Source organism: Nostoc sp. NZL (assembly GCF_015714705.1).
In the GTDB taxonomy this organism is placed as follows: domain Bacteria; phylum Cyanobacteriota; class Cyanobacteriia; order Cyanobacteriales; family Nostocaceae; genus Nostoc; species Nostoc foliaceum_A.
In genome coordinates, this window is record NZ_WBKL01000127.1 from 1 (window position 1) to 57,671 (window position 57,671).

Below are 57,671 nucleotides of genomic sequence, written 5' to 3' on the forward strand. Positions count from 1 at the left end.
CCCCTCTGCCTCCTCCCAATCCCCAATTCCTGTATCTCGCTCAATAATCGAGCGGATGATTCAAGGCAATGATCGTCAGTTGACGATGATTAACTCATTGCTAGAAATTAATTCCTGCGAAAAACAGGGTATTGACATCAAACATGAACCTGTGCAACTTAGCACTCTACTGGGAGGAACATTCGTCCAGTTGGAACCCATGTTGACACAAAATCAAGCGACTCTGAAGAACTTGGTTCCCGCCAATTTACCGTTAGTAATGGCAGATGCAACTCGATTGCAGAAAGTTTTGGCACATTTGATAACACATAGCTTGCAAAATAATCCACCAGGATTAAATTTTATTTTGAGTGCCACCGTTGAGGCGGGAATGATTCGCACTCAGATTCAAGATGACGGTGTGGTAATGAGCAAACTAGAGTGCGATCGCCTTTTCGATCTGCATGTCCGCGATCCCCAAGACTGTTGTTCCACAAGCATTGGCTTAAAAATGTATCTTTGTCGAAAAGTTATTAAAGCACATGGCGGCGAAATCGGTGTTATTAGTAACCGTAAGCGCGGGTTAACTTTCTGGTTTACACTACCTCTAGCAACTTCATCCGCTACAAATCGCCCATAAATCACCAAAAAATGAGAGGGTGTTATTTATAGCAATGTTGAGTAAGGGAAACACCCTCAAGGTATGGGCAAAGTTGCTCGGATGCTAATGGCTATTCCGTTTACAACAGTGCAAAGCTGGTGGAGACAAACCTTTTCTGCACCAACAACAGATGAAATCACTACTTTTTACACAGCTTGGCGCAACCGCTTTTTGTGGCAGAGATTGCGTTTATGGTTATGGCTGGCGCTGATTTGTTTGTTGTCTTTTACTTTGAGAGACATTTACGGCTTTTTCTTCCCCTTAAAAGAGTTGGAAAGTCTGCCAGAAGTACTTAGAACTCAACGCCTTGTAATCAATATTGCAATGCTCTTGAGTATACTTGTTTGCTTTGGGCTACATAAAACGAAGTTAGGTCGCGATCGTCCAGATTTATTATTTTTGGGGTCTTCTTGGGCAATTAGTCTAGCATCACAGTTGTTTGCAACCATCAGAGGTTTTGCACTAGCCGACACCATCGGCTGGTCGCTGCTGTTTTTAAGCCAAGCTGTATTAATGCCAGTCTGCTGGATTCTTCACTTGCTATGTCAAGTGGGCGTGCTGTTTTACTACTTTGGTGTAAATACGGTACTTGGGCTAAAAACACTAGTCCCCGAATACCCAGAAATATATAATGTAACGTTCATTTTATACATTTTTTGGTTTTGTGTTATATGTGATATCGGTGTTTATCTGTATGATCGCCTGCAACGTTCTGAATTTTACGCCCGTCAAGAATTGGAATCTGCCTATCAAAAAATCAAGGTTGCAGAAGCTAAATATCGCAGCATTTTTGAAAACGCTGTTGAAGGTATTTTTCAAAGTAGTCCCGATGGACGTTACATTACGGCAAATCCTGCTTTAGCACGAATTTATGGTTACTCCTTAGCGGAGGAGGTAACAGCAAATTCCACTGTTATTGAACAATTGTACGTTGATCCGAACCGTCGGGCAGAATTTGTCCGCCTGATGGAAAAGTATGGCAGCGTTTCTGAGTTTGAGTCCCAAATTTATCGCCGAGACGGGAGTATTGTCTGGATTTCAGAAAAAGCCTACGCAGTGCGTGATGAAAAGGGAAAACTGCTTTACTACGAGGGTTTGATTGAAGATATTACCCAGCGCAAGCAAACTGAAGAAGAACTAAGAGTATTTTTTCATGCAGTTTCCCACGATTTACGTAACCCAGTGCTGGGTACTTTAATGGTGCTGAAAAATTTGCTTGCACGTCCAGAGGAAAATATTTCGATTTCACGCTCAATTTTAGAGCGGATGATTCAAAGTAGCGATCGCCAACTGAACTTAATTAATTCGTTGATGGAAGCTCATGTTAGCGAGGTGCAAGGTGTTGTTTTACAACGTCAAGCAGTACAATTACTGCCAGTTGTCGAAGCTGCGATCGCAGATTTAGAGCCACTGCTAGAGCAAAATCAAGCCAAGCTGACAAATCTGGTATCCGCAGATTTGCCATTAGTGAATGCAGACCCCACGCAACTATGGCGAGTTTTTTCTAACTTAATTGTTAATGCTTTGAAACATAATGCCCCTGGTTTGCTCTTGACAATTAACGCTAACCATGAAGGTGAGATGATTTATTGTACTGTTAGTGATAACGGCGTGGGTATTAGTCAACAACAAAGCGATCGGCTTTTTGAACTTTACTTTCGAGGTGCAAGTATCCGCAATTCTGTAAGTTTGGGATTGGGCTTGTATTTATGTAAGCAAATCATCAATGCTCACGGCGGCGAAATTGGTGTAAACAGTACATTGGATGCAGGGGCAACTTTCTGGTTTACATTGCCTATTAGCTAGCAAGTGAAGTAACTATACCTTCGTAGGGGCAAGGCGTTCTCCAGTTTTGATCATATTTACCAATTTGCAAATCCTAGACTTTGATGGTTTCGTCTCAGCTATCAGTTAAAGCAGTTACCGCTCTGGGAATGGGATACACTTGCAAAATTATTCTCTAATAACTACTTAAATTCAAAAATTCCTGAACTTGATCAGCGATCGCTAATAAAGTATTGATATGGTGTTTTTTTGATAAAGGAATAGCTTCAGCATATCTTGTAACAAGCCAAAGTTGGTAATTTTCAATTACGGCTCCATAGGCAAAACCTGTTGTTTTTCTCACCTCAACTGCTCGAATATCTTGAAGTGGCAAATCCTTTATTTTGGTTTGTAATCCGTGAAATTTGATAGTTACCCTGCCAAAAGCTTTGTTAAAACTACAATCTTTCACTACATGACTTTTCCAAACCTCTTGCAATGCTATATAGAATCCAAATGCTGTTAAGAGTAACAAGAGAGATCCCCACCATTCACCCGAACTAGCAATAACTAAAGCTATTAAAAATACAAATAGGCTAATAAAGAAGAAAACAATAGTATCAAACCAAAAATTTTTAGATGGTTCGTGAATCGTTAAAACATAGTTAGTTTGCTCTAAAATTCTCATTCTTTAAATCTCCTTACTACTGTTGATGTGATTTTTTATCGCCAAATTGTATTAAATTATTTGGTAATTTCATTGCCTGTAATCAGTCGCCTATGTGAGATATATACCTGATATTATCACAGAGTCTGAATAAGGATGGAACGCACCAAGACCGCAATCATATATGACTTTCAGTAAATTAAATTTTTATTTAGTTTTCCAGGCTAAAAACGATGCCTATGTCTTGCGCTGAAGCTTTCCTTTTGCGCGTACCTACCCCTTCGCTAGCAGAACGCTCATTTCAATTAAGCTCTAGCATAATGCTAGCGGCAGTGACAACTGGGTAGTATATCTTAAGTTGAGGCTCAGTCTAAAATGATTCTCTCTTAAGATCCATGAAGTAGCTTATTTAAACAGCTAACTTAAGAAAGTTAGTAAAATTAATTATCATGAAACCCTACTAGACATGTTAGTACATAAAACCTAAAAAACTGAGTAGAAATAATAGAAACATTTATCCTATAGATCACCAATCTATAGATAACAAAAATTTCAGCACATTTCTTCTTTACCTAATATAAAAATGTTATGGTGTATAGCTTTATCTGGAATTTTTCTGTACGAAAAACTATTCTTTTGGTTATTTGGCTGGGATTTGTTACCTATACTATATTGCTAGCCCCAGTTGATCAACCCGACACATGGTCTTTAGGATTGAAGCTTTTAACGCTTCAATGGGGAGAACTTAATGCCATTATTCCAACAATCTTCTGCTTGATGGGTATCTGGCCTATGATCTACGCTTGCCTCATGTTTGCTGATGGCAGAATGCAAAACTTCCGCGCTTGGCCTTATTTTCTCGGCTCAAATTTTACAGGTGTAATTTGTCTTCTACCTTACTTAATTTTTCGTAAATCTAATCAAGCATTCTATGGAAAAAAAGATAAGTGGCTTTCAATTCTTGATCAACGAACAACAGGAGCTTATTTGTTAGTTGCTACTATTGGTTTGTTCGGCTATGCAGTAATCGCTGGAAATTGGGAAGATTATATTCAGCAGTTTTTTCATACACCTTTTGTTCATCTCATCAGTCTCGATTTCTGTCTGATGTGCTTGATATTTCCAATTAGTTTATTATTTGATGATGATATGGCACGCAGAGGAATCAAAGATACGCGTATTTTTTGGGTAGTTGCTCTTTTTCCCTTATTTGGGCCATTAATATATCTGTGTTTACGCCCGTCATTACCAGAAACTTTTTCAAAACAATGTGACGCTACAGTAAATACTCCATGATGATTTAAATATTTAAGGTAAAATCTAATACTATGTCCTAATTTTATCTATCTAATATTTAAGAGAAATCACTTATAATCATCTGTCAAAATTTAGCTTGAAAACTTTGTATTAGTAAATAACCATATTGAGTAAAAACTAGAATTAAATTCTATTCAAGGCTCAATAGGTTTTACATCAACTTCATGATTTTAATTATATTTAATAGGATAAAAATATTTTTTATATGATTGATTCTAAAATATAAATAAAATTTATAAATTATACCTACCATTTGGAGGATTGTTGGTTATGAATTATATCTGCATTTAGATACAAATAAATTGTTAAAATTGATTAGAAATCGTCTTCTGTTTGTTTTATTGTTAATTATATAGTTCTGACTTTTCACGGCATGTGGAAAAAGTCATTTTGAGAGTTTCTCAAGCCCTGATTTTTCTTTAGCTGGTAAAAGTCACAGAAAGTTAGAATAAAATGTCATTTATGGAACCTTCTGGAACTCTTGCTGGTTTAGATATTCTGGTAGTTGAGGATGATAATGATACTCGCTGTTTCATCACTACTGTGTTGGAAATGGATGGAGCAAAAGTTATAGCAGTAATATCAGCAGATGCGGCACGCCAAGTATTATCCGAATTGCAACCCGATGTTTTAATTTCTGATATCGGGTTGCCTGGGGAAGATGGCTACACTTTCATCCGTAAAATTCGTGCGCTCAACCCAAAGAATGGTGGGCGAGTCCCGGCTATTGCTTTAACAGCCTATGCTGATAGTGAGGATCGTATCCGTGCTTTGGAAGGTGGCTTTGATACTCATGTATCGAAACCAGTTGATCCTGAAGAACTAGTTGAGATAGTCGCTAGTTTGGTGGCTTCTTGTAATTGGTAACGATGAAGCTTGTTAGATTTGGCTTTCGTGTTCATAGTCAAACTGGGAGTCGATTAGTAGAAGTAAAATTTACTATTTTTCTCCATTCGTAAAACAACGCCATTTTAAGACAGATACAGCAGTTTCCTTTTGCATGAAGTATAAAATTAAAGCTTTGGAGGCAGCAGAAAAAAACTACTTGTATCTGCTGATTTCCAGTTTGCATTTTGTACTTAACTTATTTGTAAACAGCTGTATTTAATTTGATACTTTTTAAGACTTCTCTAATTCAAGTTTTTTTCTGAAGTTTCCCTAATATCTCTATGCCATCGTCCATCTTCACCCAGTCCAGGAATTTCATTTTGGTAAAAAGCTTTTAAGAACTTATCCTACTAATCAAATTCTGTGAATCCAGATATGAACAGTAGCAAGGTTAATGAATTCATCAAAAAGTATATTTTGATGTTCCCGACAAACAAGTGAGCGAGTACTCAAACAGGAAGTTGTCATAGTATATCGCGTCAGTATCCCCAAAAACCCCAAATCATCGCCCTTTTGAGGTGGCGGAAGCTGATTCCGCAGTATTAGGATGGGCTATGTTGGTGGATGATTTTTTTGTTTAGCGATCGCTCACATACTATTATAAAATAATACCTTGTCAAATGCGTATGCGTAGCCAGCCGTAGGCATCTCTTTTGACTTTCGGTTAAAATAGCAACAATGTAAATATTAAAACAATGGCTGCAAACAGAATCAGGGTTGCTAAAGATAAGGCTGAGTTGGTGAAATCTCTAGTCGCATCAAAAGACACAACTGGGCCTTTTCAGACTTATGTAGAAGTTATGGTGTTTGCAGCAGCATTGGGCGTTAAATATAAAAAACGTGTTCCTTTGGGGGAAACCACAAAAAGAGAACCATCTCCAATTCCACAAGAAAATTTTGCTTCATTGGGATATGACCTAATCATTAAATTATTAGGAGTGAATGAAACTCAAGATATCAACATACTCTCATCTAGAGAAGAACAAGATGAAGATAAACGTACTCAAATATTTGAAGAGTATGCTAATGCAGGACTGGAAATTTTACAAAACGAGTTGCGGGGTTCTGTTGACTACTCAGAGCGACTTCTATTAGTTCTGATTTCTGAAAGAGGAACAAAAGAACAGCTAGAAGAAGAATTTGACCTCAGTAAATTCTTAAAATGATTTTTTCGCTTGCTTAATTAAGTAATTAAATATGAAAAATATAGCATATTATTGTCAAAGGCTTGCTGAATTAAATGTGAGTAATAGCCGTAAGCGTGGTAACGCTCAATATAAACCAATATTACTTTTATCTGTAATTGATTTGATTGCGCGAGGTATCATTACTACTAATGAGATTCTAGTTTCAGACGAATTAATTCAAACCTTTGAGAGGTATTGGAATGTAATCGGTTCTCCGTCTTACAAAGGTGGTTTACACTATCCTTTCTTGCATATGCAAAATGAGGGTTTTTGGGACTTAAAATTTAAGCCTGAATTTAATGGGTTACAGCCAAAAACAATTAACAAGCTAAAGGAGGCTGTTGAATACGCATATCTAGACAGTGAATTGTTTAAATTTTTGCAAGATGACTTTTACAGAAAAGAACTAATTGATGCACTTGTGGCAGCTTTCTTTTCTGATAATGAAGATGATATAGAAGCTATTTTCCAAATAAATCAAACTTTTCAAGATGACGCGGTAGAGATAGAAAAATTAATTGAAACAGGAAATTTAGAGACTATCCAAGATGGGGCTTAAAACGAGCAGTTATTAGAAATGCTTTTTTTAGAAAAGCGATTGTACACGTTTATAATTACAGATGTGCATTTTGTGGACTAAAAGTAACTAAAAAACTAAATCAAAATATTGTGGATGGCGCACACATTAAGCCATTTTCACAGTTTTATGATAATAAAATTCATAATGGAATAGCACTTTGCAAAAATCATCATTGGGCATTTGATAGAGGTTGGTTTGCTATAGATGAGCAATACAAAATTATAGTTAGCAATGATTTGGAAGAAGTATCTCCCCATACTAAACCTATGAAATATTTTGATGGTAAAACAATACTTCTACCAAATACAGAGCAACATTATCCAGAACTGGAAGCGCTTCAATGGCATCGCCAAAATATATTTCAAGCATAATTACAGGATAGGTGGAAGTCCTACCGCTTTCGGTTCAACAAACTTACCATCAAAACCTATAGTTTTATCTTCCACAGTTCTAGCATCCGCCAAAGCCTTACGAAGTTCAGCACGTTCCATTTGTTCCTGAATTCCACCCAGGATGTAAACCAATAACTTCGCCGCCAAATCTCGTCCAGCAACCTGCACCCGCTTTTTATTTGGGTCGTACAAAACCCCATACCAGAGAGATTGGGGATATTCCATACCACTAAAACCGCCTTGCTGGTCAAACTTCCGCAGTTTCTTAAAAATATCTGCTAGGGAAAAACCTTTTTTAAAAACCAAAATTCCCAAAGCTTGCGCTAATGCAACTTGAGCAACCGGACGGAAAAGCATATTTCCTTCACCTCCATCCTTTTCAAAGCTGAAGCGCCGTAAAGCTGGTGTATCCTCGTGTTCTAAAATTTTATAACTGGAAAGACTAGCCAAAGAATCAAATAGCTTTTTAAATTCCTCAATTCCCTGCTCAAGTTCTTCATCCTCTGGACGCATGGGAATTAGGCCTTTTTCCAAGGGTTTCCAGTGAGGGAACTTTTGAGCCAAATATCGCTCAGACATATCTTGCAGAGCTTGCAAAGTCGTCAAAACGGTAGAATTGGAGGCTACTGTTGCACTATTCCAATTAACGCGGGGATTGCGCTCTTGCCGTTGTTCTAATAGTGGATGTGTAACTGCAATTTTTCTAGCAACGATCGCAAAACCATCATCTTCATTCAACTGTGTTAGTTGCCCTTTAGTCAAGGGTGCAGCCATCAGGTTGACATGAACAAAAATCGATCTTACCCTCCGCCTCGCCTGGGTGCGAGTTTCCCCGGCCGCTACCGCACAGATGAACTCAATACCAATTTTTTCTTTAGGTAAATTTTGCAAGTAAGCAAGGTCTACTTGGTATTTTTCTATCAAATCATTTACTGTAATAAAACTGTCATCAGCACCTTTATCTTTTTTATAGCGCTGGAGTTTACGAGTTTTAATTAACTCCATCAATCCCTGTACACCCATTAATCGGTGTTGACCATCTAGTGCATAAATAGTTACATCATCCTCAGAAATATTTAGTAGACCTACTTTAGCGTCTTTATCTAAGGGTATAAAATCAGTAGTAGACTTTGTGGCGCGTCCTTCGCTATCCCAGTCAGCAGCTTTGGGATTATCCACCCACGGTTGATTAATTACTACTAGCACTGGCGGAAACTTGTGATTTTGTCGAGCTGCTAAATACTGCACTAGCGGCGCTTGACGTGACCAATCAAGGGGACGCTGCTGAATTTCATCAATACTATCTGCGTCAATCTCGACATTATCAGTCTCTGGATTATACTTTTTTTGAAACAGAGGTAAGCCAGAGGCGAAGTGAACCCGACCTGCAAACCATTCCAAGGTAACAGAACTAACATAAGCCTCCGTACCACCCATCTCGGTTTTTTGAACGAGAATCTGATCTTTTCTTCCTAAAAACTTCTCCAGGAGTAAAGCTAGTACCTGTTTTTCCTTGTTTTCTCGTTCCAGGTACTCTCTAGCGATGTCAGCCGTTGGGTCAGATGCACTATCTTTCATGTTAAATTTTAAAAACAGAATAAGATTATGTCGTTTAATTATCCAAAAAATTGGATATTAGTAGTAAAGTTTTTAAAAACTTTTCTTAAACCCACGGAGGTGGGTTTTGTCTGTATAGCCGCGAATTCTATTCGCCGGGATATCCGGAATATTACGCCAGCGTTTCCAGAGAGAAGGAGAAATGACTACAGCACAACAAGCAGAAAATAAAAACCAGCAAACACGTACTGTAGCAGAGTTAGTGGACTACATCCAAGCTCTCACCATTGAAATTCAAGAATTGTATTGTTTGGATGAGATACCTTGGGTAGTGGGCTATTCGGGTGGCAAAGATAGTACTGCTACCTTACAGCTTATCTGGAATGCGATCGCAGCACTAGCAGTTGAAAAGCGAAAAAAGACTATTCATGTTATTACAACTGACACACTAGTAGAAAACCCTGTAGTCTCTGTTTGGGTACGCAAATCCTTAGAAAGGATGAAGATTGCTGCTCAAGAACAGAAAATGCCCATTGAACCCCATTTATTACACCCAGAAATCAAAGAGACATTCTGGGTAAGTTTGATTGGTAAAGGTTATCCAACGCCGCGAGGAAAATTTCGTTGGTGTACAGACCGTCTAAAAATTCATCCTTCTAACCACTTTATTCGTGATGTGGTTAGAGTAAATGGGGAAGTTATTCTTGTTTTAGGTACGCGTAAGGCTGAAAGTGTCAAACGTGCTATCTCAATGGAAAAACATCAAGCAGGTAGCCTAAAAGATCGCCTCATTTCTGATTCAAGTTCACCGACATCTCTGCTTTACCATAGTGCAAGCTTGCCTAATTCTTTAATTTATAGCCCTATTGAAGATTGGCGTACTGATGAAGTTTGGATTTACCTAAATCAGTGGCAAAACCCTTGGGAATATAGCAACAAAGATTTGTTCACCATGTATCGAGGTGCTACAGCAGATAATGAATGTCCTCTAGTTGTCGATACTTCTACTGCTAGTTGTGGTGATTCTCGATTTGGCTGTTGGGTTTGCACAATTGTTAGTAAAGATAAATCAATGGAGGCAATGATTCAAAATGATGAAGAAAAAGAATGGATGCAGCCTCTATTAGATATCCGTAATGAATTAGATAATAGAGATGACCGCGATAAAAGAGACTTCCGTCGCATCTGGGGAGAAGTCCAACTTTTTGAACGTCATGTAGATGGCGAAACCTCTATTGAACCAATTCACGGCCCCTATACCAAATATTGGCGGGAACATTGGCTCAGACGATTATTAGAAGCACAAACAAAAACCCGTCAGACAGCGCCAGAAAGTATGCGCGATATCACCCTAATTACTCTCGAAGAAATGAGCGAAATCCGCCGCATTTGGCTAGAAGAAAAACACGAATTTGATGATAGCTTACCTCGGATTTATCAAGAAGTGACAGGCGAAGAATTTCAAGACCCTCGTCCTGGTGCTGACTATAGCCTACTAGGGCGTGATGAATGGATAGTATTAGAAGAAATCTGTGAAGGTGACGCGATGCACTTGGAACTCATGGCGAAATTGTTAGACACAGAACGCCAGTATCGCAAAAAGACTCGTCGCATAGGGATATACGAAACCTTAGAAAAATGTTTTAATACGAGTTCCCGTTCTCCAGAAGATGCGATTAAAAATGCTCGTTTGAAACGCGAATTAAGCGAAGCAGTTAGTCAAGGTGACGTTGCAAAAGTTAAGCAGATGACTTTGGGCGATGTTGCAGCAATCAATGAAGTCGATGAAGGTAAAAGTGATGAACAGGTAACTTGGGCAAGTATGAAATTTAAAAAGGAAAACTCAGAATAATAGAAGACGGGAGTCAACCAAACTACTTAAAGAACGCTTGACAAAGTTGGGTTATCTTAAAACAAGCGAGGTTCTATGATTCAAGCCATACACAAATTAGTAACTTTTGAAGATTTTGCAGCTTGGCGGCCTGAGGGTGGGAGATACGAATTACATGATGGCGTGATTGTTGAAATGGCACAACCAGTTGGAGATCATGAGGATATTGTTGGTTTTTTGGCGCTAAATATATCTATCGAAATTGGGCGACAAAAACTTCCTTACTTCATTCCAAAAACTGTATTAGTCAAGCCATTTGAAGTGGAATCAGCTTATTCACCAGACATCTTAATAATCAATAGACCAAATTTAGTGAATGAGCCTTTATGGAAAAAAGAATCAACTGTATCTCAAGCTACATCTATTCCCTTAGTTATTGAAGTTGTTAGTACTAATTGGCGAGATGATTACTACAAAAAATTAGCTGATTATGAGGCTATAGGTATTCCCGAATATTGGATTATAGATTATGCGGCTATAGGTGCTAGGAAGTTTATTGGCAATCCTAAGCTGCCTACTATATCGATTTATCAATTAATTGATGGTGAGTACCAAGTTACTCAATTTAAAGGCGATAGCCATATTGTCTCGCCTACTTTTCCAGAATTGAATTTAACCGCCGAACAGATTTTTCAAGCTGGAGGTGTGCAAATCTAGCCACGCTTACCAACACCGAGACAGATACAATCGCATTTCTTAACAGTTAGTGATGGTATTATCTATATTTCATAGACAATATTTTTTATCAATGCGTCAGACAAAACCATCTAATTAATTTTATCTGATTCCTTTTATCACAAACTTTCTGCTTCTGCGATCGCTGTCGAACTCATGTTAATCTTAAAAATCAATGATATTTCTTGAACTCGTATTACAAAACTTCGGCCCCTACAGTGGGAAACAGGTAATCAATCTTAACCCAAAAATTGATGAGGAAAGCTCACACCCAATTATCTTATTAGGTGGTATGAATGGCGGTGGAAAAACTACGTTCATGGATGCCATTCGTCTCGCCCTTTATGGCCACCGTGCCCAATGTTCTACCCGTGGTAATTTAAGTTATAGCGATTTTCTCAATCAATGTGTTAACAGCAAAACAGAGCCAGTTGTAGATACCCGAATTGAATTACTTTTTGAACATATCGAAAATGATAAACCAATAAAATACCGTGTTGTCCGTAGTTGGACAAAAAATCCTAAAGACGGTAAAGATACGTTAGGTATTTTAGGTGACAGTGATACATGGCCTGATGCTTTAGCTAATATATGGGATGAATATATTGAAAATCTTTTGCCATTAGGTATTTCTAACTTATTTCTCTTTGATGGTGAACAAGTTAAAGAACTTGCAGAACAAGAAACACCACCACCAGTTGTAGTAGATGCAATTCGTGGACTTTTAGGGTTAGAGTTAGCAGATCGTTTAGCAGTTGATTTAGATATCTTAGTTAACCGTAAACTTAAAGAAGTCGGTAATAGTAAAGATTTAGCCAACCTAGAGGAAATTGAAACTAGGTTAACCCAACAGCAAGAAGATTATCAAACAACAGGAGAAAAGGTAGAAACTCTCAAAAATCAGGTAGAAGAGTTAGAACAAAAGCAGCAAGAAGCCTTTGATAAATTTATTTCTGAAGGTGGGAAGATTGCAGCAGAACGCAATCAACTAGAATTAAAACAGGATACAAAAACTGCGGAAATTGAACAAGTACGTCAATTAATGTGTGAATTAGCAGCTGATGTTTTACCTCTAGCATTAATTCCCAATCTGCTTACTCAGGCGCAAGCACAGGGAGAAAAAGAATTTCGCCATCAACAGGTACAAATTTCTAAAGATTTGCTACTTGAACGAGATCAACGTTTACTGACTTGGCTAAATCAAGTAGAAATTTCACCGATACAAGTTGAAAAAATCCAATCATTTTTAATCCAAGATGTAGATAGTTTATATACAAAGACTATACAGATAGAAGCACCTTGGTTATTAGCTGATGATGAAACTTTAAGTCAACTAGATAATGTCATATATCACTTGCAAAATTCTAAACTTTCTGCAAAAGAAAAACTAACTATTCTCAAAAATAAAGAAGAAGAAATTCACACTTTGGAAAGACAAGTGCAAACAGCAGCAGCACCAGAAGATTATACAAAGCTGCGTAAGTCACTAGAAGCTGCACAAAACCAAGTCGCTGAAGCTAAAGCAAATTATGAAACAATCCGCCGTCGTCTAGCTGAATTAGAAACTATTATTGCCAAATCAAAAAAACAATTAAGTGAATATACAGTAGAAAATATTAAAAATACTAATAATAAACATATTATTTCATCGGTAGCAAAAGTTCAAGATACACTCAAAATTTTTCGTGAAAAATTAACCTTGCGAAAACTCAATAAATTAGAGGAAGAAGTTAAAAATTGCTTCCTTTATCTCCTGCATAAATCAGATTTAGTGCATCGTATCACCATTGATACCAAAACTTTTAGCCTTTCGCTTTACGATTTAAATGGTAAACCTGTCCCTAAACATCGCCTCTCTGCTGGCGAAAAACAACTACTTGCGATCGCATTCCTCTGGGGTTTAGCAAAAGTCTCTGGACACCGCCTCCCAGTAGCAATCGATACCCCGCTAGGGAGACTAGACTCCTCTCACCGCAGTAACTTAGTTGAACGTTACTTTCCATCTGCTAGCCATCAAGTAATTTTGTTATCTACGGATACTGAGATTGGGAAGAAAGAAGTGGAAACACTGCGAGAAAACGAAGCGATCGCACGCGAATACCTCCTCAAATACGACTCCACTACCCGCCAAACTACTATACAACCAGGCTACTTTTGGTAATTCGTAATTCGTAATTCGTAATTCGTAATTATTGACCTTTAAGTCGTTTGGTGGAAGCAACTAGAATTTTGCCAATTTCATTTGCCTCTTGGAGAAGTAGTTGAAATTTGTGTCTATCCACTAGTTCGGATTCAATTAATATTTCCAACCAGTATTGTGTTTCTCTGGCTTCTTTCAAAGCAATTTCTAATTTATTGATAAAATCTTTATTAGATTGGGCAGACTGTGCTTCTCGAACATTTGCACCAATAGAAGTACCGGAACGAAGTAATTGTTTAGAGAGAATTCGATAAACTCCAGGTTTCTCATCTAAAAACCAACAAGCTTTAACAATTCTTACCGCAAAACTTCTTGTCCGGTCAGTAATGCTACTATTAGTTACCATATTTGTCTTTTAAATCATAATATCTATGTTTCCCCATCTAAAAGAAAAACTAGAATCTCAATCTAAATAAATTACGAATTACGAATTACGAATTACGAATTATTATGGAATCCCCAATCGAAAGAATAAAACTCTCCCAAACAGCCAAAGACCAACTTACCAAACTTAAGCGCAGCACAAAAATCGACCAATGGAATATCCTATGCCGTTGGGCGTTTTGTCGTTCCCTCGCAGAAGCAACCGCACCTTCCCCCGTCCCAATTCCCCAAGATAGCAACGTCGAAATGACTTGGCGCGTCTTTGGCGGCGAAATGTCCGATATACTCCTTCTCGCCCTCAAGCAACGTTGTCATAATGACGGTTATCCCACCGATAAAGAAACCCTCGCCACCCAATTCCGCTTACATTTGCATCGCGGTATTGGTTACTTAGCAGGCGATCCAAATATCAAGAAAATTGAAGATTTAATTGAACTGGCTGTTAAACCTTGAAAGAATATTAGCTGCTAACTGTCTTAATTACGAATTACGTTAGCGTAGCGTTAGCGAGTATTCGAGCGTCATTACGAATTACGAATTAGTATTATGCCTGAAGCGCTAGAAATCGAGCGTCATAAAGCTGCGATCGCTCGCACTGACATATCTCGCCCCGTGCGATTGGCAATAGAATCGGCAATTCTGAATCCAGACACCACTTTTTTTGACTACGGTTGCGGCTATGGTGGTGATGTCCAGCGAGTAAAAAACTTAGGCTACACCAGTGCAGGCTGGGATCCTTACTACTATCCTGATGTACCACGCACTCCCGCCGATGTGGTCAACTTGGGTTATGTCCTCAACGTTATTGAAGACTCAGAAGAACGCCGTCAAAGTTTGATCCAAGCCTGGAAACTCACTGGGAAAGTTTTAATTGTCGCTGCTCAAATCCTGATTAATGCTCCCAGCAAAACCCAACTTGCTTACAATGATGGCATTGTGACGCGCCGCAATACTTTTCAGAAATATTACGAACAACAAGAACTCAAAACTTATATTGATGAGGTGCTAAATGTAGATGCAGTACCGATCGCACTAGGCGTTTACTTTGTTTTTCGAGATGAAGCTGAAAAAGAAAGTTACAAAGCTATCCGCTTCTTTTCTGCGACTTCTACACCGCGAGTCCGTATCCCCACCAAGCGGTTTGAAGACTATCAAGAACAGCTGCAACCATTAATGGCTTTTTTTACCAAGCGCGGTAGACTACCTGTGAAAGGCGAATTGGAAAATGAACAGGAATTACTGAGCGAATTTGGTAACTTCCGCCGTGCCTTTGGTGTAATTTTACAAGCTACTGATGAGGCTGAATGGGATGCGATCGCTTATCGTCGTTCTCTCGATATTCAAGTTTATCTCGCCCTGACCCACTTTGATAAACGCCCTGCATGGCAAAAGCTAGCGCCAGAAATGCGTCACGATATCAAAGCCTTTTTTAGTAGCTACGAGGAAGCTTGTCAAGTAGCCGACCAAAAGCTTTTCAGCTTAGGTAAACCTGGGGTAATTCAAACTGCGTGCGAAAAAAGCAAAATTGGTAAACACACGCGCGGTGCCCTTTACGTGCATGTTTCGGCACTTGCAGCACTTGATCCCGTGCTACGAATCTGTGAAGGTTGCGCTAGCCGTACCATTGGGCGTGTCGATGAAGCCACATTAATCAAATATCACACTGATAAGCCGCAAATATCTTATCTGTCTTACCCCGAATTCGACACCGATCCCCACCCGGCGTTAAAAGCCAGCATAGGTATTGATTTAAAAACCCTATTCGTCACTCACCGAGACTACGAAACTAGGGCAAATCCGCCGATTTTGCACCGTAAAGAAACATTTGTTGCCAGCAACTACCCTGGTTACGAAGAATTTGCTAAACTCACTCAACAAGAACAAGAATTAGGATTGCTCAAGGACAAAAGCGCCATCGGTACGCGTGAAGGTTGGGAAAAATGCCTCGCCGCACACAGAGTAGAAATCAGGGGACATCAAGTTTATACAATTCAAGAAAGTTAAGAAAACGCTGACGCTATAAGGTTATCCTGAATTTGTATTTAACCCAAGTAAATCTTGGTAGTTTGTCATGTTTGCGGAAAATCACACAGCAGCTATGGTAAGTTTCGATCCTTGATAGGGATTACTTTGGAACTGCTGCCACTCGGATAATCCAAACCCTTATAGGTACTAATTACATGATATACTTTTGCATTTCCTCGCCGTATTTTATTGATCTTTCCTCAAAAGAGGCAAAAAGTTGAAAATATGAGGAAAATTAAATCGCTACTAGAAGTTTTCGGTAGTCGCAAGATGGCGGCTTTATTATTTTTAGGTTTTTCATCGGGTTTACCGTTATTGTTAATCGGTAATACCTTAAAGGCTTGGATGACCGTAGAGAAGGTAGATTTAGCCGCTATTGGTTGGTTTAGCCTCGCTAGTTTACCTTATTCATTGAAGTTTCTGTGGTCGCCGTTGCTGGACAGGTTCACCCTACCAATTTTGGGACGACGAAGGGGTTGGTTAATTTTGACTCAGATTGCTTTGATCATAGCGATCGCAGTCATGGGTTTTCAACAACCAAAACAAGCATTACAGTTGCTAGCCATCAATGCTATAGTTATTGCTTTTATCAGTGCGACTCAAGATATCGCCGTTGATGCTTACCGCACCGACGTTTTAGAAAAACTAGAAATGGGGGCTGGTGCAGCCGTTTTTATCTTAGGTTATCGAATTGCCTTGTTAGTCGCAGGTGCTTTAGCCTTGATACTTGCTGACAATCTACCTTGGTCATCGGTTTACTTGTTTATGGCAGGGACGATGGTAATTGGTATTTTTGCCACCTTGCTCGCACCGGAACCCAAGGAAATTAGCCCTCCAGCTTCTCTAAGTGATGCTGTAATCTTGCCTTTTAAGGAATTTTTTCAGCGTCAGAGCATCATCCAAGGTATTCTAATGCTTGCATTCATTACCTTATATAAGCTAGGTGATGCTTTGTTGAGCAATATGACCACGCCTTTTTTGCTGCAAACGGGTTTTACCAAAACCGATATTGGGACAATTCAAGTAGGGATGGGATTAATTGCTACGATTGTCGGCGCTTTAACCGGTGGATCAATTTTGAGTGCTATTGGCATCAATCGATCACTTTGGGTTTTTGGTATTCTACAAGCAGTAAGTAATTTAGCTTACTTTTTCCTAGCATACATCGGTAAAAACTACCAAGCTATGGTACTTGCCATCAATATAGAACAATTTTGTGGTGGATTGGGGACAGCAGCCTTTGTTGCCTTTTTGATGAGTCTTTGTAACCAGCGGTTTTCCGCAACTCAATATGCTTTGTTATCCAGCTTGATGGCTGTCAGCCGCGATATTCTAGCGGCCCCTGGAGGCGCGATCGCCCAAAGTACGGGTTGGCCTATATTTTTCTTAATTACCATCGCCGCTGCTGTCCCAGGACTACTCCTATTACCAGTATTTGCCCCCTGGAACCCTCAGCCAGTGGCAGTATCCAGACCAGGACTTGAGGACGAAGAAGAGGATATATGGGGAATCAAGTAGTTATTGCTGTCGGCACATTCATCCTCTTACTCACCGGTTTATTACTTGGCTATGTTCTCTCACAGTTAGTTTTGGGATTTCTACCATTTAACCTCCTAACTTTTTTCGGAACACTCAGCCTAATTTTAATTTTTGGTACACTTTATTACGTTTTATTTTGGCAGTTGCGAAGAGATCAGTCCCGCCCATCAACTCCATCAACCATAAATCAAGGGATACCAAACCAAGTAGACGATGGTGTATCTGATAGCTATCTCAAAAACAGGCTAATCGCGAAGTTATCCGGTGATGTTGCTGCTGCTGAACGGTTAATTGAACAGGCAAAGGAGACTTATCCTGGGATGCCGGAGAATTGGTATTGTGAGAGAGTGCTCGATGACTTGGAGCGCGATCGCCAATAAATACTGTAAAAGCACGGAAATCGAGAATGGGGTAAATAATCAATGCCCCATTCTCCATTCTTCTGTACAGAAAATCGCTAAAATAAATCAAGAATACTTCACAAATCTTCAGCTAGGCTCTCATAAAATTTCCTAGCTCTCCCTGCAATTAAAATATGGCTATTTTTCGTCAGTATATCGCCCCCTTGCTTGTAGTTTTGGTATTTGTCTTTGCCCTAGTGGCAGTCAGCGCCCGCATCTTTTTACCCTCTGATATGGCAGCACCCGCACCAATAGAAGAAGTGGGGGTAAGTTCTCAACCCACTCCTGCTAATTTGCCACCAGCAGCACAAAACTCAGCTAGCTAAGTTAATAAACGTCAGAAGTGTCTGAGCAACTACTACCGGGGTATATTATTCGCCGTGGTTCCACATTGGATCGGGCGCTGCTGCTTAAGTTCATGCAGCGAACTTACGAGGATCTTTTTCCCAATGAGGATTTTTCTCACCTAGAACAAACAGTTAAACAATACTTTTCCAGCGATACGCCCTTGTGGTGGGTAGAAGAGGAGGGGGAGCAGGGAGCAGGGAGCAGGGAGCAAGGGGAAAATTCCTCTCCTCTGCACCCTTCCCCCTGCCCCTCTGCCTCTTCCCCATGCTCCATTCCCAATGCCCAATTCCCAATGCCCAATTCCCCCATCGCCTGCCTTTGGGTGGGCAATGCCATAGATCAAGTGCATGGTAACCGTCATGCTCACATCTTTATCCTCTACGTTTTGCCAGAACATCGGCGGCGTGGTATTGGTACAGCCTTGATGCAATATGTAGAAAATTGGGCTATTCAAAGAGGCGATCGCCAGATTGGACTACAAGTTTTTCAATCAAACAAACCCGCATTAAATCTTTACAATCAGTTAGGTTATCAAACCCAATCCCTGTGGATGGTAAAATTCCTGAGTGCAGAAAAATAAACTATTAAGATAGCAGTAACATACTTTAGCGTCTGAGTTATTGCGATTCTCGTTTGGATAAAACTCAACGAGGGGAAAGGAAAGTGTATAATTACGCAACTAATACTTATAAAGCTTTAACTTATTGGCGCGGGGGATTATGTGTTAATCCCGAAAAGGGATTGAAATGAAATTATGTATGACGAAGACGATCTAAGCCTACTCGACATTGAGGAGGAGCTAGAAAGCCCCCTAGATAAAATAGAGCCACTAACTGCCGAATCAGTTGTGGCAAAGCCAGATCCAGAAGTGATGCTAGCCCTCCTGGAAAATCCCCAGCCTCAGCAAAGAATGTTAGCAGCGCGTGCTTTTTGTGATATAGAAGATGCGCGTGCTGTCCCCCATCTGATTCGCCTGTTAAGTGATACCTGTCCCTTAGTTCGGGTGAGTGCAGCATACGGCCTCGGACGCAATCCTAGTTCAGAGGCAGTGAGTCCATTAATTGCTCAACTAAACAGTGATTGGAATGGCTATGTGCGTAAAGGCGTTGTTTGGGCTTTAGGAAACTGTCGCGATCGCCGTTCTTTACCCCCCCTGGCAGATGCCCTAAGAACTGATATTTCCGCAGTGCGTTTGTGGGCTGCTAGCGCCTTGGCACAGATGGCAGAAGTGGGTTATGAAGCAGTTATCGGGGCAATACCGCCATTAATTGAAGCCTTAGTCAAAGATCCAGTGGCAGCAGTGCGGAGCAACAGTGCTTGGGCCATTGGTCAACTGTGCCGCGAATTGCCTTCTAATGTAGTTTATGCCACAGCGATCGATGCCCTAATTCAAGCCTTTGCTGAAGACCAAGATTTAGGAGTCCGGGAAGATGCTAAAGCCTCACTGTTAGGAGTAGGTGATCCCCGTGGTTTACAGCTGATTGAAACCCTGGAACAAGAAGGGTGGTTTTGATTTGGGCATTGGGAATAGTTATTCTCCTTGTCCCCTCTAGCCTTTACTGACCCTCAGTTACAGGTTTCACCAAATTTAAGTCATAAGGACGCTCAGTATCATCTTCGCCCAAATACTCACCATTTTGAATTTCCAGAATCACTAGCGGAATATGTCCTGGATTTTCTACCTTATGTAGGGTTGCTGCGGGAACATAAGTTGATTCGTTTCGATTCAGTAATATTTCTGCATCACCACATGTCACCTTTGCTACACCTGAGACTACAACCCAATGTTCATTACGGTGATAATGGATTTGCGGTTTAATACCATGCCTGGGCTTGATTTCAACACGGCTAATTCTATAGGTTTCTCCCTCCTCGATCACTTCCACCTCACCCCAATATCGTGTACCTGAATGTGGAGGCAATTCGTTGATATTCGACTGAGTATTATTTTCATTCTGAGGCATAATTAATTTCTCAACCAGATGATTATCAGTATTTTTAAGTAATCTAGCGTAAACACCATAAATCTGAGGATGGAAATGGTAGCAATATCTCTATTGATGACAAGTGCTCTAACTTGACCCCTGGTAGTGGATTCCATCCCTGAATTTCTGAATTATGAATTATTCACTCCCCCGTATACTGAATCCGATAAATCCGATTATTGGCTTCTTCTGTTAGTAGTAAACTACCATCTGGTAACACGAGTAAACCTACAGGTCGTCCCCAAGTGGTTGGTACAGAGGGATTTAGCAAAAATCCTGTGAGAAAGTCTTCGTAATAGCCTTGTGATCGCCCCTTAGCATCGAAGGGAACAAATACAATTTTATAACCAGTGCCGCGATCGCGATTCCAAGAACCACGAAAAGCAGCAAAAGCACCATTCCGGTATTTTTCTGGAAACGTTTTACCATCATAAAATTGCAAACCCAATGCTGCTGAATGCGCCTGGAACAGCACATCTGGCGTTTGGGTACGGGCTACTAAGTCGGGGCGTTTACTTTTGCCATCCGTCTTTTGCCGCGGATCTAGGTTGTTTGGTGTCAGGTAAGCATAAGGCCAACCATAAAATGCCCCCTGTTTAACGCGTGTCAGATAGTCTGGAACCAACTCATCACCGATTCCATCGCGTTCGTTGACAGTTGTATAAAGTTCCTTAGTTACAGGATGAAAGTCTAAACCAACAGGGTTACGCAAGCCGGAAGCAAAAGTTTGCTGCTGGGAGCCATCTAAATTCATCACCTGTATCGAAGCGCGTGGTAAAGGTTCTTCATCCACATTGGTTCCTGAACCAACTGAAACATATAATTTATTGCCATCAGGCGAGACAACGACATTGCGCGTCCAATGATTGTTATAACCTTGAGCAGGCAAGTCGGCGATTTTTTCCCCTTTACCTGTAATCTGATTTTGACCTTGGCTATAGGGAAAACGTACCACAGCATCTGTGTTTCCTAGAAAAAAGGAATTACCTTCAAAAGCCATACCAAAGGGTCTATTGAGTCCGTTGTCCCCAGTAGCAAAGGTTTCTCGAACATCGGCTACGCCGTCGCCATTGCTATCACGCAACAGACGAATCCGATTTCGCCCGGTTTCAGTCACTAGTACATCACCACTGGGGGTTAAAGCTAGCCAGCGCGGAGCATCTAAATCTTCGGCAAAGACGTTAACTGTAAAGCCTGGTGGTACGCGCAGCACCGGATTTTGCGGGATGGGCACAACCTCAGGTCGTTTGGAGGCGCTTTCTGTTGCGAAGGGTGCTGGTAAATTCTTCAGATTGATTCGGATAGGTGTGGGTGAAAGTGCTTCAGTTCGGACAATATTTTTTGGTTGTGTAGGATTCTGTGTTAGTTGAGCAGAAGGTACAGATGTTTGTGGTGTGGGATTATCTGAAGAAGCGCGAGTCTGGTTACAGGCTGCTGCCAAGGTCAGTAAAAAAACTGGCAGCAAGAAACGCGCGAGAACTTTCATGGTGGTAGACACTATACACAATTTTTCTACTCTAGACTTAAGAATTAATAATTGTCGCCAGTCTAAAGTTTGATTTTTATTGGTTAGTCAACCTACCAAGGTACCGACGACTAAAGACTAATGACCGAAGAAAGGCAGAGGGCAGTTCTTGCTGGAGGCAGGAGGTTATAGAAAATAATTCTTCCCTCTGCTAAGAGGGTTTCAGAGCAAGTAAATTTATTTATGAACAAAGGTAAAAAATGTATTTTGAGACGCTTAGCGCAAAAAATACGGTGTCCTTATTAAATCCCTTAAATTTATTTATGGGGATTCCTCCTACCTTCTGCCTCCTTAACAATATTTACACATATAAGCATTTGTTAGTAAATAAAAATTTTTCAAATTCTGCTGCTGGCAATGGATGACTGAATAGAAAGCCTTGCATAGAATTACAGTTGTGTTGGCGCAAAAAAGACAGTTCTGCTTCTGTCTCTACACCTTCAGCAACTACATCTAAATTCAGATTTTGAGCCATTTGAATTAATGCCTTGGTAATGGCTGACTTCTGCGGATCAGTAGCAACATTGTGGATGAAATAACGGTCTATTTTTAATGTGTTAATTGGTAAATTTTTCAGATAAATTAAAGAAGAGTAGCCCGTTCCAAAATCATCAATCGCAATTTTAACACCCAAAGATTGCAATTTGTTCATAGTAGCGATCGCACTATTGACATCTTGCATAATCATACTCTCAGTGAGTTCTATTTCTAAGTAATGTGGCTCCAAATCATTGGTAGCTATAAAATTGACTATTTTATGAATAAAATCTGGTTGATTAAATTCAATTACTGACAGATTGATAGCAACAATCAAAGATTTAATTCCAGCATTACGCCAGCTTTTAATTTGTTTGCATACACTCTTCAAGACCCATTTACCAATAGGAACAATTAAGCCTGTAGACTCTGCTAACGGAATAAATTCTGTTGGGTAAACCATTCCCACTTCTGGACTTTGCCAGCGCAATAAACTTTCAGCAGCTACTATTTTTCCAGAAGCAATATCGACTATTGGTTGATAATAAATTTCAAATTCTTGGAAATTATGTTGTTTGATAGCACGGTGTAGGCTAATTTCTAACAACTGTTTTTTGGGAGACAAGTTGTTAATTACCGTTTGAGGGGATAAATACCTTTTTAAAGTAGCGTATTTTTCCAATCTGTTCATGATGGCACTTAATAACTCAGCCCGAGTAAATGGCTTAGTTATATAGTCATCAGCACCCATATCCATACCTTGGCGGAAGTCAGATTTGGCAGATTTGGCAGTGAGAAAAATGAAAGGAATTGTTGCCGTCGATGGATCTTGCCTTAATGCTGTTATCACGCCATAGCCATCAATTTCTGGCATCATCATATCACAGAGAATTAAATCGGGAACTTCGGAAATAGCTAAATGTAACCCGATTCTGCCATTAGGCGCAGCAATAGTTTCAAAATCCTCAGCTTCTAGCAAATCTAAAATGTTTTCACGGACTGCTTCTTCATCTTCTATTATTAAAATTTTGGGCATAATTTACCTCATTTTATATTGTATTATTTAACGTCAAAATCACAACAAATTTTGGATTAACTTCCAAATTAATTTGGAAAAATATTTTACCTTTGGATATATGTACACTTTTTTAAAATTGCCATTCTTAATCTAATCCCTAGTATATTGCCAACATTCCTGACGCGATAAAAGGATTTCAATACGGGATGGAGATGGCTAGCCCAGAAGCCAAGTCCTTCGAGGATTTCCCGCGCTTGATAGCTCGTGATAGCCACAATATTTTCGCTAATAAATGTATTACCAAAATTTCTGTAACTTTTACAGCTGTAAATTACTGCTGGGTTGGGGGAAAGTAAATATTGCAGATGTTGTTGGCTGACAAGTAGCGTCCACCATATTTCCCAACATGGATGCTCAACTACATTTTGTGGCTGTAGTTCCCCAAAACCGAGTGCTGTTTGGTTAACTTTTAGCACGATCCCCTCTGTTATCAGCAACTCGGTAAACTGGAAGGTGCCGTTGAAGATGGCGCGAAATCGTCTTTCACTCTCACGCAATGATACTTCTGCTTGTACAGGGGAAGTACTATTCACAGAAACTCCAATGAGGCAAGCCGGTTTGTCGTGTCTGTCAGTACTATAGCGCGTGCTAGTAACCATTTGTACTTGGGTAATTGTCTGTTAAAGAGAATCTGATGTGCTATCTCAAAGGCAATAAAACTAGCGTTCCCTCTAGTTTTATGTGTTTTTTGTGCTATTGCTTGACAAATACTTTCAGAGTTGACAAGACCAAAAATTTGATCTTGGTTATCTACGAAATGGCAGTAAATCCAACTGCTAGTGTATCAGTGATAGCATTGAGGCTGTCTTTAAAACTTATACATTGAATATGTCATGAGCAAGGTATGCATAACTTCATAAATATTGGCTGTTTTCAAGTCAGTGAATGAAGCTAGAAGCCTTACCATATAATCCTTGGTGAAGTACTCTAACACCTGTAAACATAAAGAAAACAAGACACTCTTAAACCGTAGTGCCATCAGTGTGATCGCATCTAATAGTAATGTTTCCGGCACAACCATCCGCGGCTAACAGTCAATTGTTTACCCTAGGCTTTATAACCTTAGAAGTTGAGGTAAGGCTTGCATGGATTTTTCCGATAGCTATTATTAAAAATATAGTTATCTAAAACTCCTTACTTAAGTATTTTCTAATATTTTGACGCCAAACAAGTAGTAATATTTGGCATGTAAATACAGCACAAACTGTGTTAAGAATTACAAACTAGCTTATATCCAGCTAGTTGAGGGCATGAGGAATTTTTATTTTTCTTCTACTCCTATGCCTCTCTGCTCCTCTACTCCTCTACTCCTTGCTTCTTCACTAAGGACGTAACTGCACCCGCCGTTCGCCGTAACGTAATAGCCTTTCTATAGTTACAAGCCGATTTTCCCAAACTTTGACTTGATAGGAATTTGACTTAAGCTCTTGGCTCATCAATACCCGAAATTGAGACTGGAACCGAGTTAGAGAGGCTTTTGCCACTAGTAACTTACTAGGAGAAGGAGAAGCAGCAAGCTGATTTAAAGCACTGCGTAAAACTTCTGCCTGGTTGTTAAAATCTGATATTTTCTGAGCAGGTCTTTGTAGTTGGTCATTTTGGAAAACAAATTTCCATTCCCGTTGCAGCGCGGTGTAACGGATAGCGGCAGTTTGAAAAGGCTGGCGGTGAGGAATAGGTTCACTTTTAGTGGATGTTGTGGATTGAACCCTACCTTGGGTGCTAATAAAGAGTTTTTGTAGCTCGTTGTTAAAATTCTCTGCGGCAAAGAGAGCATAACCACTAACGGGCAAGTCTCTTACCAACTGGAGTTGATCGAATGTTCCAACAGTTGGCAAAGAAAGTAAGCGAATTCCTGGCACTAACAATGTAGCTCCCAATTGTTTAGAGGCGATCCAAGGTTGGGCTAGACGTTGGAAGCGGGAAGTATCCAGAGCATAAGTCATGGGAACAATTAAATCTACATCCCCCCGCCTTGCCCAAGTTTCCCAGTTTTGTTGAATTTTCTGAATTCGCTCTAGTTCCGGTAAAGGAAATACTGCAACCGATAAAATCAAATTCGGTCGTTTTTGTCGCAACTGCTGTGATACTTGGGCGACAAAGCTATCAACTTGCTCGGTGCGAAATGTCGTCCACTTTTGCCACAGTTCTGGTTGACTGGGAGAAATATTTATCGGATCTACACCAGTAAGCTGCTGAAACTGTGCTCTTGCAGCTTTGCCATAGCCGTAGATTCGGCCTGCTGATGGATCTTGAAAGGGGTAGCGAATGTAGTCTAGCTGTAGACCATCCACGTCATAGCGAGTAACGATTTCCTCGTATAGCTTGAGTAAGTACTGCCGCACTTCGGGGTTGGCTGGGTCAAAGAATGGCTTGCTCTGACCAACGGGAATCATGTTGCCAAGGTTATCGTAGTTTGCCCAATCGGGATGAGCCGCCAGTACTGGCCCTGGATAATCAGGATTAACGTTGATAATCTGATTGTGGCGTTGGTTACCAGCAGCAAAAGTCCAAACCCAAGCGTGTAATTCCATGTCGCGCTCATGGGCTAATTTCACTGCATCTTCCAGTGCGTCCCACCCACGAATTAATGGGTTTTGCTCTTTTGCTACTTGGCTCGGATAAATGGTATAGCCAGCGTTAACAGTTTCAAAGAAGACAGTATTAATCCCAGCTTGGGCTAGGCGATCAAAAATCTGGGCTAGCCCCGCCTTGTTACCAGCACGAACAATGGTCCCTCTATCTAACCAAACTGACCGGATTTCTGGTTGAGCCAGTCTCTGATCAACAGGAAACTGCTGCCACAAAATCGTCTTCGCTACTAACCACTGCTGACGAGCCAGAGCGTAATTTTTTTGTGCAATCAATTGGGGTAAGTTTCTGGAAATTACCCTTACCTGTGCCAAGGCTTGGTCTTTACTGATGGCTAGCCCCCCCAATTTAGTTGAGGCTAATTGCATTGGCTGCTCCTTGACAGATTGGGAGGTGTAGGTGTCCAGATGCCTAGAGGACTGCTTTTCTTCAGATATCCTAACGCCTTCGTTAGCCGCATCCGCTGACACCGCTAGATGAGCGCTTTCCACGCGACCAATCAGATTTTCTAGCTCTTGCTGGAGAGCGATCGCTTGGTTGTTGTCAATCGGCTCATTGGAGTTGGGTGCAACATCTAAACGCACTGCTTGTTCCAACTGGTCAATAGCCTCTTGGGAAATTGGGGGTTTGACTGTAGGAAGTGCTCTTGGTATGGGAGCAGTGGCAGTTTTAAGAGGAGGAGATGAGGGAGATGAATTGCCCGCCTGCTGCCTTGGTGCAGCCGCCACCTTTGTAGAACAGTTTGGCGAACCTCCTGCTATTTTTTTCATGCGATTCGATGGTGCTGGTGCTGTCAAATAGTGATTGATAGCAGCTTTTAACCAGGCATTATCTAACCCAGCTGCTGAAGCTGTATCTGTTCCCCAACGCCAGCCCAAAAAAGTGGAACGCTCAGTCGTCACTACTGCGGCAGGATTATCTTTTGAATTCCACACAGCAGGAGATTGAGTGCCCATATCATTAGGAATCACAACGCCGCCGCGCACTTTGCCAAAGAGTTCAGTTTGATTTGCCCATTCTGGGATCTTGGTTTTTGTGGGCTTGATCTGTTCTGTATCACTGAGGCTAAATCCCCAATAACCTCCCAAGAGCGATCGCAATAACTGGCGCACTCCTGGGGATGAAAGACTACCTACAGGGCCGCTGGCAATCAAGCGCCCTCCCTTACTCATCCATTCTTCTAGAGCGATCGCTTGGGTTGGCGTTAATGTCTCGACGTTTGGCAAAAATAATACCCGGCGATCGCCCCAATCTGCCCCACTCTTGACATCAGTTAGAGGAATTACACAATATTTCACTCCTATTGCCTGTAAGCGGTCAGTTATCCCTGTCCATTGACTCGCATTTTCTTGGCTATGTACTACGCTCAATACAGGTTCTTCAGTCGCCGCCGTTACTGGCAAAATACGAAAACTATTTAGAATTAAAAAATTAAAACTTAAAATGAAGAATCCGGCTTTTTTTATTTGTGAACTTGCCTTTTTATGAATTTTTTCCTGATTCTTCACTACTGACTCCTCAGTGGGTTATCTATTAAGTATTACTTCTTATTTATCATCTAGCTTAACAATAAATTACCTCCGAAAAACAACTGATCTTTGATAACTAAAATTGAGCAAAATTGGAAATGCATGTTTTTATTAAATCTTCAACTCCTGCTACTGGGAAAATTTTTGTATTTAGTCTACCGGATAATTCCTCAATACTCATATCATCTAAAAACACTAATTCACCATTTTTTAACATGACATTCGGTAGCAAAATGCCATCGCCTAAATCTTGCCCTTCTAAATTTAAAAGCAAATCATGACCAGTTAGTAATCCGGTTACACTGATGGTTTGTCCCCAATAATCACTACATAAAGCCCGCATATTGACTTCTAAACCTTCAACAAAATTTAAGCGTTCCAAAATAGGTTGAAATGCTTTTTCTACGGCGTTGCCTACTATCCAAGTGAACTTTCTTTGAGGATATACTTTTGGCGGTAGTAATTCTGCCGCAACAGTAGCAAATTGCTTGATAAATAATTGAATCGAACCAACTCCATTATCAATTTGGGGATATTCTTCATATTCAGATTCGCTGGGTAATTCCTCACCTGCAATCAAAAACCACTCGTCGGCTAACCAAACAACGCTAGAAGCAAATTGTTGGCGAAATTGCCGCGAGAGCATTTGCACTTGTGAAATTACTTCTTTTGCTTTTTCTCTAGTTACGGGTATGAGTTCGTCTTCTGAAGGACGAAACCGTGTCAACCCAACTGGCACAACTGCCACGGATGCCACCGCAGGCACTTCACCAGTATGAAAGGACGCTAAATCTTTGAGAGTTTGTTCCAGATGTTTGCCATCATTTATACCAGGACAAACTACTACTTGAGCATGAATCTGTAGTCGTCTTTCTTGAAACCACTTGAGTTGTTGCAAGATTTGCCCCGCACGCGGATTTTTCAGCAGTCTAATTCTTACTTCAGGCTCCGTCGCATGAACAGAAACATACAACGGAGACAAGCGCATTTGCTCAATCCGCTGCCATTCTCTTTCTGGCAAATTGGTGAGGGTAAGATAAGAACCGTACAAAAAGCTTAGACGGTAATCATCATCTTTTAAGTACAAACTGGTGCGCTTACCTGGTGGCTGTTGGTCGATAAAGCAAAATGGACAGCGGTTGTTGCACTGAATTAAGCCATCAAATAGGGCAGTTTCAAATTCTAGCCCTAAGTCTTGGTCGTAATCTTTTTCGATTTCCAGGCTATGAGTTTTACCAGCAGCGTCTAAAACTTCTAATTCCAAAACTTCATCAGCACACAAAAACTGATAGTCAATTAAATCGCGGGGACGTGTACCATTGATAGCAACGATCGCATCACCAGCCTCAAAGCCAATCTCTGCGGCTATTGAGTCTGGAAGAACCTTGGTAATTAGAGCAGGATTAATGGTAGTCATGGGGGATTGGCTAAACAGGGTATGGGGCATCGGGCATTAGTCATTTACTTTGGACTAATGACCAATGACTAATGACTATTATGGAATTATCCTTTCCAACCTGCTGCGATCGCAGCTAAAATAGCACTGCCGAATGCTAATCTATACCAAACAAAAACCAAAGTGTTTTTAGTTTGTAGGTACTTGATCAAGAATGCAATTGATAGGTAGGAAAAAATAAACGTTGAAATAATCCCTACAATTAACAGTCCAACAATGTTATCTGGTAACTGTTGGGCTTGAAATAACTTGAAGATTTTCAAACTTTTATAGAGCGTAGCAATGGTAAGAGTTGGAAACCCTAACAGAAATGAGAATTTCGCCGCTGTATCCCGTTCTAATCCTAAAAATAAGGCAGTTGTCAACGTCGACCCAGAACGAGAAACGCCCGGAATTAAAGCAAGGGTTTGTCCTAATCCAACTAAAATACCATCCCGAATTTGCAATGAATTAAAATCTCGCTTACGAGTGCCAATTTTTTCTGCTAAACCTAGTAAAAGCGCCATAATAATTGACATAATGGCAATAATTAATGCACTCTCTGGAAGAATATCTTTCAAAAGAAAACCGACAATTAAAGCAGGCATTGTTCCTACTAAAATACCTACAAGAATTCTCCATTCTTCACGTTGCCAGTCTTTCTCTTTTAGTGCTTCGATCCCACCTTTGACAATACTATAAATAAGCGACCAAAAATATCCCAGAATTGCTATAACGCTACCAAATTGAATTGCATCAACAAAATCTTTAGAACCTAGTTCTTTCCAACCAAATACCTTTGTCACAATCAGAAGATGTGCAGTGCTGCTAATTGGCAGAAACTCTGTAATACCTTGAACAATACCCAAAATAAAAGCTTGAATAAACTCCATATGTAATTAGTACCTTTTTCTTGTTATAGACATCATTGTTTAGTTGATGATGTTGCTTTATATACTCTCCACTGCACCCAATCCTGTAGAAAATTTAACTTTACTGATTAATAACATCATCGAAGACGCTGGCCATGTTCTTACACCCACCTCAATAAGTCAACGAAATTTTGATAATTCATCAAACTTTAATATTTAGCAGACTGATGCTATTCACTTTTTAACCTTTAAATTGCACTCCTCACCTCTCTGTAGTCTTTCATTTACAAGGAACTACAGAGGAGTTCTGTACATAGTGCAAATTTAGGGAATTAGTCTGGCGCAGAATGTTTTGTTTAGTTTACGCCAGTGCTCCCTGAAATTTCAGTATAATTACAATGCCCTAGGGGGGGATTTTAAAATGTGATATCTTAAATAAGATAAAGTTTAGTAACAAATATTAAAAACTTTGATTAATAATACACTGTCCTCCTACACTGCTTCTACCCCTTCTATTGATACCGAGTTGGATTTAGCTGATACTGGGCAGAATGGTATCAGGCAATTGGAATCTACACTTTCCTCTTCTCCTTCTCTTCCCTTATCTATTTCTGCCCGACAAACTTGGTTAGTGTTTGCGGCGGCGGTGTTTTTGGTAACAGTACCAGTATTTGTAGAAGCGCCAATAGTGCGATCGCTACCAAGTCTCAGTTTAGCGCTGGCAGCGTTTTGGGTATGGCTAAGTTTTACCTTAATGTCACGTCCTGCAACTTATGTATGGGGGGATTTGCTTTTAGGATTTAGCTGGAGTTGGTTAGCAGGAGCGATTTACTGGGGCTGGTTACGTTGGGAACCTGTATGGCATCTGCCAGTGGAGTCTATAGGATTACCGTTTGCTTGCTGGTGTTTGGCGAAGAATTGGGGCAAGGTGGGTAACTGGTTTTATTTAGGTTCTTTACTAGGTACAGTCTTAACCGACGTATATTTTTATTTAGCAGACTTGATGCCCTATTGGCGGCAAATTATGAGAGTAGATGCAGATGGCGCACCACAAATATTGCAAAATGCTCTCATGCAAGTGCAAGCGCCTTGGGGACAAAGTTGGGCTATAGTTCTCGCCTTAGTCCTGTTGACAGTCGGAATTTTACCTTTAAGTCTAAAGCAAAGACACTGGTATGCCTTTAGTGGCGCAGTTTTAAGCACAATTTTGGTAGACAGCCTATTTTTGTTAGCTGCGATCGCAGCGTGAAGAAGGCAGGAGTCCGGAGGTTGTAATTATCGTGCAGGCTTCTCTGACCGCAACTTTTTCCAGCCCAGTCTACGGCACATCAAGAATGATGCTGTAGATAATTAATTTGTTAAGAAATATTACATCATCGCCTATCACCATCAAGTCTTTTTGCTAGGGTTTTCGGTATTAGACATCGCACGGTTTTGTGTATGCTTGGGAAGTAGAATCAGCTACCCTGAAAAGATTTCCTCTAGCAGGGAATGCTACCAGGATCATGGATAAAAGCCTATTGCAGTTATGCAGGCACTCTTACCATGATGAAAAATTTTGGCAAAAGTACAGTCAAACCTAGTAACGGTAAATATTGTGGATATTAATACGCTGTATATTAGTTTCTGATGACTGCTGTGTTGATTAAGCTATCAGGTTTTGTCCTTTGTCTTTGGCGCTCTGACTAATGACTAATGACTGCTGACGGCTGTTAGCTTAAAACGTTTATTTCTGTTTGATGGAAAGAGGTAGAAAATCGTGAAAGGATTGGCGCGTTTATTAACAGTGTTTAGTTTGTTACTTAGTTGCTGGGGATGGCTGGGAACAACTCAGATAGCCCAAGCTGCTAGTTTCAACAGTTTTGCTTTTCCTCAAGTCCCAATTCTGGCAATTGAGCGGCAAAATCGGGCAGATGCGAAGCTAGGAACGGAATTTGGTAAAAAAATTGATTTGAATAATACCAACGTCCGAGCTTTTCAACAGTATCCAGGGCTTTATCCCACCCTGGCGAAGAAAATCATCACAAATGCTCCCTACCAAAAAGTAGAGGATGTATTGGATCTTCCAGGATTGAGCGATCGCCAGAAACAAACCCTGCAAGCCAACTTGGATAAGTTCACCGTGACAGAACTAGAGCCTGCTTTCAACGAGGGAGATGATCGCTTTAACAACGGCATCTACAGATAATTGCACGTTGCAATTAACGTAGCAAATAGCAGCCCACTCCTAATTCTAGGGATTGGGACATGATATGAGTTAGGAGTTATGAGTTAGGAGTTATGACTTTATTAACTCCTCACTTCTAACTCCTCACTTCTAACTCCTCACTTCTAACTCCCCCATTACCTTGCCTCAGATAGATATTCCTAGCCAATTTGATGTCTTAGTAGTCGGCGCTGGTGCCGCTGGACTATACACAGCATTGTGTCTACCACAGTCCCTGCAAGTCGGTTTGATTACCAAAGAAACCGTTGCTTTGTCCGCCAGTGATTGGGCGCAAGGTGGCATTGCCGCAGCGGTTGCCCCGGAAGATTCTCCCACGCTACACATTGAAGATACGATCCGGGCAGGTGCAGGTTTGTGCGATCGCACTGCTGTAGAATTTCTCGCCCAACATGCTCCGAACTGTATTCAATCCCTAGTTAACTTGGGGGTAGCTTTTGACCGTCATGGTCAAACTTTAGCTTTAACTTTAGAAGCTGCCCATTCTCGCAACCGCGTTCTCCACGCAGCTGACACCACAGGGAGGGAAGTTACCACCACCCTCACTACCCAAGTATTACGCCGCCAGAATATTCAAGTCATTCAGCAAGCTTTAGCTTTGAGTTTGTGGATCGAACCCGAAACTGGGCGCTGTCAGGGAATAAGCCTGTTTTATCAAGGTGAAATTACATGGGTAAGGGCTGGTGCTGTGGTACTGGCAACTGGCGGTGGCGGTCAGGTATTTGCCCAAACTACTAACCCGGCTGTGAGTACGGGTGATGGAGTAGCGATCGCAGCTCGTGCTGGGGCTATCCTCCGCGATTTGGAATTTGTGCAATTTCACCCCACTGCTCTCACTAAACCTGGTGCCGATCGCTTTCTCATTAGCGAAGCTGTACGCGGCGAGGGGGCACACCTTGTCGATAACGAAGGGCGGCGTTTTGCCTTTGATTACCACCCTGCGGGTGAACTCGCACCCAGGGATGTGGTCAGTAGAGCAATTTTCAGCCATTTACAACGTACCGCCCTTGATTTGGCCACTGCCCATGTGTGGTTGGATATGCGCCCCATCCCCGCCGACAAGATTCGTCACCGCTTTCCCAATATCATCAAAGTTTGTCAGCATTGGGGCATTGATGTCTTCCATGAACCAATTCCTGTGGCCCCTGCTGCCCATTACTGGATGGGTGGGATTGTCGCGGATCTAATGAATCGCACAAATATCTCCGGTTTGTACGCGGTGGGTGAAACCGCTAGTACTGGGGTGCACGGAGCGAATCGCCTTGCCAGTAATTCTCTGTTGGAATGTATTGTGTTTGGGGCCCAGATGGCTAATATTGAGTTGGAAAATATTGGGCTGCCGTCAGAAACACCAATGCTGCCATTACGGAAATTTAGTGCTGATGCTAGTGAGTGGCAAATCCAGCAAGCACAGCTAGAAGTACTTAGGGAAAAGTTACCACGCCTAGTGTGGGAAAGTGCTGGTATTTGTCGAGAACAATCAAGGTTGGAAACTGCGATCGCTACTATCGAATCTTGGCAGCAAGATTTTGCTCTCTTGCCTTTAAGTCAATTCTTGCTTGCTTTACGTCCCGCAGAACCAGCTAGTTTTGACCTACCAGATGTTGAACGGCAATTGGCACTTTGGGCAGAAACCCGCAATTTATTAGATGTGGCTGATTTAATTCTTAAAAGTGCTGCTTTTAGAACCGAAAGCCGAGGCGGACACTACCGTTTAGATTATCCTCAACCAGACCCAAATTGGCAAGTCCACACACTTATACAAACACATCATTGGTGGAAATCTCCGCTATTGTCTTGATTGAAGTTTCCAGAACAGGCTTTTAATAAAAGTTTTTAATCCCTTCTCCTGTGGTCGCTGCTGCACGTAGCAAGCTTTAAGGGTAGGGGTATGACGCTCTATGACTCGCTAATACTGGGTCATCGCCCTAATCTTTCAAGGGATGACGCTATCGACGGAAACCTGAACCACTCTGGTCTTCTCTCAAGGGGAGACCCGAATGAATGTGGTGTCCAAAACATGAGCTGCTTCATCCCGCTGCTGTACCACAATCTAAAATCCAAAATTGCTATCAGCGGGTGCCGCTACCATGCTGACTGTCGGGACCACCATAATTCGGTGGGATATACATGTCTTTTAAATTTTGAGAATTGTCTTTGCGGGCAATTAAGGTATTGCTAGTAGGGTGAAAAGTATTAGCACTTGCACTATTGAATATACCTGTGCTAGCAGCAACTTTCGGTAATAGTATGTAAGCACCTATACAGAATATTATAAGCTTTGTGATTCGGAAGTTAGTCTTCATGGCTTTCAGTAAATTTACTATTTTTTCATTTAAAAACGCTTTTTTATTTCCTGCCGTATATTTACTGACTTTATTGAAAAATAACTTTATTCAATTAATTTAATTATTGCTGGTAGTGTACAAGTAATTATGGGAAAAGCTTGTATATTAAGCTTTATCTGTTGGCATTAAATAGTCTATATACTTAAGTGGTATTCTTAATAAGCCGTTTTTACATCAGCCTAAAGTTAGATATGTTGATTAATTGCTTTAAGCATTTTGTCTAAGTCACTATTTATTAATAATATTTTAATACTTTTAAGTATAAACACTATGTTTACTGGCTAATAATTCAGGAAAATATTAAATAATCCTTGTTTAATTGTATATTTAAAAACTAATTATAGTAAAGATATATAAAGATAAAACAACGTAATTACCGTATAATAAGGATTTTAAAAACTTTAGAATTATGAAATAGCGTAATAAACCGACTAAGTATAAGTACAATTTATGATAGTAAAAATATTTACAATAATAATTAATTTACTAATTACCTCTGATGACTCATACCTTTCTTAGTTGTGTTCTTAGGTTTAGTCTTCAGGTAAAAAAGCCTTACTAAGTCTCTATCTTGCCTAAAAAACCAGTTCGCATCATATGCGCCATACTTTTTCAAGATAGTGCCTTGGATGTATCTCCAGTCCACATCCCTAGTTTGAAGGTAAAAATTGTGACTAAAGTAAAAAAATCTGGAGACTTGACTCTTGACTAATTAAGCAAACTCGTAGCGATTTTTACCTAGGCGCTTGGCACGGTACATTGCTGCATCTGCTTGTTTCATCAAAGTTTCACTGTCTAGACTGTTGTATGGGTAGACACTAATGCCAATACTGGCAGAGACTCGGATTGCATACCCGTCCAAAACAATTGGCTTGGTAATACTACTTAAGATCTTTTCGGCGACTTTAGCAGCTATTTGGACATTAGGAATTGCCCGTAAAATCACAGTAAATTCATCGCCACCCAAGCGAGAAACTGTATCACTAGCGCGTAAAGAGTTGCTGAGTCGTCCGGCAATAGTCATTAGCAAGCGATCGCCGGTCTCGTGCCCCAGAGTATCATTGACTTGCTTAAAACCATCTAAATCAATAAACAGCAGCCCCAGCAACAAGTTGTTGTGTTGTGCCCAATTTAACGACTCGTAAAGTTGTTCGGCAAAAAATTTGCGATTGGATAGACCAGTGAGGGGGTCGTGATATGCTAAGTAACGTAAGTGGTCTTCTTTGAGTTTTAATTCATTGTTAGAGCGGAATAGTTCAGCAGCAGTACGTTTAAGCTGTTCTTCCATGAGCTTGCGCTGAGTAATATCTCGGATGACTCCAACTAAAAAGAAATTGCCAGCCGAGTCTTTATGGAGCGATCGCTTAGTGGCAATCTGATGAGTCTGACCATCTGCATTTGTAAATTCTTCTTCATGTTCCTGGGGTTGCTGAGTTCGGAACACAAGATCGTCCTGTTGTCGAAACATATCGGCTTCATGTTTAGGGAAAAAATCATAGTCTGACTTTTCAATTAACAACTTATTCGGATAACCAATAAATCGACAATACGCCTCATTTAAAACAATCCACTGGTGTTGTTCATTTTTCACAAAAATTGGATCAGGAATTGTGTTGATTACGTGATGCAAAAATTCTTTGGAACGTTTCCACTCTTCCTGCATGTGGGCAATATGACTGGTCATCCAAATAGCTGAACTACCAAAGCTAAACAGTGAGGGAATAAGCGGTATCCACCAACCATACAAGAAAGCAAGGTATGAACTCAGGGTCAATACAAAGCAAGAAACTAAAATGCTGAGGAGGTTCCTAGTTGCGTGTCGTACCCGCCATGTTGTCACAGCTCCCAGATAAGACCAGATAAAAATCCACAAGTCTTCCACTAAGTCAGGCCAGACCTTGAGTAAAGGTCGTCCTTGCAGAGCAGCAGAGATTAACTCACTGATAAAATAAGCTTGCAGTTGAATACCAGGGACAGGCTTTGCCGTACCCATTAGACTGCTGGAGTATGGGATGAATACAAAATCCTGGAGACTGGGTCCAGTGGAGCCAATAAGTATAATCCGATCTTTGATTAAGTTTTCATTGACTTTATCTGCCAGTACATCTCTCATCGATACTTGGCGAAAACTACACAATTCTCCAGATAAACTTTGACATTTGGGTTTGGGAAAATTGGTCAAAATTTGGTATCCTCTGGAATCTGCTCCCACATAAGCACCATCATTAGCCTCAAAACGAGTAAATGCTGCCTTACCCAATTGCAAATACTCAGGGTTGTTTTTTGCTTTGGTGGGAGTAATTCCGTTTGACTTTAAATACAATAAAGCCAACTTCAGAGCAAAACTTTCGTGTAACTGACTTTTAATGTGCCAGTACAACAAGCTGCGACGCACTTTACCATCAAGATCATACAGCACGTTGTTAAAGCCCACTTGATCCTGATTCAGTTCCGGTGGAGGTGAAACACTAATGTTTTTATTTTTGTCATTTGCCAGGAGTTCAATACCAATCAAGTTGGGTATCGACTTATAAGCATTACGTAGTTCTTGATTACCAGGCTCTACTGGCAAATTTCGGTAGATATCTAAGCCAATAGCACGGGGTTTGTAGATGTTTAATTTTTGCAACAACTGGGCAATCTTCGTATCTGGAATCGGCCACGACCCTACTTCGTCTAAATAGGCCTCATCAATCACTACGAGAGTAATACGCTCTTCTGGAGGTTCATTTGGACGTAAGCGAAAAAACTGATCCAAAGCTGCCAACTCCAAAGATTGCAATAATCCAATGGAGTGCAAAAGCAGGACACAGACTGCAACACTGATGGCAGCAATCAATTCTCTGTGTCCTCGACTAAGCGATTGTTTCAGTCCAAAGATTAACTTCACAAAACGCTTGCCTAGCTGCTGATTCATTCCCATTACCTAGTGGGGAGAAATATTCTCTATTTCCTATAGCTATTAACTATCGGACTAACATAGCTCAAGCGGGAGCTAAATAGAGTTTCTAAGAGTTTTTTCAAATCAGCAAGGTTATTTAACACATTGTGGTATTTGTGATGTATTACCATATATTGAGGCCAATTATCTGACCAAACAGCAAATGGGACTTTTGTGGCTATCAGCACAAGTTAAGTATAAATATTATTGAAAGTGAGTTCAGGAAATTTAACGCCCAAAGCCTTGTCTGGTAAAGCTTACTTATTAAACTCGCACATTTTTGATCAATTAGGTATTTTATTGAGAATTACGGGAACTTCCAATAGACACACCTTTGGGTTTGGCTCTGACATGATTACATCCCAAGGTAGCTCCCAAGCGCCGTAAAAAGAAATTAAACTATACATTATATTTAGAGTAAATATACTTGATGAATTTCCTTGCGCTTAAAATATTTGCGGATAAAAAAAGCCTCAGGAAAATTGATAATTGCATATTGGACAATACCTATTATCTATTGCCAAAAACAAAAAAGCCAACTGGAAAAAGACTTTGCTGTATTCATCCAGTTGACTATGGGGTGTGAACCACACCATACCGCTAGGTCGGTGTAGCCTTCACAATTATTGGGAACTGCCGCTGAGGCTGACTCAAGACAATTACTTAAAATACTTGAAGTTACGAGGGCCTGTGTAACCAGAAACTTTCGCTAGTTCCTCTAAGTTTTGGACTCCGCTATAGCTTTTACCATTGATGATCCAAGTGGGGAAGCCTTCGATTTTTGCGGCTTTACACAATTCTGGTTGAGCTTTGAGGCCATCAGGAGCGCACTCTACCTTAATATCATTGTTGATTATTGGCTCGGCTTCTTTACCAAAAAGCAGCTTTTGTTCATGGCAGTGAGGACACCAGTAAGCACTGTATTCCTTTGCCCCTACCTTCGCCAGATGGCGTGCTAAAGCTATTTCCGCCTCACCAGAAGTAGTGGTAACTTTCCAACCGAAAGCTGGGTTAGGGTTTTCCTTGGGAGTAAAGGTAATTTTTACGGGTTGTCCTGGAGTTCCAGGTGTAACATCTGATTGATTCACGCCAGCATAGACGCCTAAAGTGCCAATCAGCGTTACCATCCCCACAATTAGGGCGGTAAAGAAGATTTGTCCAATATCCTCCCAAGTCCGACCGATAATCGTCAGTACCAAAAGACTGAGGGAGAACAAAGCTGAACCAATACAGTAAGGACAAATAGCTTTGATTTGAGATGCCAGCACATACATTAAGTAGCCGCTAAAGACAGACATAGCGATCGCACCCACCAGCAACAGCCACCACGTCCAATTTTCCAATTGCTTGCGACTATTGTTGTCCCCTGAGTTAAATACCAAGGGAGCCAAAGCAAATATCGCCATACTGGTGTATGCCAAAAACCCAAACAAAGCTAATGGCTGACCAAAAACCGTTGCCCAAGGGCTGGAAAGTACATCATTACAGCCCTTGACACCAGCCTGTGCCACACAAGCTGCACTGCCTCCTGTTAACTTTTCTATGGCGAGATAACCTGTTATCAGGGCACCACATCCAGCGATCGCGGCAATCAATGGACGTGACCATTTATGAATCCAAGGAGTAGAACGGCGGCGAATCATAAACTGTTATTAGTTAATGGGCATTGGGCATTGGGCACTGGGTATTGGGCATTGGGCATTAGTAATTTTTCCCCATACCTCATGCCCCATTTAAGAATGTAATTTCACTTGTTCTGCTGATTTGCTTTCACCTTTGGAGTTCCAATTGCGACGCGCGACTTCCACAAATTGACTGACACGAATTGGATCAATTGGTTGCTCTATACGTCCGTGACGTTTCAAGGAACTGGAAACTATGACACCATCTGCTGCCTGCATCAATGTATCAATATTTTCCCAATTGGCCCCACTACCGATGAACACTGGCGTGCCATCTGCTGCGCTACAAGCTAGTTCCAAATCTTCTAAGTTAGGTGGACTACCAGTAGCCCAGCCTGACAAAATTACCCCGTCTGCTAAACCCCTTTCAATGGTGTCTTTCACGGCGACTGTGAGATTTGGAGAACTCAAAGGACGGGCGTGCTTCACCAACACATCGGCCAGGATTTTAACATCGCAGCCTAACTCCCGTCGATAGCGGAGCAGTTGATGGGCTTCTCCCTCAATTAATCCTTGGTCGGTTGCCATCACCCCTGTGAGAACGTTGACGCGGATGAATTGTGCTTGTACACAGCTAGCGATCGCCATCGCACTTTTAGCGTCGTTTCGCAAAACATTTAAGCCTACAGGCAAAGTCACCAAATTTTGTATCCGCTGTACCACAATGGTCATGGCACTCACAACTACTGGATCGACTTGGTTTTTGGTAAACGGCGCGTCGAAAAAATTCTCCACAATCAGACCGTCAACCCCTCCACTGGCAAGGGCTGCTGCTTCTTGTTCGGCGCGGTCAATCACCGCTTTTAGGCTACCTCCCCAACGAGGTGAGGTCGGCAGTGGTAGCAGGTGAACCACGCCAATAATCGGTGAGCGAGTTTTAAATAATTGATATAAGTCCACGTCTTTAATCCGCCTCGCGGAGTCCAGAGTCTAGAATTTTTTGACTATTGACTGTATGACCCTTGACTCTTGAGTTTTCATTAACTAGTCAAATGTGTTTTATGATAGTCGGTTTATTGCCTCCTTCCTCAGATGGAAATTGGCCTCAAACCTCCCATAAGATATGTTAAGATAAAACTTGGCTACAAGAGGAGTTTGCCACTCACTAGACGCAAGGCAGCTTTCCGTGGTTTAGGCGTCTTGTCCGCGCCCAGTCGTAGGACTTGCCAATCGCCAGGGTAGCATTACTGCTTTATAGGCGTAGTCGCTTTCGTCGATTTCCCTGAGGGTAGCGACTTCTCACAACAAGCCCTTTGGGCGGCTTCCCGATGGGTAGATTAACAACGCACACGCTGCGGTAATGTAAAATACCAATAGGCGAATTGTTAAAAAAGATTACAAGTGTCAAATGTACCCAAAGACACTTCAATTTACCCTGGGGAACAGATTGATAGGAATATCATAACATGACCTCTATTTTTATTTATTGATAGGGTTATGAGTCCACGGACAGTTACTGACAGTAGGAATTTGCCACTGCACTGTTTTCATGAGGATGCTGATAGCAAAAAAGCGAAGTTAGCGCCAGAATGTTTGACTACAAGAAGAAAAAAAATGAAGATATTTTCAAAATATGGGTGATAAGCCAACAATTGCCATTTCTCACCTGGGCTGCGAGAAAAACCGAATTGATACCGAACACATGCTGGGAATGCTCGTAGAAGCAGGCTACGGTGTAGATACAAATGAAGAGTTAGCAGATTACGTTATTGTTAATACTTGTAGTTTTATTGAAGCAGCCCGGCAAGAATCTGTCAGAACTTTGGTAGAACTGGCAGAGGCAAATAAAAAGATCGTAATCACTGGCTGTATGGCGCAACACTTCCAAGAACAACTTTTGGAGGAGTTGCCCGAAGCAGTAGCCGTTGTGGGTACTGGCGATTATCACAAAATTGTAAATGTAATTGAGCGTGTAGAACAAGGCGAGCGGGTCAAACAGGTTAGTATCGAACCAACCTACATTGCCGACGAAACTACACCGCGCTACCGCACTACAACCGAGGGCGTAGCTTACCTACGGGTTGCAGAAGGATGTGATTATCGTTGTGCATTTTGTATCATTCCTCATCTTCGAGGGAACCAGCGATCGCGTACTATTGAATCTATAGTCGCCGAAGCAGAGCAGTTAGTTAGTCAAGGGGTAAAGGAAATTATTCTAATTTCCCAAATCACTACTAATTATGGTTTGGATATTTACGGTAAGCCAAAATTAGCGGAATTACTTCGCGCTTTGGGGAAAGTAGATATACCGTGGATCAGAATGCATTACGCTTATCCCACGGGACTAACCCCAGATGTGATAGCGGCCATCCAAGAAACACCAAACGTTTTACCTTATCTGGATTTGCCCTTGCAACATTCTCATCCAGATATTCTCCGCGCCATGAACCGTCCTTGGCAAGGGCGGGTAAATGATGGGATTATAGATCGCATCAAGACGGCGCTACCAACAGCCGTACTGCGGACAACATTTATTGTTGGTTTCCCAGGAGAAACAAACGAGCATTTTGAGCATCTACTAGAGTTCGTTCAGCGGCATGAATTCGATCATGTTGGCGTCTTCACCTTTTCCCCTGAGGAAGGAACCCCAGCTTATAAGCTACCAAATCAGTTGCCCCAAGAGGTGATGGATGATCGCCGATACCAACTGATGGAACTCCAGCAACCGATTTCTCAAAAGAAAAATCAACAGGAAGTAGGCAAAATAGTCGATGTCCTGATTGAGCAAGAAAATCCTGAAAGTGGTGAATTAATAGGTCGTTCAGGTAGATTTTCCCCAGAGGTTGATGGTCTGGTGTATGTCAAAGGCCAGGCAAAGTTAGGAACCATCGTGCCAATAGCGATTCACCACGCTGATACATACGACCTCTATGGTCAAGTAGTCAATAACTAAGTTGTCATTTGTCTTTTGTCCTTTGTCCTTTGTTAAATGACCCTTACAGATTCATCCTTATACTAAGGTCAATGCTGCATTAATAGCAGTTTTCATGAGGGTTTACCTGAAACGTTGGCGGACTTGTTGGCATAGCCTCTCCAAGAGTTGAGGCTTCGCTACCGCCCTTAGCTCACTAATGACTAATGGCTAATGACTAATGACTAATAACTAATGACTAATGACTAATGACTAATCCAAAATCCTTACATAAAATTTAGGACGAATTAATGACTCTTTCATTTCAAGAATTAGGCATTTCCCAAGAACGTGTCGAACAACTAGAAAAAATCGGTTTTACCGAACCCACTAACATTCAAGTGCAAGCAATTCCCCAATTGCTGTCTGGTCGTGATGTAGTAGGTCAATCTCAAACAGGAACAGGCAAAACGGCAGCATTTTCACTGCCAATTTTAGAGCGGCTGGATATTAATCAAAGAGCCGTTCAAGCCATAGTTTTAACACCAACTCGTGAATTAGCAATGCAAGTTCACGATGCGATCGCGCAATTTATCGGTAATGAAGGATTGCGAGTGTTAGCAATCTACGGTGGTCAATCAATCGACCGTCAAATGTTACAACTCAAACGTGGCGTTCACATGGTCGTGGGTACTCCCGGACGCGTAATCGATTTGCTCGATCGCGGCTGTTTAAAGCTCGATCAAGTGAAGTGGTTTGTGTTGGATGAAGCTGATGAAATGTTGAGCATGGGCTTTATCGACGATGTGATCAAAATCCTCTCACAAGCGCCCGTAGATCGCCAAACAGCTTTATTCTCGGCAACAATGCCACCATCGATTCGGATGTTGGTGAACAAGTTCTTGCGATCACCTGCAACTGTCACCGTTGAGCAGCCAAAAGCCGCTCCCAACAAAATCAATCAGGTAGCTTACTTGATCCCCCGCCACTGGACAAAAGCCAAAGCTTTACAGCCAATTCTGGAAATGGAAGATCCAGAAACAGCTTTAATCTTTGTCCGCACCAGACGCACAGCCGCAGAACTTACCAGTCAATTACAAGGGGCTGGTCATAGTGTAGATGAATACCACGGTGACTTGTCTCAACAAGCGCGGGAACGGTTATTAGTCAGATTCCGTAATCGTCAAGTCCGCTGGGTTGTAGCAACTGATATCGCAGCACGAGGACTAGATGTCGATCAACTCTCCCATGTAATCAACTTCGACTTACCCGATAGCGTAGAAACTTACGTCCATCGCATTGGTCGTACTGGTCGTGCTGGTAAAGAAGGAACAGCAATTTCTTTAGTACAACCATTTGAGCGGCGCAAACAGCAAACATTTGAACGTCATAACCGTCAAAGCTGGCAATTGCTGACCATTCCCACACGCGCACAAATTGAAGCGCGGCACATCCTGAAACTGCAAGAACAGGTGCGGGAAGCTTTGACAGGTGAGCGTTTAGCTTCATTCTTACCAATTGTCAGTGAACTAATTGAAGAATACGATGCTCAAGCGATCGCCGCAGCTGCACTGCAAATCGCTTACGATCAAACTCGTCCCGCTTGGTTGAGTTCAGACGTGGAAATTCCTCAAGAGGAATCCTCCGCTCCCAAACCAAGACTCGGCAAACGTCGCGAATCTTCCAGCGATCGCCCCCGTTCTGCATGGAAATCAGATAGTAATAATGGTGAAGAAAGACATTCTTCTCCCAAGCCAAAACTGCGGACAAGTGGGCACGAGTCTTCTGCATCCCCTAGTAAAAAGATAGGTTCACCTACAGCTAGAGAATCAGCTTCTTAGTCAAGAGTTGGAAGTTAATCAATTTTGGATTTTAGATTTTTTCTTCAATCCAAAATCCAAATATAAAATTGGAGAGTTGAGAGTTAGGAGTCAATATTTTGACTTTGGCTCTTGACTTTTTGGCTTTTTGGCTTTTTGGCTCACAGTTTATCGGCTCAACCAAGAACCATAGTTTTGTACGACAAAGACAAACTGACACTACCAGGTTGGGAGCTAGTAGTGTCAGAAATTTGGCCTACTGTGTTTGAGTAGTTCAAAAACACTACAGCCAAGGACGACTAACTAGTTCTAACTCTCCAATTTCATGGTCGCCCAATCTCCAGCCTAAAGCGCCAGAATTCTGACGCACATGTTCGGCTGTCTTCACCCCAGCAATGGGAATAACATTCCCCTGAGCAATTAACCAGTTCAGAGCAACTTGAGCAGGAGTGCGATCGTATTTTTCCCCGAAGCTGCGTAGCAAAGAGATGACTGGGGCAATTTTTTCCAAACCTTCTTTCTTAAATCGCGGGTCTATTTTTCTAGCACCAGTGGGGATTTCAGCACTATCAATACTGTACTTACCTGTGAGTAATCCCTGTGCTAAAGGACTATATGCCAAGATAGTCACACCCAACTCACGCGCAGTTGCCAAAATACCTTTGCTTTCAATTTGGCGACTGAGTAAAGAATAACGGACTTGGTTTACAGCTAAAGGCACTCCACGGGCTGCCAATATTTGATGCGCGTCTCGCATTTGCTCTGCTGAGTAATTACTCACACCGACTGCCGCAATTCTGCCCCGCTTCACTTCATCCGCTAAGGCATTCATCAAAGTTTGTTGACTTAAAAAGAAGGCAAAAGGCCAATGCACTTGGTACAGTGCGATCCGCTCAAGTTGTAGGCGTTTGAGACTTTCTGTTAAAGCATCCGAGACAGATTGGGCTGTAAATCGCCACGGTACGGGGCCAAATTTTGTAGCGATTTGTATAGGTTGTTGTGTCTGTTGCAGAAATTGCCCTAAAAATTCCTCGCTCTTTCCCATTCCGTAGATTTCGGCAGTATCAAAGAACGTAATCCCAGCTTCTAAAGCTGCGGTAAATGCTTCTTGTAACTGTTCTGGACCGTAGCGATCGCCATAATTCCAGAATAGTTTATCACCCCAAGCCCAAGTGCCTATGCACAAGGGTGTAACAACTGGGCCATTTTGCCCCAATGTGATGTTTTCCACGGTTGCAAAATTTAATTTATTTACATTTCTTTACTTTTATAGTGTATCGTTATAGACAAAATACGGTGCGATCGCCAGCATTTCGCCGCAACTCTAGTTGTGCGTAGGTGTAGCCCGTCGTAGACATCGCAACTTGCATAAAAATTGACAAATTACACCTGACAATATATCTATTGCCAGAATTAAGGGAGGCTATTAGCCTCCCTTTAATAATAGTTGAGTGTATTTACTTGTATTTAAGAATTAGATGATTTATCCTGCTTGGCTTTTTTGATTAATTCCATGTAGACATTAATCTCACTAATTTCTACATCATGCTCAACTCTGGTTACTTTCCATTTCTCTTTTTTTAGGTAAACTTCCTCTCCTACTCTGGGAATAAATTGGAGATCGTAGAACTTTTTTAGAAAATCTTTTTGATTTTCTTCCCATAAGATTACTTTGACTGGTTCTTTACTCATTGCTTATGCCTTTTTGGTTACTAGATGAAGGTAAGTAGTTTGATGACATACATAAGGCAAGTTTATCTTACTAATTCAATGGAATAGCGTAGTTAAAACCACATTTTAATATTGATATTTTTATGTGGCTTGATTGTGTCCGAAAAAGTTAAATCACAATACCATAACTCTAGTAAGCACCTATAGTCAGAGTTTCTCGAAGAATTACTTCTGGATCGCTTATTAAACTAATCCATAGATTAAAGACTTCTTATGGCGAACCATGCCAGTAAATATCCTGAAACATTTCCATCCTCACTGGTACAATCACTGTGTTTTCAATAATGCTGGAGCGCGATCGCTATTTTTTAGCTAGTTCCTGCTCAATGTTGTGATAAGTCTTTGTCCATAGTCTTGAAAATGGTTCTGCTTTGATGATTAACCTTCAACAAGGAAATTTAACTATTGAAACTTCAGTAGCTCTGAGTTGGAATAATTTTAAGCTTCAAAATCTGCTTCAACTTCTGAATCTCAAATAGGCATATCTTAATCTGTTATATTTTGGCGTGATCGCTCTAGATACCATAAAAAGGCAATTGAGGATTTTAATCAAGCTCTCCTCATTTTGCAAAAATATGACAACAGACACGAAATGTCCATTCTATGTGCCTGACTGTGCAGCAATCTGTACAGCTTCTATATCAACATTGAGATGTTGAGCAATCTGCTCCATACTCATCCCTGCTTGTAGTAATAGAGGTACCGTAAGTTTCAACATCTCAGCTTTCTGTTCTTCTCGACCCTCGGCTTTCGCTTCCTGATAAACTCTTGTTTGCTCCAAAGTCAATCCCAGCATAGCTTCAACTTCCTCTCTACTCAAGGTCGAAAACTTATAAACGGCGATTGTGGTTATGATGTCTGGTATTTGGTTTTTCGGCAGTGTGTCCGTTTCCTCTAATTTTACCCGCTCAATCAATTGCTTTGCTTGCTCTGCCATCACTTCATCCGATGCTAGAGTCAACTGCATCAACTAGAGTCAACTGCATCAAATTGATACCTATTGGCTGCTGATTAGTCGCGCCTAACTCATCTAAATAGATTCGCTGCACTTGATCGCTGTTGAGAAATATTCGATGAGTTTTTTGATCCCTTGGTTCTAGAGAGCGTGATGAAAAAATGACCACACAGAACCAGTCATCGTACTGAAAACGATTCCGGTTCAGGTACATCAGCGACTAGGTAAAGAACCGATGGTAAAGAGCTTCATCTCTTTGGAATTGAACTTCAGCAAAAAAGATTACCCTGGATGTTGCATCCTCTGGAGGTAAAAACACACCATCGATGCGAAAAGCGGTTTCTTTGACTTCAACTGATTCAAATCGATAGTTTTGCCCTTGCAGAGGAGGATTATCAACCAGTTCAAAGAGTAACCCAGGAAAGCGCTTAAAAATTTGATAGTAAATGGAATCTCGTTTCACTACTTCATCCTAAAATTCTCTCGTTATCCGATCGCGGATTACGACCAAGCCATAAAAATTAATCCTAACTCGGCTGAAGCTTATGCTAATCGAGGAGTAGAACTGCTTGCTAAATAACTGCGATGCCTGTGGCGGGCGAAGCCATCGCAACTTCCATTTTTCGTTCGCTGATTTTGAGCGGGTAGGGTTTATCTTTATTTAAAGAGAGAGAGATTAAATCCTATAAACTATACAAAAAGTAGCTATGGCAAGCGGTGAAGTATTTGATACCAAAACAAAATCCCTATCTGTGCCAAGGGTAAACCTGCTGACCATGTTCCGGCTGGGTTTATTTCAGATGGGATTGAGCATGATGTCCATTTTGACTCTGGGGGTACTCAACAGAGTCATGATTCAAGAAATAGCAATTCCGGCGACGCTGGTATCAGTAGTTCTAGCACTGCCTTTATTTGTTGCTCCTTCGCGTGTGTGGTTTGGACAGATTTCCGATGCCAAGCCGTTATGGGGATACCACCGCACAGCTTATGTCTGGGTAGGGGCGGCAATATTTGCGATCGCAGCATTTTTAGCGGTACAAGTAATGTGGCAGATGAATCTTGCTGGAAATAGTGCAGGTACTTGGGTATGGACAACCCAAACAATCGGCTGGACAGCACTTTTGGCTTTAGTTTTCGCTGTATACGGTCTAGGAATTTGTGCTAGCGGTACTGCTTTTGCTGCTTTGTTGGTGGATATATCTGAAGAAGATAACCGTTCTAAAGTAGTCGGTGTGGTTTGGTCGATGCTAATGGTGGGGATTATTGTTGGCGCGATTATTAGTGCCAGCTTGCTGAAACAGTTAACGCCAGAAGCAACTGTAGAAACCTTGCAGCCAGCCATCAATCGGCTATTTACTATCGTCCCAGCAATTGTATTTGGTTTAGCGATCACAGCGACATTTGGCGTAGAAAAAAAGTACTCTCAATACTTAACCCGTTCCACACTGGTGAACCGGGAAGATAGCATTACTCTAGGCAATGCTTGGAAAATCTTGACAGCTAGCCCACAAACAGGTGTATTCTTCACCTTTTTATTGGTGATGACCATCAGTTTGTTTATGCAAGACCCGATTTTGGAACCTTATGCGGGTCAAGTTTTTGGTATGCCCCTAGCGGAAAGTACCAAATTAAATATTTTTTATGGAACGGGTCTACTGATTGCCTACGGCGTTACGGGCTTTTTCATAGTGCCGCGATTAGGTAAGCGCAGAACTGCACGTCTAGGCTGTATGTTGGTAGCATTCTGTGCAATATTGTTAGGCATCTCAGGATTTACAGCTAATGCAGCGGTTCTCAAACTAGGTTTAGTCTTGTTCGGTTTAGCCACAGGTTTCTTAACTACGGCAGCAATTAGCTTGATGTTGGATCTCACAGCAGCGGAAGCCGCAGGTACATTTATTGGAGCATGGGGATTAGCGCAGTCCCTCTCTAGAGGTGTGGCGGTAGTAATCGGAGGTACAGTTTTGGATATTGGACGCAAGCTGCTACCAAGCCTAGAACTAGCCTATGGGCTGGTATTTGCCCTAGAAGCAGTGGGAATGGTGCTGTCGATTTGGTTTCTCAATCGGGTGAACGTCACAGAATTTCAAACAAGTACCAAGCAAGCGATCGCTGCGGTTTTGGAAAGCGATTTAGACTAAACTAGAAATTTAAACCAACCCTAATCTACCTAATCGTCGCTCAGGAAAGCCTTTGCGCCAGAATTAACCAATGAATGATTTTTGGACAACAATTCTTGATTTTGCCCAAACTACCACTACTAGAGTGGGCAAGCAGCTAATGCAAGATTTTGGGCAAGTACAGGCTTCCCAAAAAGCTGATGGTAGTTTGGTGACGCAAGCAGATAAATGGGCAGATCAGGAAATTCGGGATGCGATCGCTTCTACTTTCTCTGGTTACGGCATTTTGAGCGAAGAGAGCGATCAGTCATTTCCCGGTACTGAGTGGTGCTGGGTAATTGATCCTCTAGACGGTACAACCAACTTTACACGCGGCATTCCCCTCTGGACAATATCTCTGGGTTTACTGTATCGAGGTACACCCATTTTCGGTTATATTTACGCGCCTACCTTGAATCAAGCTTTTCATGGTTTCTGGGCAGGTTCATCTGGTTTAGCAACGCCAACAGGAGCATTTCTCAACCACCACCCCATCCACACTAGTATAGATAGTCCCAGCAACAATCACTTTTTTAACCTCTGTTCTCGTAGCACCGCAGCTATCAAAAACGGCTTTCCCTGCAAAATCCGCATGTTGGGTGTGGCTAGCTATAACTTTTTGACAGTTGCTACTGGGGCTACTCTAGGTGGTATTGAAGCGACACCAAAAGTTTGGGACTTAGCGGGCGCTTGGGTAATTGTCCAGGCTGCTGGTGGGGTCTGGTTATCGCTTAAGTCAGAGCCGTTTCCGTTGTCAGCGGGAGAAGATTATAGCGATCGCTCTTTTCCTACCCTTGTGGTTAGTCGTCCTGAATTAGTTTCGGTATTTCAACCTTTTCTCGAAGCTGTAAAAATTTAATTTAATCTGTCGCTCATCCGCCTGAAAACAGTTATTTTGCCAACCAGCCTAGTGGGCGGCATACCCGATATTAAACTTAACAAGGCCCTAATCAAACAAAGAATTTAGTATAAATAAAGCTGGTAATAATCCTGATTTAAGTGCAAAATCAGTGTACTTATTAATTTAAGTAGTGTTGTGGCTTTCATTACACTGGTTAATTTAGTATAAAAAATTTTATGTTGTCTAATCTAGATTTAATTCGAGAGTTTGTGCAAAACTCTATCCAGAGAAAAGAAGTTTTGTTGTCAAATCCTGCTTTGACAGCGCAAACAGTGTATAAAACCAACCAACTGACAGCGAAATCTGAAGGCGTGATTGCCACTGCCCAACTATCTAACACCCTATCTGAATTCTTGATTTATCCAAAATCATCCCAATGGGAATTGATAAATCAGGCATTAGCAGAATATAGTTACTTGCTCAAAGGAGAAGTAGATAGTCGAGGTTTCTATCAGTATCAATACTGTGAAGTTCCCAAAGGCTATGAGATGCACTGTACTAAATCTGTGCTTCTATGGCGAGCTTGGTGGAAATATCGCAAGTATACTTCAAGGCTAGGTATTCCCTTGGAACTTTTGATTAGAACACGAGATTCATGGTATCCAATTAGAGATTTAATTATTAGTGACGGCCTTCTTTATATCAAAACCTTAGGAAGTGAGATAGCACTTGACTCAAATGACTTGGTTACTTGGTTAAGCAAAATTGATGTAAGTTCCCAAAATTAAAGACATATTTACCTTAACGTGAAAGCCAGTCTAGAAGCAGCTTTTAGATATTGTCTCGTTCCCAGTCTCCGACTGGGAATGCCATCCTAGGGGCTGCCGCCTCCCTTGCTGGCGGTAGAGCCGCTTTTGAGTTGCATTTCCAGCCTCTTGCTGGAAACGAGATTTGAAAAGGCTTTTAGCTTCAGTTGACACGTATGACAGATGTCCGCCCCTATAGCCCAATACGCTTGGGTTAAGGCTTAACTCTTTGTCAAACAAAGTCAATTTTTTAACGAACCGCAAAGGGCGCAAAGGACGCAAAGGAAGAGAAGAAAGGGAAGAAAGGAATGCTTAACTGAACTGTATTGCCCTATAGCCGATTGATTATGTTGCAAAGATTTTGAAAATGGTATGACAAAATATTAGGCAAAAGACATGAATAAAAATGAAAGGACTTTGGCTCGAAAACAACCAATTGCAATTACGCACGGATATTCCCATTCCTGAACCACCACTGGGAGAAGCTTTGGTACGCGTCTTGCGTGCGGGTATCTGTAACACTGATCTGGAACTGCTTAGAGGCTACTATCCCTACACTGGTATTTTAGGTCATGAATTTGTTGGTGTTGTTGAACAAGGGCCAGAACACTTAGTTAACCAACGCGTAGTTGGAGAAATCAACGCTGTGTGTGGGCATTGTCGGTTTTGTCGCAGCGAACAACCAACTCACTGCGAAAATCGCACAGTTTTGGGTATTGTCAACCGCCACGGTGCCTTTGCTGAATATCTCTGTTTGCCAATAGAGAACCTGCATCCCGTCCCTGATAATGTGCCCACAGAAGTAGCAACATTTACCGAACCTATAGCAGCAGCTTTGGAAATTCAGCAGCAAGTGCCATTACGTCCAAATGACCGAGTGCTAGTGGTTGGAGATGGCAAACTAGGGCAGTTGGTTGCTCAGACACTAGCCCTAACTGGCTGTGAACTCTTAGCTGTGGGGCGACATCGAGACAAATTGGCTAACTTAGAGGCACGAGGAATAAAAACGAGTCTAGCCGATGCTGTTACAGATGGATATTTCGATATCTCAGTAGAATGTACTGGCAACCCAGAAGGATTTGCGATCGCCCGCCGCGCCCTACGTCCCCGTGGTACGCTGGTACTTAAAAGTACTTATGCTGGTAACCTCAGCATAGATGCTTCTTCTTTAGTAGTGGATGAAATAACTCTCATCGGCTCCCGTTGTGGCCCCTTTACTCCAGCCCTCCAGCTACTAGCTACAGGACAAGTTGACGTGCAACCACTGATTCATGCCACTTACCCCCTCATTGAAGGGCTTGCAGCTTTTGAACACGCCCAGAGTCGGGGTGTTTTAAAAATCTTGCTAGAAATTGGTCAATAACAATAGTTAGGAGTTAGGAATTAAGAGTTAAGAGTGATTTTCGCTCATTCACTTAATACAGATAAGGATTAGTCTTCGGTTGATAGTCAAGACAATCGATCGCTTCTTCTGTATTGGCAATAGATGGGCGTACAGTACATTTAAGACGGTAATTGTCAGTAAAAAATTGGCAACCGGTACAGGGGATTTGATGCATTTGCTTGGCTGTAGCCACACTATCTCGTGCTGCTGTCCAGAGACTCAAAACAACGAGAATAGTTACAGTCCAAGCAGTGATAAAGCATATTGGGATTAACAAAGGTTGAATCCCATGAAGGAGGAAAGATATCAGTTCTAACATAGTATGTCCTGATACAAATTAGGAATTAGAAGTATATTAACTCCTAACTCCTAATTCCTAGCTTCTTACTATAGAAGTATAAGTTAAATGCCAGCATGACCCAGCGCTAAACCAGTGACAAGCATTCCCAGAACAAGGAATGGTTGGGCGCTGGCTTGGTACTTAACATCATTCTTCACCGGGTCGCGCAGAAAATACATATCCTGCAAGGTGATTTGCGGGATGATTAACAGTATTAGTATTGCTGCATACAAATTCTCATGGATGCTGACGAGATAAGCTGCAATCAATCCTTGAAATACGTCAATTGTCACTACACAAATCCATGCCGCAGTGGTGATGCCAAACATTACCGGTAGTGAATTTAATCCTAGCTGGCGATCGCCTTCTACACTCTTGAAATCATTGACAATGGCAATTCCCAATCCAGCCAAGCTGTAGAACATTGTCAAAATCACAATTGTGGAGTTGAGGTCACCAAACAAAGCGTGTCCTGTAGACCAAGGTAGGGTGATATAGCTTGCACCTAAAGCGTAACTGCCTAGCCAGCCGTTTTGCTTGAGTTTCAGGGGAGGTGCAGAATAAATATAGGCGATGAAAGAACCGATGATGGCGATCGCTGTAATTGTCGGGAATTCATGACCAGACCACACGTCTAGCGCAAACGCCAAAGCAATACCAGCAATCAGTAATACCCAAATTTGAATAATTACCTGGGGTAGAGGAATTGCCCCAGAGGGAATGGGGCGATATGGTTCATTGATGGCATCAATTTCGCGATCGTAGTAATCATTAAGGATTTGGGTGTAACCTGTCATCAATGGCCCAGCCAGCAGCATACAAGTTGCTACCTTCAACACATTTTCCAGCGTCCAAGTATAGTTACCAGAAGAAGCCGCACCACAGACTACGCCCCAAATTAGGGGAATCCAGGTAATCGGCTTCATTAACTGCAAACGGATTTTCCAAATTGAAGTTTCCCCTGCTGCTGCACCTTTCATCCCCAGTAGCTGCCTAGTTTTTGCACTGCGATCGGCAGATGCAAGCGCTTGTTCGCTGGGATTACTTGCCACTGAGTCTAATACCTCAGATGGGTTGGGGTCTGGGGTAATGGGAGTTGATTCTGACATAAGGCGTATTTTTTTTAGAGCGAGAAGTTAGGAGCTAGGAGTTATGAATTATTGTTTTATTCCTAACTCTTCACTCCTAACTCCTAACTAAATTAAAACGAAATTATCAAATAATTATTCTGAAACTTGGCTCCAGCAACGGGTCTGCCACTCAAAGCAGGGGGTAGGGAAATATTCCGTCGCTGGTCTCCTGCTTCTACCGTGACTTCTGGCCCATATTGGGTAAGTTTGACTTGCTTTTTGTCAAAGCCTGGCAAGAATAAGCGTACCTGACGATTGTGGATGTCTATTTCAATTGGTTTGGGAGCCTGTAACGCTTGTGCTTCAAAGTTAGGTAGGGCATCTATCAGTGGTTGCCAATCACCTGTTGGCGAGTCAGGAACAACGCTCACAGGTAGAGGTATAAATTCTTCTGATAGATTAGCATTAGTCTCAGTAGACACAAGCAGAACACCACCAACAGTTAAACCAATTTGTTGAGCACTACCCCACAAATAACGAGCATTTGCTACCTCAATGGGATCTCCTGTGGTCACTATGAACGCAGCGAGACGCTTAGGGTCAGCAAGAGCGGCTCTCCCCTTTTCTAAGAAATTATTGACTTGGTTCGTAGGCCCTGCAAAGTTATCTGCTGTCCAGTTGACATTGAAAAAGCTGCTAATTAGCGGTTGAATCAAGGGCGATTCAGTAATTGTCTTACCCAAATCGGAGTTGACAAACAATTGCCGAAATCGCCGGACATACCAACTGAGAGATTCTGGTAAACCCAACATCCGCAAAGTTAAAGAGTCACCCGTGCCATCGTAGACGATCGCATCATATTTGCCACTGGCATCATATTCACGGATAGCATTCAGGGCCAGGGCGTTGTCCATACCTGGCAATACTACCAGTTCTTGACCAAAAACGTCTTTGAATATGGGCGTGCGGAGATATTGTGCCTCCAGTTTCTTCGCTTCGTCCCAGTTGCGCTCTAACAGTACAGATGCTTGAAACTGGACTGCTTGCAAATTGGGAGCGATTTCCTGGGGATCGGCAGAAATGGGAATACCCAGCAGAATTGACAATGTTGGTTCTGCTTGTCCTGCTAGGAGTACGCGCTTGCCTTGACTTGCCAATAATTTGGCGGCGGCGATCGCAATTTTGGTACGAGCGGTGCCGCCTTTGCCCAAAAATGTCAATATTAGAGCCATTACTTGATTCCTATTTTCACCGCCGGTCTTTTCAACTCCAACTTAGCACTCAACAAAGATTCTCAGCCTGTGCTTTAAACTTCAGAGTCAAAGAAAAACCAGGGTTTGAGTTCTTTATTACTACACAGGTTTGATTTCATCTTCAAAAAACCAAGTGGAAGTATTGTCGTCAAACAGCACGACTACACCGATCCCAGCACCATCGGTGACTTTGTAGCCTTGGATAATACCCACTTGTCCTAGTTTTTTCACAATTGGGGGAGAAACGCGATCGCGCAAACGAAAGACTTTAACCTTTTGTCCGATTTCCATGCCTGATTACAATGCAATAAACCAAATCTCAGTGTAGCGGAATCCGTGACTCTGCTCTCACAAATTCAGTGGAGATAAGGAAGAAAATTCCAAACTTCTAAACTTCTGACCTAACAGCATTTATGACCGCTATGAAAATCATTTGCGTGCATTTCAACTCATAGGCACTCGCTACGAGGCAATATCTTTAGCAGAGAACCGCTTATGGTTGGAAGAGTTAGAACTAGGATTGGGTCTTTGGCAAGGTTCTTATCAGCAGACCACAAGTTTGTGGTTGCGTTGGTACAATGCGGCAGGTTGGGTGCCGACGCGAAAGGAACAAGCAGAACAAGAGCGCCAGCGGGCTGAACAAGAACATCAACGTGCAGAGCGATTGGCAGAATATTTGCGATCGCAGGGAGTTGATCCAGATAACTTGAGTTAGGGAATGGAGTAGCGCTTCAATCATTGCAATGGTTAAACATCCTGAAAAGCGATCGCATTTGACTTTTAAACCCGTTTGTGATAAACACAGCCTGCTGGCTTGTTCAGAGAGTTATAGGAACCAATTGATAAATTAACTGGTCTTGCCAGGGTAGGATGTGCTTAAGAGGAGAAAAATGGTAATTAGTAGGTTGTGTGTTTAACAATGCTTTTTAAAATAAAGTTTTTGATGGTAGGCTAGTGCGGCAAAGTACGCTCCAGTAGTATAAAATTCGCAAATAACTTGCCTGTGGTGTGTGGTGGTTTTTAAGGATGAGAATTTCGCTTAAAGATAATTCAACTTGGTTGCAAGTGCGGCGTTATTGGGAATTGCTGCACGTTTTGGTAGCACGAAATCTTAAAGTACGTTATCGAGGTTCGTTCCTAGGGGTTTATTGGTCGCTGTTGAACCCGTTGATCATGACCGGGCTGTACACTGCAATTTTCGGCGCAACTTTTGCCTCCTATTACGGCAACTCAATACTGAACTACGTATTGGCAGCCTTTACGGGACTGGTAGTGATCAATTTTTTCTCAGCTTCTACCTCCCAGGCATTGAGTAGTGTAGTAGGTAATGGCTCATTATTGAATAAAATTAGTCTGCCAGTAAGCGTTTTTCCTCTATCGATGATTACAGCAAATGTATTTCAGTTTTCGGTGGGGACATTTCCGTTGCTGGCATTGATGACTTTCATTAATTCCAAGAGTTTAGTCAATGTGTTGGCGCTGGTGTTTCCAATTTTGGCCCTAGTTTTAGTTTCTACAGGAATCAGTTTTTTAGTAAGTTCTTTGTACGTATTTTTTAGAGACTTGCCTTACTTTTATGAGTTAGTAGTATTTGTGATTTGGCTCAGTAGCCCTATATTTTATCCAGCAGCTATTGTTCCACCACAGATAAGGCAGTTTTTACGTTTAAATCCACTAGCACCAATTATTGAAAGTCTGCGTCAAATTACATTATCAGGTTCTCTACCAGATTTGGGCTTAATTTGGGGAGCTTTGCTTAGTGGGGTAATTATTTTAGCCCTAGGATGGACTTGTTTTCACTTGTGGCGACATCAATTTATGGATTTGCTGTGAATGGAAGTAATTCGCCTAGATAATGTTTCGCTGTTGCGACGGACACAAGAGGAGTTTTCTTATGACCTTAAGAAAACAATGCTATCTATTTTAGAGGGTAAATATCGTCAGCCAGTAAAAAAGTTAGTACTGGATAACATTGATTTTGTGGTTGAAAAAGGTGAAAAGATTGGTATTATTGGTGCGAATGGCTCCGGTAAATCTACTCTTCTAAAGGTCATTTCTGGAATTTTACAACCTACCAGTGGAACAGTACGGGTACGAGGTCAAATAGCTCCTTTGATTGAATTAGGAGCAGGTTTTGATTCGGAAATTTCCGTAATGGATAACATTCTGCTGTATGGTGTTCTGCTGGGATATTCCAGATCAGAAATGCGGAATAGAGCGCCTTCCATTTTGGAATTTGCAGAATTGCAAGATTATGCTTTTGTTCCAGTTAAGGGATTATCTTCGGGTATGTCAGCACGTTTGGGATTTGCGATAGCGACAGATGTGCAGCCAGATATTTTAATCTTAGATGAGGTGTTATCGGTAGGAGATGAAAGTTTTAAGAATAAATGTAAGCAAAGAATTGATAATTTTTGGAATGGAAATGCAACAGTTTTAGTAGTATCTCATGATTTAAATTTTGTTAAGCAATATTGCAATAAGTTAGTTTGTTTAGCTCAAGGAAAGGTAGAGTTTATAGGCGAACCTGAAGAAACAATCAAACATTATCTGAGTACATTAAGATATACAGACAATAGCTAAAGATGAATAACTTAGACTATCAAGAATTTTACAATGAAAATTATTATCTAGGAATGGTACCTGGTATTCCTTATGATAGGACAGCCAACGCTGGACATTGGCTACGTTTTTTTAATGCAGTCGCCGATAAGTTAGTAAATTATGTGTCGCCTACTTCTGTTTTAGATGTTGGTTGTGCCAAAGGTTTTTTGGTGGAAGCATTTTACAACCGAGGTATTTTTGTACATGGTTTTGATTATTCTGAATACGCAATATCTTGTGTAAGAGTAGATTTAAAACCTTATGTTTTTGTTGCTTCTGCTGCTGATTCAAGTGCTTTTAAGAAAGCTCAACATCAGTATGATTTAATAACATGTATTGAAGTGGTTGAGCACATGCCACGGCATGAGGCATTAGATGCAATTAAAAATATGTGTCAACATGCCAAAGTAGTATTTTTTTCCTCTACTGCTGATGATTTTGCAGAACCAACGCATTTAACGGTTTTACCTCGGATTAATTGGCTCAAGATATTTCTAGATAATGGCTTCATTCCTGATTACAACTTTAATATATATGACTTAGTACCTCATGGCATTTTATTACGAAGAATAGAAGATGAAATTAGCGAAATTAATAAGCTTATTGAATTCATTGAATGGCAATTTGATAGTTTAAAGATTGAGATAAATAATAGAAATAATATCCAAGCTAAACTCATAGATTTAGAATCTAAAGTAAATTCTCTTAAAGCTG

General features: G+C 41.4%; 49 protein-coding genes and 2 pseudogenes (1 of these 51 running past the window's edge). 31 read left to right on the top strand and 20 right to left on the bottom strand.

Going from position 1 to position 57,671, the window contains the following annotated elements; genetic code table 11:
* On the top strand, positions 1-619 hold a 619-nt coding region (locus tag F8R90_RS18065), incomplete at its 5' end, for a sensor histidine kinase (protein WP_196511865.1).
* A gap of 63 nt (positions 620-682) precedes the next feature.
* Complete coding sequence (locus tag F8R90_RS18070; protein ID WP_196511866.1) at positions 683-2,446, top strand: PAS domain-containing sensor histidine kinase; 1,764 nt, start codon at positions 683-685, stop codon at positions 2,444-2,446.
* Positions 2,447-2,600: 154 nt separating this feature from the next.
* Here F8R90_RS18070 and F8R90_RS18075 read toward each other — a convergent pair whose 3' ends face one another.
* The gene (locus F8R90_RS18075) at positions 2,601-3,092 is read right to left on the bottom strand and encodes a hypothetical protein (protein ID WP_196511867.1); all 492 of its coding nucleotides are present in this window, start codon (positions 3,090-3,092) and stop codon (positions 2,601-2,603) included.
* A 693-nt stretch (positions 3,093-3,785) separates the two neighbouring features.
* On the opposite strand from F8R90_RS18075, the gene F8R90_RS18080 reads away from it, so the two are divergent.
* The 5 genes from F8R90_RS18080 to F8R90_RS33720 all read left to right on the top strand — a co-directional run bounded on the left by F8R90_RS18080 (position 3,786) and on the right by F8R90_RS33720 (position 7,414).
* Positions 3,786-4,367, top strand: a complete 582-nt coding sequence (locus F8R90_RS18080) for a DUF2834 domain-containing protein (RefSeq protein WP_230966412.1) — start codon at positions 3,786-3,788, stop codon at positions 4,365-4,367.
* Positions 4,368-4,850: 483 nt separating this feature from the next.
* Positions 4,851-5,255 carry a response regulator gene (locus F8R90_RS18085; protein WP_196511904.1) on the top strand — a complete coding sequence of 135 codons (405 nt, stop codon included), beginning with the start codon at positions 4,851-4,853 and terminating at the stop codon, positions 5,253-5,255.
* A gap of 716 nt (positions 5,256-5,971) precedes the next feature.
* Positions 5,972-6,442 carry a DNA phosphorothioation-associated protein 4 gene (locus F8R90_RS18090; RefSeq protein ID WP_196511869.1) on the top strand — a complete coding sequence of 157 codons (471 nt, stop codon included), beginning with the start codon at positions 5,972-5,974 and terminating at the stop codon, positions 6,440-6,442.
* 31 nt (positions 6,443-6,473) lie between these two features.
* The gene (locus F8R90_RS33715; RefSeq protein ID WP_331000680.1) at positions 6,474-7,022 is read left to right on the top strand and encodes a hypothetical protein; all 549 of its coding nucleotides are present in this window, start codon (positions 6,474-6,476) and stop codon (positions 7,020-7,022) included.
* Between the two features lie 110 nt (positions 7,023-7,132).
* On the top strand, positions 7,133-7,414 hold the full coding sequence (locus F8R90_RS33720; protein WP_331000681.1) for an HNH endonuclease: 282 nt from the start codon (positions 7,133-7,135) through the stop codon (positions 7,412-7,414).
* Here F8R90_RS33720 and F8R90_RS18100 read toward each other — a convergent pair whose 3' ends face one another.
* Entirely contained in the window at positions 7,415-9,013 is a 1,599-nt protein-coding gene (locus F8R90_RS18100; RefSeq protein ID WP_196511870.1) for a DGQHR domain-containing protein, read from the bottom strand.
* Between the two features lie 181 nt (positions 9,014-9,194).
* Between F8R90_RS18100 and dndC the strand changes: the two genes are divergently transcribed.
* The 3 genes from dndC to dndD all read left to right on the top strand — a co-directional run bounded on the left by dndC (position 9,195) and on the right by dndD (position 13,719).
* On the top strand, positions 9,195-10,844 hold the full coding sequence (gene dndC, locus F8R90_RS18105) for a DNA phosphorothioation system sulfurtransferase DndC (RefSeq protein ID WP_196511871.1): 1,650 nt from the start codon (positions 9,195-9,197) through the stop codon (positions 10,842-10,844).
* Between the two features lie 75 nt (positions 10,845-10,919).
* Complete coding sequence (locus F8R90_RS18110; RefSeq protein WP_196511872.1) at positions 10,920-11,540, top strand: Uma2 family endonuclease; 621 nt, start codon at positions 10,920-10,922, stop codon at positions 11,538-11,540.
* Positions 11,541-11,733: 193 nt separating this feature from the next.
* Positions 11,734-13,719 carry a DNA sulfur modification protein DndD gene (dndD, locus tag F8R90_RS18115; RefSeq protein WP_196511873.1) on the top strand — a complete coding sequence of 662 codons (1,986 nt, stop codon included), beginning with the start codon at positions 11,734-11,736 and terminating at the stop codon, positions 13,717-13,719.
* 28 nt (positions 13,720-13,747) lie between these two features.
* On the opposite strand, the gene F8R90_RS18120 is transcribed toward dndD, so the two are convergent.
* Entirely contained in the window at positions 13,748-14,104 is a 357-nt protein-coding gene (locus tag F8R90_RS18120) for a four helix bundle protein (protein ID WP_196511874.1), read from the bottom strand.
* Positions 14,105-14,208: 104 nt separating this feature from the next.
* On the opposite strand from F8R90_RS18120, the gene dndE reads away from it, so the two are divergent.
* The 7 genes from dndE (at position 14,209) to F8R90_RS18155 (ending at position 19,968) form a co-directional block, all read left to right on the top strand.
* Positions 14,209-14,595, top strand: a complete 387-nt coding sequence (gene dndE, locus F8R90_RS18125) for a DNA sulfur modification protein DndE (RefSeq protein ID WP_196511875.1) — start codon at positions 14,209-14,211, stop codon at positions 14,593-14,595.
* A 93-nt stretch (positions 14,596-14,688) separates the two neighbouring features.
* A complete protein-coding gene (locus F8R90_RS18130; protein WP_196511876.1) occupies positions 14,689-16,146 on the top strand; it encodes a DNA phosphorothioation-associated putative methyltransferase in 1,458 nt (485 codons plus the stop codon).
* 246 nt (positions 16,147-16,392) lie between these two features.
* The gene (locus F8R90_RS18135) at positions 16,393-17,685 is read left to right on the top strand and encodes an AmpG family muropeptide MFS transporter (RefSeq protein ID WP_196511877.1); all 1,293 of its coding nucleotides are present in this window, start codon (positions 16,393-16,395) and stop codon (positions 17,683-17,685) included.
* A complete protein-coding gene (locus tag F8R90_RS18140; protein ID WP_196511878.1) occupies positions 17,670-18,086 on the top strand; it encodes an ABC transporter permease in 417 nt (138 codons plus the stop codon). Before F8R90_RS18135 ends, F8R90_RS18140 begins: the two co-directional genes overlap by 16 nt.
* 155 nt (positions 18,087-18,241) lie before the next feature.
* Positions 18,242-18,433, top strand: a complete 192-nt coding sequence (locus F8R90_RS18145; protein ID WP_190896454.1) for a hypothetical protein — start codon at positions 18,242-18,244, stop codon at positions 18,431-18,433.
* A gap of 17 nt (positions 18,434-18,450) precedes the next feature.
* Positions 18,451-19,035, top strand: coding sequence for a GNAT family N-acetyltransferase (locus F8R90_RS18150; RefSeq protein WP_196511879.1), 585 nt, complete (start codon positions 18,451-18,453; stop codon positions 19,033-19,035).
* A gap of 174 nt (positions 19,036-19,209) precedes the next feature.
* Complete coding sequence (locus F8R90_RS18155) at positions 19,210-19,968, top strand: HEAT repeat domain-containing protein (protein WP_190896456.1); 759 nt, start codon at positions 19,210-19,212, stop codon at positions 19,966-19,968.
* Positions 19,969-20,011: 43 nt separating this feature from the next.
* On the opposite strand, the gene F8R90_RS18160 is transcribed toward F8R90_RS18155, so the two are convergent.
* The 7 genes from F8R90_RS18160 to F8R90_RS18190 all read right to left on the bottom strand — a co-directional run bounded on the left by F8R90_RS18160 (position 20,012) and on the right by F8R90_RS18190 (position 29,969).
* Positions 20,012-20,419 (bottom strand): phosphomannose isomerase type II C-terminal cupin domain, encoded by a 408-nt coding sequence (locus tag F8R90_RS18160; protein ID WP_196511880.1) that lies wholly within the window; start codon positions 20,417-20,419, stop codon positions 20,012-20,014.
* A 163-nt stretch (positions 20,420-20,582) separates the two neighbouring features.
* Positions 20,583-21,926, bottom strand: a complete 1,344-nt coding sequence (locus tag F8R90_RS18165) for a PQQ-dependent sugar dehydrogenase (RefSeq protein WP_196511881.1) — start codon at positions 21,924-21,926, stop codon at positions 20,583-20,585.
* A 340-nt stretch (positions 21,927-22,266) separates the two neighbouring features.
* Positions 22,267-23,478 carry an EAL domain-containing response regulator gene (locus F8R90_RS18170; protein WP_196511882.1) on the bottom strand — a complete coding sequence of 404 codons (1,212 nt, stop codon included), beginning with the start codon at positions 23,476-23,478 and terminating at the stop codon, positions 22,267-22,269.
* Between the two features lie 86 nt (positions 23,479-23,564).
* Positions 23,565-24,119, bottom strand: a complete 555-nt coding sequence (locus F8R90_RS18175; protein WP_196511883.1) for a hypothetical protein — start codon at positions 24,117-24,119, stop codon at positions 23,565-23,567.
* A 723-nt stretch (positions 24,120-24,842) separates the two neighbouring features.
* The gene (locus tag F8R90_RS18180; RefSeq protein WP_196511884.1) at positions 24,843-27,620 is read right to left on the bottom strand and encodes a family 10 glycosylhydrolase; all 2,778 of its coding nucleotides are present in this window, start codon (positions 27,618-27,620) and stop codon (positions 24,843-24,845) included.
* A 97-nt stretch (positions 27,621-27,717) separates the two neighbouring features.
* Positions 27,718-29,058: a TIGR03279 family radical SAM protein gene (locus tag F8R90_RS18185; RefSeq protein WP_196511905.1), complete on the bottom strand. Its 1,341-nt coding sequence runs from the start codon at positions 29,056-29,058 to the stop codon at positions 27,718-27,720.
* Positions 29,059-29,144: 86 nt separating this feature from the next.
* On the bottom strand, positions 29,145-29,969 hold the full coding sequence (locus F8R90_RS18190) for an undecaprenyl-diphosphate phosphatase (protein ID WP_196511885.1): 825 nt from the start codon (positions 29,967-29,969) through the stop codon (positions 29,145-29,147).
* A 448-nt stretch (positions 29,970-30,417) separates the two neighbouring features.
* On the opposite strand from F8R90_RS18190, the gene F8R90_RS18195 reads away from it, so the two are divergent.
* From F8R90_RS18195 to nadB, 3 genes are all read left to right on the top strand, one after another.
* The gene (locus F8R90_RS18195; RefSeq protein ID WP_196511886.1) at positions 30,418-31,197 is read left to right on the top strand and encodes a DUF3120 domain-containing protein; all 780 of its coding nucleotides are present in this window, start codon (positions 30,418-30,420) and stop codon (positions 31,195-31,197) included.
* Positions 31,198-31,707: 510 nt separating this feature from the next.
* A complete protein-coding gene (psbU, locus tag F8R90_RS18200; RefSeq protein WP_109011385.1) occupies positions 31,708-32,136 on the top strand; it encodes a photosystem II complex extrinsic protein PsbU in 429 nt (142 codons plus the stop codon).
* Positions 32,137-32,296: 160 nt separating this feature from the next.
* Positions 32,297-33,973, top strand: coding sequence for an L-aspartate oxidase (nadB, locus tag F8R90_RS18205; protein WP_196511887.1), 1,677 nt, complete (start codon positions 32,297-32,299; stop codon positions 33,971-33,973).
* Positions 33,974-35,232: 1,259 nt separating this feature from the next.
* Here the strand turns inward: nadB and F8R90_RS18210 are convergent.
* From F8R90_RS18210 to btpA, 3 genes are all read right to left on the bottom strand, one after another.
* Positions 35,233-37,437, bottom strand: coding sequence for a CHASE2 domain-containing protein (locus F8R90_RS18210; protein WP_196511888.1), 2,205 nt, complete (start codon positions 37,435-37,437; stop codon positions 35,233-35,235).
* Positions 37,438-38,120: 683 nt separating this feature from the next.
* Positions 38,121-39,104 (bottom strand): vitamin K epoxide reductase family protein, encoded by a 984-nt coding sequence (locus F8R90_RS18215; protein ID WP_196511889.1) that lies wholly within the window; start codon positions 39,102-39,104, stop codon positions 38,121-38,123.
* A 90-nt stretch (positions 39,105-39,194) separates the two neighbouring features.
* On the bottom strand, positions 39,195-40,043 hold the full coding sequence (gene btpA, locus F8R90_RS18220) for a photosystem I biogenesis protein BtpA (protein ID WP_196511890.1): 849 nt from the start codon (positions 40,041-40,043) through the stop codon (positions 39,195-39,197).
* A 673-nt stretch (positions 40,044-40,716) separates the two neighbouring features.
* On the opposite strand from btpA, the gene rimO reads away from it, so the two are divergent.
* Together rimO and F8R90_RS18230 are read left to right on the top strand one after the other, a co-directional pair.
* Entirely contained in the window at positions 40,717-42,036 is a 1,320-nt protein-coding gene (gene rimO / locus F8R90_RS18225) for a 30S ribosomal protein S12 methylthiotransferase RimO (protein ID WP_196511891.1), read from the top strand.
* Positions 42,037-42,305: 269 nt separating this feature from the next.
* Positions 42,306-43,835 (top strand): DEAD/DEAH box helicase, encoded by a 1,530-nt coding sequence (locus tag F8R90_RS18230; RefSeq protein WP_196511892.1) that lies wholly within the window; start codon positions 42,306-42,308, stop codon positions 43,833-43,835.
* A gap of 262 nt (positions 43,836-44,097) precedes the next feature.
* Here the strand turns inward: F8R90_RS18230 and F8R90_RS18235 are convergent, their stop codons facing one another.
* From F8R90_RS18235 to F8R90_RS18245, 3 genes and pseudogenes are all read right to left on the bottom strand, one after another.
* On the bottom strand, positions 44,098-45,045 hold the full coding sequence (locus F8R90_RS18235; RefSeq protein ID WP_196511893.1) for an aldo/keto reductase: 948 nt from the start codon (positions 45,043-45,045) through the stop codon (positions 44,098-44,100).
* Between the two features lie 236 nt (positions 45,046-45,281).
* A complete protein-coding gene (locus F8R90_RS18240) occupies positions 45,282-45,506 on the bottom strand; it encodes a hypothetical protein (protein WP_196511894.1) in 225 nt (74 codons plus the stop codon).
* 640 nt (positions 45,507-46,146) lie between these two features.
* Positions 46,147-46,963 (bottom strand): annotated as a pseudogene (locus tag F8R90_RS18245) (Rpn family recombination-promoting nuclease/putative transposase).
* Here F8R90_RS18245 and F8R90_RS18250 point away from each other — a divergent pair.
* The 5 genes from F8R90_RS18250 (at position 46,937) to F8R90_RS18270 (ending at position 51,669) form a co-directional block, all read left to right on the top strand.
* Positions 46,937-47,080, top strand: a complete 144-nt coding sequence (locus F8R90_RS18250; protein WP_196511895.1) for a tetratricopeptide repeat protein — start codon at positions 46,937-46,939, stop codon at positions 47,078-47,080. The pseudogene F8R90_RS18245 and the gene F8R90_RS18250 sit on opposite strands and share 27 nt — an antisense overlap.
* 127 nt (positions 47,081-47,207) lie before the next feature.
* Positions 47,208-48,641: a BCD family MFS transporter gene (locus F8R90_RS18255; protein WP_196511896.1), complete on the top strand. Its 1,434-nt coding sequence runs from the start codon at positions 47,208-47,210 to the stop codon at positions 48,639-48,641.
* A 70-nt stretch (positions 48,642-48,711) separates the two neighbouring features.
* Complete coding sequence (locus F8R90_RS18260) at positions 48,712-49,518, top strand: inositol monophosphatase family protein (RefSeq protein WP_196511897.1); 807 nt, start codon at positions 48,712-48,714, stop codon at positions 49,516-49,518.
* 218 nt (positions 49,519-49,736) lie between these two features.
* Positions 49,737-50,288, top strand: a complete 552-nt coding sequence (locus F8R90_RS18265; protein ID WP_190898797.1) for a hypothetical protein — start codon at positions 49,737-49,739, stop codon at positions 50,286-50,288.
* Between the two features lie 424 nt (positions 50,289-50,712).
* Complete coding sequence (locus tag F8R90_RS18270) at positions 50,713-51,669, top strand: MDR/zinc-dependent alcohol dehydrogenase-like family protein (protein WP_196511898.1); 957 nt, start codon at positions 50,713-50,715, stop codon at positions 51,667-51,669.
* 52 nt (positions 51,670-51,721) lie between these two features.
* Here F8R90_RS18270 and F8R90_RS18275 read toward each other — a convergent pair whose 3' ends face one another.
* From F8R90_RS18275 to petP, 4 genes are all read right to left on the bottom strand, one after another.
* Entirely contained in the window at positions 51,722-52,009 is a 288-nt protein-coding gene (locus F8R90_RS18275; protein ID WP_196511899.1) for a hypothetical protein, read from the bottom strand.
* 83 nt (positions 52,010-52,092) lie between these two features.
* Positions 52,093-53,139: a chlorophyll synthase ChlG gene (chlG, locus tag F8R90_RS18280; RefSeq protein ID WP_190898800.1), complete on the bottom strand. Its 1,047-nt coding sequence runs from the start codon at positions 53,137-53,139 to the stop codon at positions 52,093-52,095.
* Positions 53,140-53,231: 92 nt separating this feature from the next.
* Positions 53,232-54,332, bottom strand: coding sequence for a Get3/ArsA fold putative tail anchor-mediating ATPase NosAFP (locus tag F8R90_RS18285; RefSeq protein ID WP_196511900.1), 1,101 nt, complete (start codon positions 54,330-54,332; stop codon positions 53,232-53,234).
* Between the two features lie 120 nt (positions 54,333-54,452).
* A complete protein-coding gene (gene petP, locus F8R90_RS18290; RefSeq protein ID WP_190898803.1) occupies positions 54,453-54,644 on the bottom strand; it encodes a cytochrome b6f subunit PetP in 192 nt (63 codons plus the stop codon).
* Positions 54,645-54,762: 118 nt separating this feature from the next.
* On the opposite strand from petP, the pseudogene F8R90_RS18295 reads away from it, so the two are divergent.
* The 4 genes and pseudogenes from F8R90_RS18295 to F8R90_RS18310 form a co-directional block, all read left to right on the top strand.
* A pseudogene (locus F8R90_RS18295) lies at positions 54,763-55,068 on the top strand (hypothetical protein); the annotation flags it as partial.
* A 311-nt stretch (positions 55,069-55,379) separates the two neighbouring features.
* Positions 55,380-56,186: an ABC transporter permease gene (locus F8R90_RS18300; protein WP_196511901.1), complete on the top strand. Its 807-nt coding sequence runs from the start codon at positions 55,380-55,382 to the stop codon at positions 56,184-56,186.
* Positions 56,187-56,936 (top strand): ABC transporter ATP-binding protein, encoded by a 750-nt coding sequence (locus F8R90_RS18305; protein WP_196511902.1) that lies wholly within the window; start codon positions 56,187-56,189, stop codon positions 56,934-56,936. It abuts the gene before it with no gap.
* 2 nt (positions 56,937-56,938) lie between these two features.
* Positions 56,939-57,671 carry part of the coding region annotated (locus F8R90_RS18310) for a class I SAM-dependent methyltransferase (protein WP_196511903.1) on the top strand (this coding region is incomplete at its 3' end). 302 nt of the annotated region lie beyond the right edge of the window, so 733 of the 1,035 annotated nt are shown.

Bases quoted from the DNA above. Each gene is read 5' to 3' on its own strand.
- F8R90_RS18070 (WP_196511866.1), top strand. From the start codon at position 683: ATGGGCAAAGTTGCTCGGATGCTAATGGCTATTCCGTTTACAACAGTG.
- F8R90_RS18075 (WP_196511867.1), bottom strand. From the start codon at position 3,092: ATGAGAATTTTAGAGCAAACTAACTATGTTTTAACGATTCACGAACCA.
- F8R90_RS18085 (WP_196511904.1), top strand. From the start codon at position 4,851: ATGGAACCTTCTGGAACTCTTGCTGGTTTAGATATTCTGGTAGTTGAG.
- F8R90_RS18090 (WP_196511869.1), top strand. From the start codon at position 5,972: ATGGCTGCAAACAGAATCAGGGTTGCTAAAGATAAGGCTGAGTTGGTG.
- F8R90_RS33715 (WP_331000680.1), top strand. From the start codon at position 6,474: ATGAAAAATATAGCATATTATTGTCAAAGGCTTGCTGAATTAAATGTG.
- F8R90_RS18100 (WP_196511870.1), bottom strand. From the start codon at position 9,013: ATGAAAGATAGTGCATCTGACCCAACGGCTGACATCGCTAGAGAGTAC.
- dndC (WP_196511871.1), top strand. From the start codon at position 9,195: ATGACTACAGCACAACAAGCAGAAAATAAAAACCAGCAAACACGTACT.
- F8R90_RS18110 (WP_196511872.1), top strand. From the start codon at position 10,920: ATGATTCAAGCCATACACAAATTAGTAACTTTTGAAGATTTTGCAGCT.
- dndD (WP_196511873.1), top strand. From the start codon at position 11,734: ATGATATTTCTTGAACTCGTATTACAAAACTTCGGCCCCTACAGTGGG.
- F8R90_RS18120 (WP_196511874.1), bottom strand. From the start codon at position 14,104: ATGGTAACTAATAGTAGCATTACTGACCGGACAAGAAGTTTTGCGGTA.
- dndE (WP_196511875.1), top strand. From the start codon at position 14,209: ATGGAATCCCCAATCGAAAGAATAAAACTCTCCCAAACAGCCAAAGAC.
- F8R90_RS18130 (WP_196511876.1), top strand. From the start codon at position 14,689: ATGCCTGAAGCGCTAGAAATCGAGCGTCATAAAGCTGCGATCGCTCGC.
- F8R90_RS18135 (WP_196511877.1), top strand. From the start codon at position 16,393: ATGAGGAAAATTAAATCGCTACTAGAAGTTTTCGGTAGTCGCAAGATG.
- F8R90_RS18140 (WP_196511878.1), top strand. From the start codon at position 17,670: ATGGGGAATCAAGTAGTTATTGCTGTCGGCACATTCATCCTCTTACTC.
- F8R90_RS18145 (WP_190896454.1), top strand. From the start codon at position 18,242: ATGGCTATTTTTCGTCAGTATATCGCCCCCTTGCTTGTAGTTTTGGTA.
- F8R90_RS18155 (WP_190896456.1), top strand. From the start codon at position 19,210: ATGTATGACGAAGACGATCTAAGCCTACTCGACATTGAGGAGGAGCTA.
- F8R90_RS18160 (WP_196511880.1), bottom strand. From the start codon at position 20,419: ATGCCTCAGAATGAAAATAATACTCAGTCGAATATCAACGAATTGCCT.
- F8R90_RS18165 (WP_196511881.1), bottom strand. From the start codon at position 21,926: ATGAAAGTTCTCGCGCGTTTCTTGCTGCCAGTTTTTTTACTGACCTTG.
- F8R90_RS18170 (WP_196511882.1), bottom strand. From the start codon at position 23,478: ATGCCCAAAATTTTAATAATAGAAGATGAAGAAGCAGTCCGTGAAAAC.
- F8R90_RS18175 (WP_196511883.1), bottom strand. From the start codon at position 24,119: ATGGTTACTAGCACGCGCTATAGTACTGACAGACACGACAAACCGGCT.
- F8R90_RS18185 (WP_196511905.1), bottom strand. From the start codon at position 29,058: ATGACTACCATTAATCCTGCTCTAATTACCAAGGTTCTTCCAGACTCA.
- F8R90_RS18190 (WP_196511885.1), bottom strand. From the start codon at position 29,969: ATGGAGTTTATTCAAGCTTTTATTTTGGGTATTGTTCAAGGTATTACA.
- F8R90_RS18210 (WP_196511888.1), bottom strand. From the start codon at position 37,437: ATGAATCAGCAGCTAGGCAAGCGTTTTGTGAAGTTAATCTTTGGACTG.
- F8R90_RS18215 (WP_196511889.1), bottom strand. From the start codon at position 39,104: ATGATTCGCCGCCGTTCTACTCCTTGGATTCATAAATGGTCACGTCCA.
- rimO (WP_196511891.1), top strand. From the start codon at position 40,717: ATGGGTGATAAGCCAACAATTGCCATTTCTCACCTGGGCTGCGAGAAA.
- F8R90_RS18230 (WP_196511892.1), top strand. From the start codon at position 42,306: ATGACTCTTTCATTTCAAGAATTAGGCATTTCCCAAGAACGTGTCGAA.
- F8R90_RS18240 (WP_196511894.1), bottom strand. From the start codon at position 45,506: ATGAGTAAAGAACCAGTCAAAGTAATCTTATGGGAAGAAAATCAAAAA.
- F8R90_RS18255 (WP_196511896.1), top strand. From the start codon at position 47,208: ATGGCAAGCGGTGAAGTATTTGATACCAAAACAAAATCCCTATCTGTG.
- F8R90_RS18260 (WP_196511897.1), top strand. From the start codon at position 48,712: ATGAATGATTTTTGGACAACAATTCTTGATTTTGCCCAAACTACCACT.
- F8R90_RS18265 (WP_190898797.1), top strand. From the start codon at position 49,737: ATGTTGTCTAATCTAGATTTAATTCGAGAGTTTGTGCAAAACTCTATC.
- F8R90_RS18270 (WP_196511898.1), top strand. From the start codon at position 50,713: ATGAAAGGACTTTGGCTCGAAAACAACCAATTGCAATTACGCACGGAT.
- F8R90_RS18275 (WP_196511899.1), bottom strand. From the start codon at position 52,009: ATGTTAGAACTGATATCTTTCCTCCTTCATGGGATTCAACCTTTGTTA.
- chlG (WP_190898800.1), bottom strand. From the start codon at position 53,139: ATGTCAGAATCAACTCCCATTACCCCAGACCCCAACCCATCTGAGGTA.
- F8R90_RS18285 (WP_196511900.1), bottom strand. From the start codon at position 54,332: ATGGCTCTAATATTGACATTTTTGGGCAAAGGCGGCACCGCTCGTACC.
- petP (WP_190898803.1), bottom strand. From the start codon at position 54,644: ATGGAAATCGGACAAAAGGTTAAAGTCTTTCGTTTGCGCGATCGCGTT.
- F8R90_RS18300 (WP_196511901.1), top strand. From the start codon at position 55,380: ATGAGAATTTCGCTTAAAGATAATTCAACTTGGTTGCAAGTGCGGCGT.
- F8R90_RS18305 (WP_196511902.1), top strand. From the start codon at position 56,187: ATGGAAGTAATTCGCCTAGATAATGTTTCGCTGTTGCGACGGACACAA.